This window comes from Acidovorax sp. DMC1, from assembly GCF_056314325.1.
In genome coordinates this window covers 1-50,416 of the sequence record NZ_JBQUYO010000014.1, presented here as the reverse complement: position 1 = coordinate 50,416, position 50,416 = coordinate 1, and the positions used below count along the sequence as shown (strand labels likewise).

The 50,416-nt window shown below is 65.8% G+C and carries 47 protein-coding genes and 2 pseudogenes; 18 read left to right on the top strand and 31 right to left on the bottom strand.

The window, feature by feature from the left end:
- Positions 1-1,037: 1,037 nt before the first annotated feature.
- The gene (lexA, locus tag ACT531_RS21255) at positions 1,038-1,712 is read right to left on the bottom strand and encodes a transcriptional repressor LexA (protein WP_476018713.1); all 675 of its coding nucleotides are present in this window, start codon (positions 1,710-1,712) and stop codon (positions 1,038-1,040) included.
- An 83-nt stretch (positions 1,713-1,795) separates the two neighbouring features.
- Here lexA and ACT531_RS21250 point away from each other — a divergent pair, with 83 nt between their 5' ends.
- Genes ACT531_RS21250 through ACT531_RS21240 form a run of 3 tightly spaced genes read left to right on the top strand, consistent with a single transcriptional unit; the run spans position 1,796 to position 3,707 of the window.
- Positions 1,796-2,755 carry an asparaginase gene (locus ACT531_RS21250; RefSeq protein ID WP_476018712.1) on the top strand — a complete coding sequence of 320 codons (960 nt, stop codon included), beginning with the start codon at positions 1,796-1,798 and terminating at the stop codon, positions 2,753-2,755.
- A gap of 20 nt (positions 2,756-2,775) precedes the next feature.
- Entirely contained in the window at positions 2,776-3,195 is a 420-nt protein-coding gene (locus tag ACT531_RS21245; RefSeq protein ID WP_476018711.1) for a hypothetical protein, read from the top strand.
- A 41-nt stretch (positions 3,196-3,236) separates the two neighbouring features.
- Positions 3,237-3,707 (top strand): DUF6152 family protein, encoded by a 471-nt coding sequence (locus ACT531_RS21240; protein WP_108499902.1) that lies wholly within the window; start codon positions 3,237-3,239, stop codon positions 3,705-3,707.
- 152 nt (positions 3,708-3,859) lie between these two features.
- Here ACT531_RS21240 and adk read toward each other — a convergent pair whose 3' ends face one another.
- The 6 genes from adk to ACT531_RS21210 all read right to left on the bottom strand — a co-directional run bounded on the left by adk (position 3,860) and on the right by ACT531_RS21210 (position 8,010).
- Positions 3,860-4,516, bottom strand: coding sequence for an adenylate kinase (gene adk / locus ACT531_RS21235; protein WP_015014247.1), 657 nt, complete (start codon positions 4,514-4,516; stop codon positions 3,860-3,862).
- A gap of 253 nt (positions 4,517-4,769) precedes the next feature.
- The gene (gene kdsB / locus ACT531_RS21230; protein ID WP_476018710.1) at positions 4,770-5,600 is read right to left on the bottom strand and encodes a 3-deoxy-manno-octulosonate cytidylyltransferase; all 831 of its coding nucleotides are present in this window, start codon (positions 5,598-5,600) and stop codon (positions 4,770-4,772) included.
- Positions 5,597-5,779 (bottom strand): Trm112 family protein, encoded by a 183-nt coding sequence (locus ACT531_RS21225; protein ID WP_015014245.1) that lies wholly within the window; start codon positions 5,777-5,779, stop codon positions 5,597-5,599. The genes kdsB and ACT531_RS21225 overlap by 4 nt, the downstream gene beginning before the upstream one ends.
- Before the next feature lie 28 nt (positions 5,780-5,807).
- Positions 5,808-6,917 (bottom strand): tetraacyldisaccharide 4'-kinase, encoded by a 1,110-nt coding sequence (gene lpxK, locus ACT531_RS21220; protein ID WP_476018709.1) that lies wholly within the window; start codon positions 6,915-6,917, stop codon positions 5,808-5,810.
- A gap of 5 nt (positions 6,918-6,922) precedes the next feature.
- On the bottom strand, positions 6,923-7,357 hold the full coding sequence (locus ACT531_RS21215) for an ExbD/TolR family protein (protein WP_015014243.1): 435 nt from the start codon (positions 7,355-7,357) through the stop codon (positions 6,923-6,925).
- A 5-nt stretch (positions 7,358-7,362) separates the two neighbouring features.
- Positions 7,363-8,010, bottom strand: a complete 648-nt coding sequence (locus ACT531_RS21210; RefSeq protein WP_056062406.1) for a MotA/TolQ/ExbB proton channel family protein — start codon at positions 8,008-8,010, stop codon at positions 7,363-7,365.
- Between the two features lie 352 nt (positions 8,011-8,362).
- On the opposite strand from ACT531_RS21210, the gene xseA reads away from it, so the two are divergent.
- The gene (gene xseA, locus ACT531_RS21205; protein ID WP_476018708.1) at positions 8,363-9,688 is read left to right on the top strand and encodes an exodeoxyribonuclease VII large subunit; all 1,326 of its coding nucleotides are present in this window, start codon (positions 8,363-8,365) and stop codon (positions 9,686-9,688) included.
- 210 nt (positions 9,689-9,898) lie between these two features.
- On the top strand, positions 9,899-10,480 hold the full coding sequence (locus tag ACT531_RS21200) for a superoxide dismutase (RefSeq protein WP_015014240.1): 582 nt from the start codon (positions 9,899-9,901) through the stop codon (positions 10,478-10,480).
- A gap of 172 nt (positions 10,481-10,652) precedes the next feature.
- On the opposite strand, the gene ACT531_RS21195 is transcribed toward ACT531_RS21200, so the two are convergent.
- Together ACT531_RS21195 and ACT531_RS21190 are read right to left on the bottom strand one after the other, a co-directional pair.
- A complete protein-coding gene (locus tag ACT531_RS21195; RefSeq protein WP_476018707.1) occupies positions 10,653-11,192 on the bottom strand; it encodes a DUF192 domain-containing protein in 540 nt (179 codons plus the stop codon).
- A 198-nt stretch (positions 11,193-11,390) separates the two neighbouring features.
- Entirely contained in the window at positions 11,391-11,594 is a 204-nt protein-coding gene (locus ACT531_RS21190; protein WP_015014238.1) for a hypothetical protein, read from the bottom strand.
- A 225-nt stretch (positions 11,595-11,819) separates the two neighbouring features.
- Here ACT531_RS21190 and icd point away from each other — a divergent pair, with 225 nt between their 5' ends.
- The 4 genes from icd (at position 11,820) to ACT531_RS21170 (ending at position 19,381) form a co-directional block, all read left to right on the top strand.
- On the top strand, positions 11,820-13,079 hold the full coding sequence (gene icd, locus ACT531_RS21185) for an NADP-dependent isocitrate dehydrogenase (RefSeq protein WP_476018706.1): 1,260 nt from the start codon (positions 11,820-11,822) through the stop codon (positions 13,077-13,079).
- A 387-nt stretch (positions 13,080-13,466) separates the two neighbouring features.
- Positions 13,467-15,317 carry a PAS domain S-box protein gene (locus ACT531_RS21180; protein ID WP_476018705.1) on the top strand — a complete coding sequence of 617 codons (1,851 nt, stop codon included), beginning with the start codon at positions 13,467-13,469 and terminating at the stop codon, positions 15,315-15,317.
- Positions 15,314-15,730 (top strand): response regulator, encoded by a 417-nt coding sequence (locus tag ACT531_RS21175; RefSeq protein WP_476018704.1) that lies wholly within the window; start codon positions 15,314-15,316, stop codon positions 15,728-15,730. The genes ACT531_RS21180 and ACT531_RS21175 overlap by 4 nt, the downstream gene beginning before the upstream one ends.
- An 18-nt stretch (positions 15,731-15,748) precedes the next feature.
- Positions 15,749-19,381 (top strand): EAL domain-containing protein, encoded by a 3,633-nt coding sequence (locus ACT531_RS21170; protein WP_476018703.1) that lies wholly within the window; start codon positions 15,749-15,751, stop codon positions 19,379-19,381.
- 120 nt (positions 19,382-19,501) lie between these two features.
- On the opposite strand, the pseudogene mmsB reads toward ACT531_RS21170, so the two are convergent.
- The 11 genes and pseudogenes from mmsB to ACT531_RS21115 all read right to left on the bottom strand — a co-directional run.
- Positions 19,502-20,407: pseudogene (gene mmsB / locus ACT531_RS21165) on the bottom strand (3-hydroxyisobutyrate dehydrogenase); the annotation flags it as partial.
- Between the two features lie 95 nt (positions 20,408-20,502).
- On the bottom strand, positions 20,503-20,904 hold the full coding sequence (locus tag ACT531_RS21160; RefSeq protein ID WP_476018702.1) for a DUF488 domain-containing protein: 402 nt from the start codon (positions 20,902-20,904) through the stop codon (positions 20,503-20,505).
- Between the two features lie 33 nt (positions 20,905-20,937).
- A complete protein-coding gene (locus ACT531_RS21155; RefSeq protein WP_476018701.1) occupies positions 20,938-21,459 on the bottom strand; it encodes a TfoX/Sxy family protein in 522 nt (173 codons plus the stop codon).
- Between the two features lie 64 nt (positions 21,460-21,523).
- Positions 21,524-22,690, bottom strand: coding sequence for an acyl-CoA dehydrogenase family protein (locus ACT531_RS21150; protein WP_015014230.1), 1,167 nt, complete (start codon positions 22,688-22,690; stop codon positions 21,524-21,526).
- Positions 22,691-22,735: 45 nt separating this feature from the next.
- Positions 22,736-23,122, bottom strand: coding sequence for a lysozyme inhibitor LprI family protein (locus ACT531_RS21145; protein WP_476018700.1), 387 nt, complete (start codon positions 23,120-23,122; stop codon positions 22,736-22,738).
- Between the two features lie 193 nt (positions 23,123-23,315).
- Positions 23,316-24,839 (bottom strand): CoA-acylating methylmalonate-semialdehyde dehydrogenase, encoded by a 1,524-nt coding sequence (locus ACT531_RS21140; RefSeq protein WP_291444726.1) that lies wholly within the window; start codon positions 24,837-24,839, stop codon positions 23,316-23,318.
- A gap of 255 nt (positions 24,840-25,094) precedes the next feature.
- On the bottom strand, positions 25,095-26,150 hold the full coding sequence (locus tag ACT531_RS21135; protein ID WP_476018699.1) for a Bug family tripartite tricarboxylate transporter substrate binding protein: 1,056 nt from the start codon (positions 26,148-26,150) through the stop codon (positions 25,095-25,097).
- 66 nt (positions 26,151-26,216) lie between these two features.
- A complete protein-coding gene (gene maiA, locus ACT531_RS21130; protein WP_476018698.1) occupies positions 26,217-26,855 on the bottom strand; it encodes a maleylacetoacetate isomerase in 639 nt (212 codons plus the stop codon).
- Positions 26,856-26,870: 15 nt separating this feature from the next.
- Complete coding sequence (locus tag ACT531_RS21125) at positions 26,871-27,578, bottom strand: fumarylacetoacetate hydrolase family protein (RefSeq protein ID WP_476018697.1); 708 nt, start codon at positions 27,576-27,578, stop codon at positions 26,871-26,873.
- An 84-nt stretch (positions 27,579-27,662) separates the two neighbouring features.
- Entirely contained in the window at positions 27,663-28,796 is a 1,134-nt protein-coding gene (locus tag ACT531_RS21120) for a cupin domain-containing protein (RefSeq protein ID WP_476018696.1), read from the bottom strand.
- A 65-nt stretch (positions 28,797-28,861) separates the two neighbouring features.
- Positions 28,862-30,064: a 3-hydroxybenzoate 6-monooxygenase gene (locus ACT531_RS21115; RefSeq protein WP_015014223.1), complete on the bottom strand. Its 1,203-nt coding sequence runs from the start codon at positions 30,062-30,064 to the stop codon at positions 28,862-28,864.
- Positions 30,065-30,190: 126 nt separating this feature from the next.
- Between ACT531_RS21115 and ACT531_RS21110 the strand changes: the two genes are divergently transcribed.
- The 5 genes from ACT531_RS21110 to ACT531_RS21090 all read left to right on the top strand — a co-directional run bounded on the left by ACT531_RS21110 (position 30,191) and on the right by ACT531_RS21090 (position 33,502).
- The gene (locus ACT531_RS21110; protein WP_110958762.1) at positions 30,191-30,673 is read left to right on the top strand and encodes a MarR family winged helix-turn-helix transcriptional regulator; all 483 of its coding nucleotides are present in this window, start codon (positions 30,191-30,193) and stop codon (positions 30,671-30,673) included.
- Positions 30,674-30,677: 4 nt separating this feature from the next.
- Positions 30,678-31,580, top strand: coding sequence for a LysR family transcriptional regulator (locus ACT531_RS21105; RefSeq protein WP_476018714.1), 903 nt, complete (start codon positions 30,678-30,680; stop codon positions 31,578-31,580).
- 127 nt (positions 31,581-31,707) lie between these two features.
- Positions 31,708-32,193 (top strand): NUDIX hydrolase, encoded by a 486-nt coding sequence (locus tag ACT531_RS21100; protein WP_422849510.1) that lies wholly within the window; start codon positions 31,708-31,710, stop codon positions 32,191-32,193.
- 107 nt (positions 32,194-32,300) lie between these two features.
- On the top strand, positions 32,301-32,753 hold the full coding sequence (locus ACT531_RS21095; protein WP_476018695.1) for a YiiD C-terminal domain-containing protein: 453 nt from the start codon (positions 32,301-32,303) through the stop codon (positions 32,751-32,753).
- 176 nt (positions 32,754-32,929) lie between these two features.
- Positions 32,930-33,502 (top strand): EF-hand domain-containing protein, encoded by a 573-nt coding sequence (locus ACT531_RS21090; RefSeq protein WP_476018694.1) that lies wholly within the window; start codon positions 32,930-32,932, stop codon positions 33,500-33,502.
- 57 nt (positions 33,503-33,559) lie between these two features.
- Here ACT531_RS21090 and ACT531_RS21085 read toward each other — a convergent pair whose 3' ends face one another.
- The 6 genes from ACT531_RS21085 to ACT531_RS21060 all read right to left on the bottom strand — a co-directional run bounded on the left by ACT531_RS21085 (position 33,560) and on the right by ACT531_RS21060 (position 41,015).
- Entirely contained in the window at positions 33,560-35,239 is a 1,680-nt protein-coding gene (locus ACT531_RS21085; protein ID WP_476018693.1) for a sensor histidine kinase, read from the bottom strand.
- Positions 35,240-35,496: 257 nt separating this feature from the next.
- Entirely contained in the window at positions 35,497-35,655 is a 159-nt protein-coding gene (locus ACT531_RS21080) for a DUF3309 family protein (RefSeq protein ID WP_007856361.1), read from the bottom strand.
- Positions 35,656-35,916: 261 nt separating this feature from the next.
- Complete coding sequence (locus ACT531_RS21075) at positions 35,917-37,560, bottom strand: DHA2 family efflux MFS transporter permease subunit (RefSeq protein WP_476018692.1); 1,644 nt, start codon at positions 37,558-37,560, stop codon at positions 35,917-35,919.
- Between the two features lie 16 nt (positions 37,561-37,576).
- On the bottom strand, positions 37,577-38,902 hold the full coding sequence (locus ACT531_RS21070; RefSeq protein WP_476018691.1) for an EmrA/EmrK family multidrug efflux transporter periplasmic adaptor subunit: 1,326 nt from the start codon (positions 38,900-38,902) through the stop codon (positions 37,577-37,579).
- Between the two features lie 67 nt (positions 38,903-38,969).
- A complete protein-coding gene (locus ACT531_RS21065; RefSeq protein ID WP_015014213.1) occupies positions 38,970-40,448 on the bottom strand; it encodes an efflux transporter outer membrane subunit in 1,479 nt (492 codons plus the stop codon).
- 33 nt (positions 40,449-40,481) lie between these two features.
- Positions 40,482-41,015, bottom strand: coding sequence for a MarR family winged helix-turn-helix transcriptional regulator (locus tag ACT531_RS21060; protein ID WP_015014212.1), 534 nt, complete (start codon positions 41,013-41,015; stop codon positions 40,482-40,484).
- A gap of 329 nt (positions 41,016-41,344) precedes the next feature.
- Here ACT531_RS21060 and ACT531_RS21055 point away from each other — a divergent pair, with 329 nt between their 5' ends.
- A complete protein-coding gene (locus ACT531_RS21055; protein ID WP_476018690.1) occupies positions 41,345-42,310 on the top strand; it encodes a ketopantoate reductase family protein in 966 nt (321 codons plus the stop codon).
- Between the two features lie 13 nt (positions 42,311-42,323).
- Here ACT531_RS21055 and metE read toward each other — a convergent pair whose 3' ends face one another.
- Positions 42,324-44,717, bottom strand: a complete 2,394-nt coding sequence (gene metE / locus ACT531_RS21050) for a 5-methyltetrahydropteroyltriglutamate--homocysteine S-methyltransferase (protein ID WP_476018689.1) — start codon at positions 44,715-44,717, stop codon at positions 42,324-42,326.
- Positions 44,718-44,825: 108 nt separating this feature from the next.
- On the opposite strand from metE, the gene ACT531_RS21045 reads away from it, so the two are divergent.
- A complete protein-coding gene (locus tag ACT531_RS21045) occupies positions 44,826-45,764 on the top strand; it encodes a LysR family transcriptional regulator (RefSeq protein ID WP_476018688.1) in 939 nt (312 codons plus the stop codon).
- 1 nt (position 45,765) lies between these two features.
- On the opposite strand, the gene ACT531_RS21040 is transcribed toward ACT531_RS21045, so the two are convergent.
- On the bottom strand, positions 45,766-46,173 hold the full coding sequence (locus ACT531_RS21040) for a nuclear transport factor 2 family protein (RefSeq protein ID WP_015014208.1): 408 nt from the start codon (positions 46,171-46,173) through the stop codon (positions 45,766-45,768).
- Positions 46,174-46,270: 97 nt separating this feature from the next.
- Here ACT531_RS21040 and ACT531_RS21035 point away from each other — a divergent pair, with 97 nt between their 5' ends.
- Both ACT531_RS21035 and ACT531_RS21030 read left to right on the top strand, forming a co-directional pair.
- Positions 46,271-47,137 carry a LysR family transcriptional regulator gene (locus tag ACT531_RS21035; RefSeq protein WP_476018687.1) on the top strand — a complete coding sequence of 289 codons (867 nt, stop codon included), beginning with the start codon at positions 46,271-46,273 and terminating at the stop codon, positions 47,135-47,137.
- A gap of 111 nt (positions 47,138-47,248) precedes the next feature.
- Positions 47,249-48,550 carry a M20/M25/M40 family metallo-hydrolase gene (locus tag ACT531_RS21030; protein WP_476018686.1) on the top strand — a complete coding sequence of 434 codons (1,302 nt, stop codon included), beginning with the start codon at positions 47,249-47,251 and terminating at the stop codon, positions 48,548-48,550.
- Positions 48,551-48,611: 61 nt separating this feature from the next.
- On the opposite strand, the gene ACT531_RS21025 is transcribed toward ACT531_RS21030, so the two are convergent.
- The 3 genes and pseudogenes from ACT531_RS21025 to ACT531_RS21015 all read right to left on the bottom strand — a co-directional run.
- Complete coding sequence (locus ACT531_RS21025) at positions 48,612-49,580, bottom strand: 2-hydroxyacid dehydrogenase (protein ID WP_476018685.1); 969 nt, start codon at positions 49,578-49,580, stop codon at positions 48,612-48,614.
- 64 nt (positions 49,581-49,644) lie between these two features.
- Positions 49,645-50,109: a nuclear transport factor 2 family protein gene (locus ACT531_RS21020; RefSeq protein WP_476018684.1), complete on the bottom strand. Its 465-nt coding sequence runs from the start codon at positions 50,107-50,109 to the stop codon at positions 49,645-49,647.
- A 157-nt stretch (positions 50,110-50,266) separates the two neighbouring features.
- Positions 50,267-50,416 (bottom strand): annotated as a pseudogene (locus tag ACT531_RS21015) (5-dehydro-4-deoxyglucarate dehydratase); the annotation flags it as partial.

Genomic DNA, 50,416 nt, shown 5'->3' with positions numbered 1-50,416 from the left:
CACGACCGCACGACCGCACGACCGCACGACCGCACGACCGCACGACCGCACGACCGCACGACCGCACGACCGCACGACCGCACGACCGCACGATTGGCGCAGGCTGGCGTCAGTGTTTTGTGTCGATCAAGATCGGGTAAGGCTCAGTACCAGCCTTGAAGCTTTGGGTGCAATCCTCACACCACCTCATCGGAGTTAGCTCCTTAACGTGAAGGGGAGGCCGTCATCGTGGGCGGTATTAGGTAGCGTTTTCCACCTTAGGCCGCTCGCAATGTCCAGTAAATCAGGCTCTGACAGCCTCGGATGCCGCCAAACGGTCCAGCTCTGCGCAGACATCTGCCATGCGGCCTGCAATCACCAGACGTCCGGTACCTGCGGCGTCTGAAGCCCGGCGCAGCACTTTGGTTGTTCGGGGGCCGCAGGAAGCCGTACCCACCGCTGATAGGAAAGCTTGCCGTTTGCTGCCGGCCATGTGCGTTGGCAGAAAAGAGCGATGCGTGTCGGGCAAACGGGCAGGACTTTCTGGCGTTCGTGCAGGTGGTTTGGTCGTAAAAGGCCAGTTCCCGCGAGGAGCGCGTTGTCCTTGGTGCTCTTCTGCACGATGAAGTGCCGTAACGTGTGCATCCCTTCTTTGCAAGACCAAGGGCGATGCATTCACAAATTCAGTGGACTCTCTTGTCTCTGCTTGCGCCGGTAGGGTCGTCTTGTCTGCAGACGCTAGCTCCGCACTCGCAAACAGCTTTTTGAGGCTGCGAACAGGGCTCTGCAGGGCAGAAAGGGTGAACAAAGCAATTCCCATGTGAAAACTCCGAAAGTCGGGGGTTGAACATAGGCAGGATTGCAAAGTGGCTGAGTACCAGAACACCCAAAAGCAGCGCGAGACCATCCCCTGCGGTGCAGGCAGCTGCTCCGCCGATTCATCACACATAGCTTGGGAGTTTTTGGCACTCAACGGGACCCGCATCGCAGGGCTGGTGTACTGATCAGAATCTGTCCACCAAACGCCCGCCACCCACGGTGCGGCCCCTGAGCGCGTGCTACATCAGCATGGTGTTGCGGATAAGACCCACGGCCAGGCCTTCGATCTCGAAGGGCTCACCCGGCTGCACCACGATCACGGGATAGTCGGGGTTCTCGGGCAGCAACTCAATGGCGTTGGCGGTGCGGCGAAGGCGCTTGACGGTGACGTCGTCACCCAGGCGGGCCACGATGATCTGGCCGTTGCGGGCTTCGCGGGTGGACTGAACGGCCAGCAAATCGCCATCCATGATGCCCGCGTCACGCATGGACATGCCCCGCACCTTGAGCAGGTAATCGGGCTTGTGCTGGAAGAGGCTGTTTTCTACGCTGTAGGTCTGGTCTACATGTTCCTGCGCGAGAATGGGCGATCCCGCAGCCACCCGGCCGACCAAAGGCAAGACCAGTTGCGACAGGCCCGGGATGGGCAGGCTGAACTGGCTGCCGCGCGCGGCGTTGATGGAGCGCACCGTGTCGCTGCGCAGGCGGATGCCCCGTGAGGTGCCGCTGACCAGCTCGATCACCCCTTTACGGGCCAGCGCCTGAAGGTGTTCTTCTGCCGCGTTGGCTGACTTGAAACCCAGCTCGGCCGCGATTTCTGCGCGGGTGGGAGGCGCGCCGGTGCGTGCGATAGCGGTCTGGATGAGATCCAGAATCTGCTGCTGGCGGGCGGTGAGTTTGGGGTTGTCGAGCATGGTGGTTTCCGGTGCAGGCGGTTACAGTGATGAACAACTGTTTTTTAATCCAGTAACTGTATTTTTCACCAGTTTTTCGGAGTATGCAAGTGAGTGGGCAAAAAATTGTGGTTTTGGGCACCGGTGGCACGATTGCGGGCACCTCGGCCCAAGCGGGGGACAACATTGGCTACACCGCCGCGCAGGTGGGCGTGGAACAACTGCTGACGGCCGTGCCCGGTCTGCAGGCTCTGGCAGGCGGCGCCTTGGTTGCAGAGCAAGTTGCGCAGATCGACAGCAAGGACATGGATGGCGAGGTGTGGCGCACGCTGGCATTGCGTTGCGCCCACCATCTGAATGACTCGGAGGTGAGGGGGGTGGTCATCACCCACGGCACTGACACCCTGGAAGAAACAGCGTGGTTTTTGCACGAAGTGCTGGACGCCGCCAAACCCGTGGTGCTGACCTGCGCGATGCGGCCTGCCACAGCCTTGACCCCCGATGGCCCCCAGAACCTGCTGGACGCGGTGGCAACGGTATTGGCACCCGGTGCAACAGGTGTGCTGGCCGTTGCTGCGGGTGAAGTGCATGGCGCACGGCATGTGCAAAAAGTGCATCCCTACCGCGTCAATGCCTTCAGCTCGGGGGATGCTGGACCTCTGGGGTGGGTGGAAGAGAGTGTGGTCCGTTGGGCATGCAATAGCCCAGTAGTGCCGGTAAATAATGCCGTTGGTGCTATGAATAATATAGTGAGCGCTGCGACTTGGCCGTGGGTGGAAATCGTCATGAACCATGCGGGGGCATCGGGCAGGGCGGTGGATGCGCTGGTGCGAGAGGGCGTGCAGGGCCTGGTGGTGGCCTGCACCGGCAATGGCACGATCCACCACGATCTGGAGGCTGCTTTGGTGCGCGCGCAGAACGCCGGAGTGCGGGTGGTGCGCTCCACCCGCTGCGCGGAGGGGCAGGTGCTGCCCAAGCCGGGTGATGTGCTTCCCGCCTCGCAAGGCCTGTCGCCGGTGAAGGCGCGGGTTGCCCTGATGCTGGATTTGCTGCGGATGCATTGATCTAAAAAGGGCCGGCAGCCGTGTTCACCGCACTCAAGACACACGCCTGGGCTTACCCCGCGCTGGAGGTCGTCCACATCATCGGCATTGCGTTGCTGCTGGGTAATCTGGCGCTGCTGGAGGTGCGGGTTTTCGGACGTGGTGCGGCATTGCCGGTGAAGGACCTCGCGCGGCAGAGTCTCTCCCTGGCGCTGTGCGGCTTTGGATTGGCCGCAGCGTCGGGGCTGCTGATGTTTGCCACCCAGCCTGCGGAGCTGCTCAGCAACCGCGCCTTCACCTTGAAGATGCTGTTGTTAATGCTTGCGGGCTGCAACGCGGCGTGGTTTCATGCACGCGGTTCGCTTGCACGCCTGGACGGGCTGGCGCGCGTGCAGATGCTGGTGTCCACCGTGATCTGGCTGTCGGTGGTGGCCTGTGGCCGCTGGATTGCGTACCTTTGATATGACCCCTTGAACCGGGTTTTATTCCTACGGGAGTCTTTATGGGCTTGCAACGTCGTCATGTGCTGATCGCCGCTGGTGCCTTGCCTTTGGGGGCACACGCGCACCACGGCTGGAGCAGTTTTGATGCGGACCGACCGCTGTATCTGGAGGGCACGGCGCGCAAGGTGCGGTGGCAAAACCCGCATGCAGAGCTGGAGCTCGAATTGCCCGCTGCGCTCCGGTTGCCTTCAGATCTTGCCCAGCGGTCTGTGCCTGCGCAGACCGCGCCGGTGGACGGACGCGCACTGCTAGCCAAAACCGTGCTGCCCACCCGCAAGGACCGCGTCTGGGAGGTTGAGTTGGCTCCGTTGACCCGCATGCAGGCCTGGCAGGTGCCTGAGATCAAGCCGGGTACGGCCGTGTCTGTGGTGGGCTTTGGCCTGCGGGACGAAAAGGGCGAGGCAGTGCTGCGCGCCGAATACCTGTTTGTGGACGGCAAGGCCTACGGCTTGCGGTCCAGCCCCGCCTGATGCCAGGCACGTGCCCGCAGCGGGCGACTGTCGCGGCCACCGCGCGGCGGGGCGTTCCATGAAAAAAGCGACGCCCTGGTGCAGTGCGTCGCTTTCAGGAGGCTTGAGCGCCCAACCCGGGTCAGGCGGATCTTGGCCCTTGGTTCATTGCATCAGCTGGCCAGCGCCTGCAGCGCGCGTGCGGTGATCTCGTCCACGCTGCCCGTACCGCTGATGGCGCGGTACTTGGGCGCTGCAGCGGGTTCGGCCTTGGCCCAGTTGCTGTAGTAGTCCACCAGGGGGCGCGTCTGGTCGCTGTAGACCTGCAGGCGCTTCTTGACGGTTTCTTCCTTGTCGTCTTCGCGCTGGATCAGTTCTTCACCGGTCACGTCATCCTTGCCTTCGACCTTGGGTGGGTTGAACTTGACGTGGTAGGTGCGGCCGCTGGCCGGGTGCGAGCGGCGGCCGCTCATGCGTTCGATGATGGCGTCAAAGGGCACATCGATTTCGAGCACGTAGTCGAGCTTGACGCCAGCTGCCTTCATGGCGTCGGCCTGGGGAATGGTGCGGGGGAAGCCGTCAAACAGGAAGCCGTTGGCGCAGTCTGGCTGCGTGATGCGCTCCTTGACGAGACCGATGATGATGTCGTCGCTGACCAGGGCGCCCGAGTCCATCACGGCCTTGGCCTGCAGGCCCAGGGGGGTGCCGGCCTTGACGGCTGCACGCAGCATGTCACCGGTGGAGATCTGGGGGATGCCGTACTTCTGGCAGATGAACGTGGCTTGCGTGCCCTTTCCGGCGCCAGGCGCGCCCAACAGAATCAGTCTCATGGATGTCCTCGAAGGTTAGAAATCGGGTGGCGCCGCTGGCGGGGACGTTCGAAGGGCGCCTGAAGCCGTTCTGTGCGCCCGGGATGCGGTGCTCTCGTTACAGTTGAGGATAGCATGTGAGCACCTTGCGCGGACTTACATGGGTGACCGTTTCTCGGCCGGTGCCTCCATGGGAGCGCTGCAAGGGTCATCTGTGCGACCCCGGATGCATCCAACATGCACGCCAACGCGGATCGTTGGCGCCTGAAAACTGTCAGCGAAACAGCGCGCGGACCCGCTCCAGGTCCTCTTGCGTGTCCACGCCAGGGCCCGGCGCCGCGTCTGCCAGGTGAACGGCGATGCGGTGGCCGTGCCACAGTGCACGCAGCTGTTCCAGCGCCTCGATGGCCTCGGTCGGCGCAGGCGCCAGTTGTGGAAACTCCCGCAGAAACCCCGCGCGATAGCTGTAGATGCCTACGTGGCGTAGCGGTGCGAAGCCTTGCAGTGCCTTCACGCCGGGCTGGGCGGCCTGTGCTGCACCCTGCCACCAGGCCGTGCCCGCATGGTCGCGCCCAAAAGGGATGGGCGCGCGGCTGAAGTAATGGGCCAGGCCCCGCGCGTCGAGCACCACCTTCACCACATTGGGGTTGGTGTAGTCGGCCAGGGATGCGATGGCATGGGCGGCGGTGCCCATGCTGGCTTCGGGTCGCTGCCCACCGTGGTCTTGCAGCAGGGCGGCCACGGCGTTGATGAGTGCGGGGTCTATCAGCGGTTCGTCGCCCTGCACGTTGACAACGATATCGTCGCCCTGCAGCCCCAGTTGTGTGCAGGCCTCGGCCAGCCGGTCACTGCCGCTGGCGTGGTCGGCGCGGGTCATGACGGCTGCCACACCATGGGCTGCGCAGGCTTGCAGGATGCGGGCGTCGTCTGCAGCCACCACCACGCGGACTGCGGCGCTCTGCGCAGCGCGCTGGGCCACGCGCACCACCATGGGCAGGCCCGCAATGTCGGCCAGGGGCTTGTCGGGCAAGCGGCTCGACGCCATGCGTGCCGGTATCAGCACGGTAAAGGGGCTGTGGGCGGCAGTGGCCACGGGGGCGCTCACTGCTCCAGTTCCTCGTCGGTCAGGGGGCGGGCTTCGTTCTCCAGCAGCACCGGGATTCCGTCGCGCACCGGGTAGGCCAGCCGCGCGCTGCGCGAGACGAGTTCCTGAGCCTCGCGGTCATACGTCAAAGGGCCTTTGGTGACGGGGCAGACCAGCAGTTCAAGCAGTTTGGGGTCCATGGGGGAGAGGCTTTCCGGGTGGGTTCGTTCAGGCAGGGGCAGATGATAGCGGCGGCTTCTTGCCTCCTGGGCTGGGATTGATCTGGTTCAGCCAGTCATCCAGGGCAACAAAAAAGCGCGGGTCCAGTTGCGTGGCCAGCGGCACGGCCAGCGCGTCCGGATAGCGCGTCCAGAGCTTCACCGCGTCCTTTTCTGTACAAACTAGCCGTAAGCGCTGGTCGGATATGCGCTGCCAGCTATCAAAATCATAGTGATCGGGTAAGGCCTCGGTGTGCTCCAGCGTCAGGCCCTGGTTGCGCAACATGGCAAAGAACTCGGCGGGTCGGGCCACAGCGGCCACCGCATGCAGGGGCTGCCCTTGCAGTTGTGCCAGTGGCACGTGGTGGCCGTCCGATTGCACGGCATAGGGCGCCAGGCTGCGTTGGAGGGCAAATGCCAGCGCTGTGGTGCCGCGCGGCGGTGCGCTGCCTGCATGCAGCACCATGTCCACGGGGCGGGGCCAGGGCTCCCGCAGCGGGCCTGCGGGCAGCAGAAAGCCGTTGCCGATGCCTTGGTTGTTGAAGATGCAGATCTCCAGGTCCCGCCGCAGTGCGAGGTGCTGCAAGCCGTCATCGCAGACGATCACATCGGTATCGGGTTGGGCTGCCAGCAACGCGCGTGCGGCGGTGATGCGCCGTGGGGCCACAAACACGGGCACCGTGCCGCCCCCCGCTACGCTGCGGGCAATCAAGGCCGGCTCGTCGCCCACCTCGCTGGCAGGGCTGTCGGGTTGCACGGCACGGCAGTCATGTGTGCTGCGACCGTAGCCGCGCGAGATCACGCCCGGGCGCAGACCACGCGCCTGCAGGTGTTTGACGAGTGCGATGACCACCGGGGTCTTACCGGCGCCTCCGGCAATCACATTGCCCACCACGATGACAGGGCGGCCCGGGTGCTCGGACCGAAGCCAGCCCCGGCGGTACAGCCAGCGGCGCAGGGCCACCAAGGCGCCATACATGAGAGAGACGGGCCAGAGCGCCCACGCCGCTGGACCCCGGGACTGCCAGATGTTCTGCAGCCGCTGTTCGGCCGTGGCAGAGGAGGGCGGAGGGGCTTGCGGGGCCGAAGCCCGGGGCGGCTGCGGCCCTGAAGCGGCCATTCCCGTCAGCGGCTGGCCGCGCGGCCCGACGCGGACGACTGCGTGGCGAACGTGATCTGCGTGAGGCCCACGCGGCGCGCGGCCTCCATCACGGTGACCACGGACTGGTGCGGCGACATGGCGTCGGCGCTGATGATGACTACGCTGTCGCGGCCTGCGGTGGCGGCGGTGCGCAGCGCCTGGGCGATGGCATCCACGCTCTTGCCTTCCACGCCGGTCTTGTTGACGGCGTAGCGGCCGTCTGCGGCCACCGACACGATCACTTCCTTGGGGTGGTCGCGCTGTTGCTCGGCATCGGCCACGGGCAGGGTGAGCTGCAGCTCCGTGAACTTGCTGTAGGTGGTGGTGAGCATCAGAAAGATGAGGATCACCAGCAGCACGTCGATGAACGGGATCAGGTTGATCTCGGGCTCATCCTTGGCGCGGGGGCGAAAGTTCATGGCGCTTATTTGGCTTTGCGCAGGCGCAGGATGTGGCGAACGAACTGCTCCGATGCCAGTTCCAGCGTGAGCAGATACGCGTCCACGCGGGCCCGGAAGTAGCGCCAGAAGATCAGCGAGGGGATCGCCACGATCAGGCCAAACGCGGTGTTATAGAGCGCGATGGAGATGCCATGCGCCAGCTGGGCCGGGTTGCCGCCACCCATGGCCTGGCCCACACCGCCGCCGCCAGCCTGCGAGCCAAAGATCTCAATCATGCCGATGACGGTGCCCAGCAGGCCCAGCAGCGGCGCGGCTGAAGCGATGGTGGCCAGGGCCGACAGGTACTTCTCCAGCCGGTGCGCTACCGCGCGGCCGGTGCCTTCCATGGCGGCGCGCAGGTCGGTTTCGCTGCACTGGGGGTTGCTGTTGAGGGTACGCAGGCCGCTGGCCAGCACTTCACCCAGGGCCGAGTTCTGGGCCAGCTGGTTCACCACGTCGGGGGTAGGCAAGGCCTTGGACGACACCGTGATGGCTTCGTCGAGGAGTTTGGGGGGGGCCACGCGGGCCGTTTTCAGGGCCAGAAAACGTTCAAAAATCAGTGCCAGTCCCAGGACGGAACACGCGATCAGGGGCCAGATGGGCCAGCCTGCGGCTTGTATGATGGACAGCAAATCTCTCTCCGCGCAGATGAAAGCAATCGGCGATTATGGCCTAGCTTGCGGCGGCCACCGCGTCACAAACCGTTACGTTATCGCGCACGCCACCCATCACCGCGCTCACCCACAAAAACTGTGGATAACTTTGTGGGCAACCCATATCCACAGCCTCGCAAAGTGGCTTCGCGCCGTGCTTGCAACAGATTGATGAAAAATTGTGCAGTGAAAAATGTATATAAATCAACAACTTGCACGTGCTCTCGTGTTTTGCAGCCGATTGGGGTGCCCAGTTTGAAGGTAACTCCCGCTGGCTCGAAACTGTGGAGTACTCGCATGGGGGGCGCCACGCCAACGCGCGCCATTTCTCATGTTTGACCGCTCAAGCCCAGCAGCGGCGCCCCGTATCTGGGAAGTTGGCGCGCTGTGCCGCGCCATTGCTGATGCCCTGGAGGCGCGCTTCAATCCTGTCGCGGTGCGCGGCGAGATCACGGGCTTCTCGCGCGCGTCCAGCGGTCATTGTTATTTTTCGATCAAGGACGCCAACGGGCAGTTGCGCTGCGCCATGTTCCGCCGCGCAGCCACGCTGCTTGACTTTTCGCCGCGCGATGGCGAATTGGTGGAAGTGCGCGGGCGCCTCGGTGTGTATGAGGCGCGGGGCGATCTGCAGTTCATCGTGGAGAGCATGCAGCGTGCGGGGCAGGGCGCGCTGTTCGAGCAGTTCCTGCGCCTGAAGGCGCAGCTCGACGCCGAAGGCCTGTTCGACACGGCGCGCAAGCGCCCGCTGCCGCTGCAGCCGCGCGGCATTGGCCTGGTCACCTCGGCGGGTGCGGCTGCGTTGCACGATGTGGTGACTGCGTTGCGCCGCCGGGTGCCGCACATTCCGGTGGTGCTGGTGCCCGCGCAGGTGCAGGGTGTGGCCGCCCCGCCGTCGATCATTGCGGCGCTATCAAAACTGTATCTACTGGCGCAAGCGGGGCGGGCGCAGGGGGGTGATTCGAATCCCAATCCACCCATTGACGTGATTCTGCTGGTGCGTGGGGGCGGCTCCATCGAGGACCTGTGGGCCTTTAACGACGAGCAACTGGCCCGCACCATCGTGCAAAGCCCGGTGCCCCTGGTCAGCGGGGTGGGGCACGAGACGGATTTCACCATCGCCGACTTTTGCGCCGACCTGCGCGCTCCCACGCCCACGGCGGCGGCCGAGCTGGTGGCCCAGCCGCGCGAAGTCTGGCTGGGAGCGCTGGAGTTGCTCGCAGGCCGCCTCAGCGATGGCGTGCAGCGCCAGCTCGATACCCGTCAGCAGCGCCTGGACCAGGCCGCCGCCCGCCTGGGACGCCCCTCGGGCCTGGTGGCGCGCCAGCAGTTGCAACTGGCGCGCCTTGCGCAGCGCATGCGCCATGGGGTGCTCCTGAAAATGCAGCGCCTGGCGCAGCGCCAACAAGCGCTGGAGGCCCAATTGCCCCAGGCTCTGCAACGCAGCGTGGCGCAGAACGCCGAGCGGCTGGAGCGTGCCACCCTGCGGCTGGAATTGCTGGACCCGCGCCTCGTGCTGCAGCGCGGTTATGCGCTGCTGACCGACACCAGCGGCCAGGCGGTGACCAGCGTGCGCCAGGCCCAGCCGGGCGACGCGCTGCGGGCCACGCTGGCCGACGGCGCTGTGGATGTGACGGTGTCGCAGCCACGGTTGCTGTGAGCGGATCGCGGAGGGCGAGGGCGGCAGGAGCGTTTTTGTAGGACAGCGGCGGTTTGTGGCGTTGCGGGTGGGGAACCGGGAGCCCACATGCTGCACAGGTCACCTGATGTTCCTACAATGCCCCCTTCGCGCTGTGTCCGACTGCATTGCTCAGGAAAGCCCGCGTTGCAGACGGCATCCCAGAATTTCAAACCACGAGGAAACACCACCATGGAACACACCCTTCCCCCGCTGCCCTACGCCATCGACGCCCTGGCCCCGCACTACAGCCAGGAAACCCTGGAGTACCACCACGGCAAGCACCACAACGCCTACGTGGTGAACCTCAACAACCTGCAAAAGGGCACCGAGTTCGAATCCATGACGCTCGAAGAGATCGTCAAGAAGTCGAGCGGCGGCATCTACAACAACGCTGCGCAAATCTGGAACCACACCTTCTTCTGGAACTGCATGGCTCCGCAAGGTGGCGGTGAGCCCTCGGGCGCGCTGGCCGCAGCCATCAACGCCAAGTGGGGCAGCTACGCCGCCTTCAAGGAAGCCTTTGTGAAGTCCGCCGTGGGCAACTTCGGTTCGGGCTGGACCTGGCTGGTGAAGAAGGCCGACGGCAGCGTGGACATCGTGAACACCGGCGCCGCTGGCACGCCCCTGACCACCGCCGATAAGGCCCTGCTGACGGTGGACGTGTGGGAACACGCGTACTACATCGACTACCGCAACATGCGTCCCAAGTTCGTCGAAACCTTCCTCGACAAGCTGGTGAACTGGAAGTTTGCTGAAGCCAACTTCGCTTGACCGCTCCAGGCAGTCGCGGTGTGGAGTTCTGTCCACATCGCACTGACAACAAAAAACGGCCCTCGGGCCGTTTTTTGTTGCTCCACAGAAAAGTTGAAGTCTTTTCGACCGGATGCGCTAGTGAATCATGCCTGTGCTGCTATTGAAAATATAGCGTCAGCCGCCGCTTGCTTTACTGCCGGGCAAACGGGGTCCCGCCGAGTTTCGCCCCGGCCTTGATACCCTTCTTGGCAAACCAGCCTTGGTTCATCTCCAGCACGTAGCGCACGGGCTTGGCCGAACAGTGCGAATCCAGTGTCTGGGGCTTCATGTCCTCCAGGTTCACGATGGTGCCGTCATCGGCAATGAAGGCCGCCGTGAGCGGCAGCAAGGTGTTCTTCATCCAGAAGCACTGCTGCGAGGGCTGTTCAAACACAAACAGCATGCCCTCGTGCGCGGGCATTTCCTTGCGGTACATCAGGCCCGTCTGGCGCTCCTGCGGGGTGAGGGCGACCTGGGCATCGATGCGGTGCATGCCAGCGGTCAGCTCCACGCGCCGCAGGTTCATCTGGGGACCTTCCTGCGCCTGGGCGACCCCGGCGGGCACCGCCAGTGCGCCCACCACCAGCCCAGCACACCAGGCCCCGACGGCGCGGCGGGCGCGACTAGGAACACCGGTCGCCGCGCGCAGGGCGGCGAGCGGGAAGGCTGGGAGGGCGCGTGAGGCGGTCATGGGCGGGGCTTTCTGGCAAAAAAAGACAACACGAAGTGCGGCAACTGCGCCAGGGACGGACTGCAGCGGTCGCGAAAAGTTCAGGCGGTGCGCAGGGCGTCTGCGCCACCAAAGAAAACGCCCGCAGGAGCGGGCGGTTTTGAATCAGCGAAGGCCTGAGGGCCCAGTGGCGGGTACGGCAGGCCTTGCAAAGCTGGTTCAGGCGGCCTTGTGGGCAGTTTTCTTCTTGGCGACCTTTTTGTGGGTCTTTTTCTTGGCGACCTTCTTGGTGGCCGGAGCTGCTGCCTGGGCCGTCATGGGAGCGGCTGCAGGAGTGGTGGTGGCAGGGGCGGCTGCGGGTGCCTGTGCAAAAGCACCAGCAGTGAACAGACCGGCCACGAGGACAGCGAGGAGTTTTTTCATATATGCCGTTTCCAGTGTGAACGAAGGTTGAAGGGCCGGACGAATTCCGTACGGCTCCACTCGCAACGATAGCAGCGCACGGCCCGTTGACAGGGTCTTCCACGAAATTTTTTGTCATTAGAATGGTTTGAAACCACACTGCCATGCCTGTGGCGGTGCATCTTTTCCTCGCTTTGCCCCTCATCGACCGAATCAGACTCGGCGCATACCGGAGACTCCCCACCCATGACCACCTACCAGCACATCGTGGTGCCTGCCGAAGGCCAGAAAATCACCGTCAACGCCGACATGTCCCTGAATGTGCCGGACGAGCCCATCATCCCGTTCATCGAGGGTGACGGCACGGGCCTGGACATCACGCCCGTCATGATCAAGGTGGTCGATGCGGCCGTGGCCAAGGCCTACGGCGGCAAAAAGAAGATCCACTGGATGGAGGTGTACGCGGGCGAAAAGTCCACCAAGGTCTATGGCCCCGATGTGTGGCTGCCCGACGAAACTCTGCAGGTACTGCGCGAGTACGTGGTCTCCATCAAAGGCCCGCTGACCACGCCGGTGGGCGGCGGCATCCGCTCGCTGAACGTGGCGCTGCGCCAGGAACTGGACCTGTATGTGTGCCTGCGCCCGGTGCAGTATTTCAAGGGCGTGCCTTCGCCGCTGAAGGAGCCTGAAAAGACCAACATGGTGATCTTCCGCGAGAACTCGGAAGACATCTACGCTGGCATCGAATTTGAAGCCGAGTCCGACAAGGCCAAGAAGCTCATCAAGTTCCTGCAGGACGAGATGGGTGTCAAGAAGATCCGCTTCCCCAACACGTCCGGTCTGGGCGTGAAGCCAGTGTCCATCGAAGGCACCGAGCGCCTGGTGCGCAAGGCCATCCAGTACGCCATCGACAACGACAAGCCCAGCGTGACCATCGTGCACAAGGGCAACATCATGAAGTACACCGAAGGCGGCTTCCGCGACTGGGCCTATGCGCTGGCGCAGAAAGAATTCGGTGCTGAACTCATCGACGGCGGACCCTGGTGCCGCCTCAAGAACCCCAAGAACGGCAAGGAGATCACCATCAAGGACAGCATCGCCGATGCCTTCCTGCAGCAAATCCTGCTGCGCCCGGCCGAGTATTCAGTCGTGGCTACGCTGAACCTGAATGGTGACTACATTTCTGACGCGCTGGCCGCGCAGGTGGGCGGCATCGGCATTGCCCCTGGCGCCAACATGTCCGACTCGGTGGCCTGTTTTGAAGCCACCCACGGCACCGCGCCCAAGTACGCGGGCAAGGACTACGTGAACCCCGGCTCCGAGATTCTCTCGGCCGAGATGATGCTGCGCCACATGGGCTGGACCACTGCTGCAGACCTGATCATCAGCTCGCTAGAAAAGTCGATCGCCTCCAAGAAGGTGACCTACGACTTTGCCCGCCTGATGGAAGGAGCCACCCAGGTGAGCTGTTCCGGGTTCGGACAGGTCATGATCGACAACATGTAAGACCGCACAGCGCCGCCACCCACACGGGGCGGCCGGTGATATGTTGATGCCCCCGATCACTGATGGGTTCGGGGGCTTTCTGTTTTGGGTCGTGGCCGTTGCGCTTTGCAGCGGATCGAGGTGACCTGCATCGTTGGCACTTCAGTATTGGAGTTTTGCCGCGTTCCCCCCTAATATGGTTCGGCGCTCTCGTCGCATTGCGTTGCCCCTGCCGTCTTGGAGCTGGGGCCACGCAATGTGGCGAGGGGTGGCAACAGTACACAGCATGGTGAAAGTGCTGTGTGCCCTCACCACCCACACCAAAAACACCGACACCGGGGCCAACGCAGGGCGCACCCAGGCACAGCCAGCACTGCGATGCAACCCCACCCGGAGCGAGAGTGCTGCATGGCGACTGAATTTTCTGCCGCGTACTGGGAGCAAAACCCAGATGCATTGCTGGTGCTGTCGCCCCAGGGCGTGGTGCTGGAGTGGAATCCGGCGGCCGAGCTGATGTTTGGCTATTCACAGGCCGAAGTGCAGGGGCGCTCCGTCCTCGACCTCATCGTGCCCCAGGGCCGCGCGCACGAAGAGGGCCTTTTCCGAGCCGAGGCCTTGCGCCTGGGTACCTCGGTGCAAGAGGCGGTGCGCCGTCGCAAGGACGGCTCGCTGGTGCATGTCAATGTATCGACCAAGGCCGTGCGCGATGCCAGTGGTCAGGTGTTGTACTTCCTGTCGAGCAAGAAGGATGTCACACAGCTCAAGGTGCAGCGCGACGCCAAGCTGCTGGAGGCGCGGTTTCGCGATCTGCTCGAATCCACCCCCGATGCGATCGTGATGGTCAACGTGACCGGGCGCATCGTGCTCGTCAACTCCCAGGCCGAGCGGGTGTTTGGCTATCCCCGTGCTGAACTGCTGGGGCAGGCGGTGGAGGTGTTGCTGCCCCACCGTTACCGCGGCGCCCACCTGGGCCACCGCAGCGGGTTTTTCGGACAGCCGCGCACCCGCACCATGGGCGCGGGGCTGGAGCTGCACGGCCTGCGCAAGGATGGTGGAGAGTTTCCGGTCGAGATCAGCCTGAGCCCTATCGACACCGAAGAGGGCACCATGGTGATGAGTGCCATCCGCGACATCACCGACCGCAAGCGTGCGGACCAGAAGTTCAAGGACCTGCTGGAGGCCGCGCCCGACGCCATGGTCATCGTCAACCGCGAAGGGCACATCGTCCTCGTCAACTCGCAGGCGGTGAAACTGTTCGGCTGGAGCCGCGACGAGTTGCTGGGCCAGCCCATCGAGTTGCTCGTGCCCCAGCGCTTCAGCGCCCGACACCCTGACCACCGGCGCAATTTTTTTGCCGAACCCCGCACCCGCTCCATGGGGGCAGGGCTGGAGCTGCACGGCCTGCGCAAGGACGGCAGCGAGTTCCCGGTCGAGATCAGCCTGAGCCCGCTGGAGACGGAGGAGGGCCTGTTTGTCTCCAGCGCCATCCGTGATGTGACGGAGCGCAAGCGCATCGAACAAGTGCTGCGTGACAAGAACCTGGAGCTGGAGAACGCGGCCCTGGTGAAAGACCGTTTTCTGGCCAGCATGTCCCACGAGCTGCGCACGCCCCTCAACGCCATCATCGGCTTTACCGGTACGCTGCTCATGAAGCTGCCCGGGCCGCTGAATGCCGAGCAGGACAAGCAGCTGCGCATCGTGCAGACAGGCGCCAAGCACCTGCTGTCGCTCATCAACGATCTGCTGGATGTGGCCAAGCTCAGCGCCAACAAGGTCACGCTGAACCTGGAGCCCGTGGACTGCAAGACCCTGATCGAAGAAGTGTCTGCGACACTGGAACTGGAGGCACGGCGCAAGGGCCTGGCTTTTGCGGTGCACACGCCGCCGGTCGATGTCTTGCTGCTCACCGACCGGCGCGCGCTCAGTCAGATTCTCATCAACCTCGTGGGTAACGCCATCAAGTTCACGCAACTGGGGCGGGTGGATGTGGTGCTGCAGGACTTGCAGCTGCCCACCGGCCGCGCGGTGCAACTGCGTGTGCAGGACACCGGCCCGGGCATACCGCTGCAGGAGCAGCCCCGGCTGTTCGAGGCGTTCTCGCGGGTGGAAAGTGCAGACCGCCGCCACCATGAGGGCACGGGCCTCGGCCTGCACCTGAGCCGCAAGCTGGCCGAGGCATTGGGCGGCACGCTGGGTTTTGACAGCACCGAGGGCCTGGGCAGCACCTTCACCCTGCAATTGCCGGAGCGCCTGGCATGACGATCACCACCACCCATCCCGCCACCGTTCTGGTCATCGAGGATGATGACGCCAGCCGCATGCTGGTCACCTATCTGCTTGAAGCCGCCGGCCACCGGGTGCTGGCCGCTGAGAACGGCGCCGTGGGGCTGGACCTGGCGCTGGCCGAGGGGCCGGACATCGTGCTGTGCGACCTGCAGATGCCCGTGATGAACGGCTACGAAGTGGCCCGGGGCCTGCGGTCCAGCCCGCGCTGGCGGGTGGTGCCTCTGGTGGCAGTGACGGCCTTCTCGATGCCTGGCGACCGTGAGAAGGCCCTCGAAGTCGGTTTTAATGAACACCTGTCCAAGCCCATCACGCCCGAGACCTTTGTGCAGCAGATCGAGGCGTTTTTGGCCAGTGCCCGGCAGGCCCCGCCGCCTCAATCAGGTTGAACTCCCAGCACGTACAGCATGGCAAAGATCCTCGTCGTTGATGACCTCCCCGCCAACCGCGCGCTGGTGGTCACGCTCATCGGGCACAGTGGCCACCAGGCGCTGGAGGCTGCCGATGGCGCCGAGGCGCTGGCCGTGGTCCGTGCCGAGCGGCCGGACCTGGTGATCTCCGACATTCTGATGCCGACCATGGACGGCTTTGAGTTCGTACGGCAACTGCGCTCCGACCACGGCCTGGCGGCCACGCAGGTGATCTTGTGCAGCGCGCATTACCAGGAGGAAGAGGCCCTGCGCCTCGCCGAGGCCTGTGGTGTGACCCAGGTGCTGTTCAAGCCCTGCGAGCCGCAAGACATTCTGGCGGCCATCGAACAGGCGCTCACGCAGATCCGCCACCAGCCCTCGGTGGCGCTGGAGCACAGCTTTCAGACCCGCCACCTGCAGCTGATGACGGACAAGCTCACCGGCAACATGGCCGAGCTGGCAGCCATGAACCGGCGCCTGTCCGCGCTGACGGACCTGAACCTGCAGTTGGCCTCAGAGCGCGACCCGCAGGTCCTGCTGGCAAATGTGTGCCGTGGTGCCCGCGAGCTGGTGGGCGCGCAGTACGCCGTGCTGTGCGTGGTGCGCAAGCACAGCGACGGCGCCATCACCTGCACCAGCGGCATGGACCCGGCCCTGCAGAACGGGCCTGTTGATCTGCCCGTGGTGTCGCATGGGCTGCTGGGCCAGCTGCGGGCGGAACGCCGGCCCCACCGCCTGGTCAATGCAGGGGGTGACCCGGTGGCGCTGGGCTTGCCCGCCGGATATCCGCCGGTGCACACGGCAGTGATCGCGCCCATCGTGTCGCTGTCGTTCTCCTACGGCTGGCTGTGCCTGGCCAACAAACAGGGGGCGGACGCCTTCAGCGCCGACGACGAAAAAGTCCTGGCCATCTTGGGCGCGCAAGTGGGCCGTATTTACGAAAACGGCAGCCTGTACCAGGAGATCCAGCAGCACGCCGAGCAACTGCAGGTGCAGGTGCAAGAGCGCCAGCGGGCTGTGGATGCCCTGCGTGCCAACAAGGCCAGCCTGCGCAGGGCCCAGGCGCTGGCCAAGATATCTCACGTCATTAGCGGGCCTGACGGCGCCTTTGAGAGCTGGCTCGACACCTTGCCCGACATGCTGGGGCGGGACGAGAGCGCCATGCCCCGCTCTGCCCGCGACTGGCTGGCGCTGGTGCACCCCGATGACCGCGACATGTTCCGCCGCCACGCGCTGCAGGCGGCGCACCAGGGCGCACGCATGGACTTCACCTACCGCGTTGTGCGTGGCGACGGCCAGCCGCTGTACCTGCGCCAGGTGATGGAGCCACTGGAGGACGAAGCGGGCCGGGGCGAGCTGGGCCGCTGGTTCAACACCATCCAGGACATCACCAAGGAAAAGCGCGCCGAAGAAGAACTGCACGAAAGCGACCGCCGCTTCAACGACATGCTCGACAAGGTCGAGATGATCTCGCTGATGCTGGACTGTGAAGGCCGCATCACCTACTGCAACGACTACCTGCTGCGGCTCACGGGCTGGCAGCGCGACGAGGTGTTTGGCCGCAACTGGTTCGACCTGTTCGTGCCGCCCGAGACGGGCGATGTGCGCAGCGTCTTTGCCGACGTGCTGGCCGACCGGCCGTCGGCCTGGCACTACGACAACGAGATCCTGACCCGGTCTGGCGAGCGGCGCCTGGTGCACTGGAACAACACCGTGTTGCGCTCCGTGGGCGGGCAGGTGACGGGGGTGGCGGCCCTGGGTGAGGACATTACGGCACGCCGCGACGCCGAGCGGCGCATCAAGCGCCTGAACCGCGTGTATGCCGTGCTCAGCGGCATCAACACCCTGATCGTGCGGGTGCGCCAGCGCGACGAGCTGTTCCGCGAGGCCTGCCGCATTGCGGTGGAGCACGGCCAGTTCAAGATCGCCTGGATCGGCCGCGTGGACCACGCCCTGCAAGAGGTGGTGCCGGTGGCGCTTGCCGGGGCCGGGGCGGAGTTCCTCATGCATGTGCGGCGCCGGTTGTGGCTGAGCGAAACCCCGAGAGAGGGCGAAAGCCTGAGCGCCAGCGTGGTGCGCACCCGGCAGTCCGTGGTGTGTGAGGACATTCAGAACGACCCGCGCATCCTCGTCCCCCAGGAGCTGGCCGCGCGCGGCGTGGCGTCGATGGCCGTGTTGCCCCTGCTGGTGGCGCACGAGGTGGTCGGCGTGATCGCCCTGTTTGCCGACGAAGCCGGGTTCTTTGACGATGACGAGATGCACCTGCTGACCGAGCTGGCGGGCGACATCGGCTTTGCCATGGACCACCTCGACAAGGAAGAGCGGCTGAACTACCTGGCGTACTACGACGACATCACCGGCCTGCCCAACCGCACCCTGTTCCTGGAGCGGAGCGGCCAGCACCTGCGGCCACGCGAAGGCGCCAAGACGCTGCTCGGCATGGGGCTCATGGACATCAGCCGGTTTCGGTTCGTCAACGACACGCTGGGGCGCCAGGAGGGCGACGAACTGCTCAAGCATGTGGCGCAGCGGCTGCAGCAGGCGGCGGGCGACGCGTACGACGTGGCTCGCATTGGCGTCAACAGCTTTGGCATCGCCGTGACCGACGCGCGGGATGCGGGCGCGGTGGCGCTGGCACTGGATGGCCTGATGCGCGCCTGTTTTGATGCGCCCTTTGTGCTGGGCGGCACCGAGCTGCGCATGGCCGCCAAGGCCGGTGTTGCGCTGTACCCCATGGATGGTGCCGATGCAGAAACCCTGCTGCGCAACGCCGAGGCAGCCCTCAACAAGGCCAAAGCCTCGGCCGACAGCCTGTTGTTCTACACCTCGGAGATGAACACCCGCGTGGCCGAAGCCCTGAGCCTGGAGGGGCGCCTGCGCGACGCGCTGGAACAGGGCCAGTTCGTGCTGCACTATCAGCCCAAGCAGCACCTGGCCTCGGGCGCCATCGCCGGCGCCGAGGCCCTGATCCGCTGGAACGACCCCCGCCGGGGGCTGGTGCCGCCCGCGCAGTTCATCCCCATCCTGGAGGAAACCGGCCTGATCTACGACGTGGGCCGCTGGGCGCTGCGCCAGGCCCTGGCCGACAACCTGCGCTGGTGCCAGGCAGGGCTTGCGCCCCTGCGGGTGGCCGTCAATGTGTCGTTTCTGCAGCTGCGGCACCGGGGCTTCATTGCCGAGGTGCGCGACGCCGTGGCCCACGACGCCCAGGCGGCCGCCGGGCTGGAGCTGGAGATCACCGAAAGCATGGTCATGGATGACGTGCAGCACAGCACCGCCAGCCTGCATGCACTGCGCGAGATGGGCATCACCATCGCCATAGACGACTTCGGCACGGGGTTCTCGTCGCTGAGCTACCTGGCCAAACTGCCGGTGGACACGCTCAAGATCGACCGGTCCTTCATCCTCAACATGGCCTCGGGCCCGCAGGGCGTGGCGCTGGTCTCCACCATCATCAACCTGGGGCATTCGCTGGGCCTGAAGGTGGTCGCCGAAGGGGTGGAGACCGAGGACCAGTCCCGCCATCTGGCACTGCTGGGCTGCGACGAGATCCAGGGGTACCTGTTGAGCAAGCCGGTGCCTGCCGAGGTGTTTGAGGCGCAGTTTCTCCAGACCCTGGTGGCGAAATAGCGGGCAAAAAAATGCCGACCTGCAGGTCGGCATGGTGGGTGCGGCGTGAGGCCCCCGGTGGACGAAGGGGGCGCAAAGATCAGCAGCGCCCCCAGTCCTTGGTCCTCAGCGTATTCGCTTTCAGCCCTTTTGCACCATCTTGATGATGCTGGAGAAATCCAGCGCGCCGTGGCCTGCCAGGCTGTGCGCCGCATACAGATTGCGAGCCATGCCCCCCAGCGGCGTGGCGGCCTTCACCGCCATCGCGTTCTCCTGCGCCAGCCCCAGGTCCTTGAGCATCAGGTCCGTGCCAAAACCGCCTGCATAGCCTTTGCTGGCGGGCGCGGTTTCCATCACGCCGGGGAAGGGGTTGTACTTCTCCAGCGCCCAGTTGCCGCCCGAGCTGCGGCGCATGATTTCGCTCAGCACCTTGGGGTCCAGGCCGTTGGCCACGCCCAGGGCAATGGCTTCGCTGGTGCCGGCCATCAGGATGCCCAGCAGCATGTTGTTGCAGATCTTGGCCGTCTGGCCTGCGCCCACGCTGCCTGCGTGGAAGATGTTGGCGCCCATTTTTTCGAGCACGGGGCGGGCGCGTTCCAGGTCGGCCGCATCGCCGCCCACCATGAAGGTGAGGGTGCCTGCAATGGCGCCGCCGGTGCCGCCCGACACGGGGGCGTCGATAAAGGCCACGCCCTTGGCCTTGGCGGCCTCGGCCACCTTGCGGGAGGTGGCGGCTGCGATGGTGGAGCAGTCGATGATCAGCGTGCCTGCAGGCAGCTGGGCCAGCAGCTCGCCCGCGCCGAGGAACAGGCCTTCGACATGCTGGCTGGCGGGCAGCATGCTGATGACGACTTCGGCGCCTGCGACTGCCGCCTTGGCGTCAGCAGCGATGGGCACGCCGTCTGCGGCCAGCTTGTCGCGGGCGGGTTGCGAGAGGTCGAAAGCGCGCACTTCGTGGCCTGCCTTGTGCAGGTTGTGTGCCATGGGGCCGCCCATGTTGCCGAGGCCGATGAATGCGATTTTCATGCTGTGTTGCTCCTGGATGTCGTTGTGATGGTGAAAGAAAAGGGTTCGGGTTTGGTATGAATTTGATAGCTACCAGCGCATATTCATCTAGCGCTTGAGCCCAAAAACATCGGAAATCAATCGGTAATGTCTGCTCCGCGGCCCGCCAGCTCAGCGCGGAGCACCGACCGGTGGCAGCGCGCTTCGTCTTCGCAGTAGCAGCCCAGCGACATGGCGCTGTGGTGCGACAGCGCGGCCAGCAAATCCAGCGTGCGGCTGGCCTCGGGCTGGGCCAGTTCTTTGCGGAACTGCTTGGCGAAGGCCTCCCATGCCTTGTCGCCTTCTTGGCCGCTGGGCACCTGCTGCCCCTGGGCCATGAGGTCGGCGCTGGGGGAGAGCAGGGGGTACCACACGTCGTAGTAGTCGCGGCTGGCGAACTCGGCCTTGGGCACGCCACGCGGCGGGCGGCGCACGGTGCCGATGCGGGTGCCTTCCCCAGCGGCGCGCGGGGTGCCAAGGCGGACGATGCGAAGGGGCATGGTGGGGCTCCGGGTGGGGTGTGGAGGGGCGAGTCAGTCGTCGGCTTCGAAAATGCTGTGCTTCTTGGCTGCGGGCTTTTTGGCAGGGGGCTTGGCGGCCTTGGCGGCCTTGGTGGTCGCGCTTGGCGCGCTTTTCGCGCGCGTGCCTGTTGCTGCGACTGTCTTGGCAGTAGCTGGCCGGGCTTTGGTGGCATCCCTTTTTTTCTTGGGCGATGCCGCCTTGGCGTGCGGGTTGTAGGCCAGTGCTTCGTCGATCCAGAAGCTCCATTGCGCCCGGGTGGAAAAGCCGTTGGCCTCCACCCAGAAGTAGCCCTTCATCCCGCCGCCCGGAGAGAGTTCGCGTGTGTTCTGCATCTCCTGCAACTCGCCATGCCGCTCCGGAGGTAACCGCACCAGCAGCTCCTCGCCCTTGACGGCGATGCACATCTTGCCGTCCACGAAGAAGGCGTGCGTTCCAAACAGGGCACGCTCTTCCACATCGCTGCGGTGCGCGAGCGCCGTGCGCACGGCGTCGATCAGGTGCAGGGTTTCGTCAGACAGCGGGCGGGCGGGCATGGTGTGAGTAAAAAAATGCCGGTAGCGCTAGTGGAATATGCCTGAATAGCTATGAATGTTGTAGCTACCGGATGGCCTCGGTGGCATCCCCATCCAGCATGCGCCGCGCAATGATCACGCGCATGATTTCGTTGGTGCCTTCCAGAATCTGGTGCACACGTGCGTCGCGCAGCAGGCGCTCCAGCGGGTATTCGCGGATGTAGCCGTAGCCGCCGTGCAGTTGCAGGGCCTCGTTGACCACGGTAAAGCCTGCGTCGGTGGCAAAGCGCTTGGCCATGGCGCAGTAGGTGGATGCGTCGCGCGCACCGGCGTCCAGCTTGCTGGCGGCCAGGCGCACCATTTGGCGCGCTGCGACCAGTTCTGTGGCCATGTCGGCCAGCTTGAACTGCAGGGCCTGGAAGCTGGCGATGGGTTTGCCAAACTGTTTGCGGTCTTGCATGTACTGCTGCGCGGCGTTGAGCGCGCCTTGGGCTGCGCCCACCGAGCAGGTGGCGATGTTGATGCGGCCGCCGTCCAGACCCTTCATGGCGATCTTGAAGCCTTCGCCCTCGCGGCCCAGCAGGTGGTCGGCAGGGATGCGCACGTTGTCAAAGCTGATGGTGCGCGTGGGCTGGCTGTTCCAGCCCATCTTCTGTTCCTTCTTGCCGTAGCTGATGCCGGGGGTGTCGGCGGGCACGGCAAAGGCGCTGATGCCGCTGGCGCCCGATGCTGCATCACCCGTGCGGGCCATGAGCACCAGCACGTCAGTGCTGCCTGCACCGCTGATGAAAGCCTTGGCGCCGTTGATGACGTATTCGTTGCCGACCAGTTCGGCGCGGGTCTTGAGCGAGGCGGCGTCGGAGCCTGCGCCGGGCTCGGTCAGGCAGTAGCTCGCGAGCTTTTCGCCGGTGGTCAGCAGCGGGCCCCAGTGGTCGCGCACGGCGGGTGTGGCCCAGGTGCCCAGCATCCAGGTGGCCATGTTGTGGATGGTGATGAAGGCGGTGGTGGATGGGTCTACCGCCGCCATTTCTTCGAAGACCAGCGTCGCGTCGAGGCGTGGCAGGGCCAGGCCACCGGCGGCTTCGGGGGCGTACAGGCCACAAAAGCCCAGCTCGCCCGCCTTGGCGATGGCTTCTTTGGGGAAGATGCCTTCTTCGTCCCAGTGCGCGGCGTGGGGTGCCAGCTCTGCCTGGGCAAAGTCGCGCGCAGTCTGGGCAAAGGCGCGCTGCTCTTCGGTGAGTTCAAAGTCCATGGTGTTCTGTCTCTTGGCTTTTTGTTGTTCTGGGGTGGGGCGTGTTCATGGCTTGGCGGACGGGTGGTCCAGCGTCAGCCAGCGCATCAGGCCTTTGCGGCGCGTCTGGGTTTCGGCCGTGAGGCACTCGTGGTACAGGCGCGGCCACTGGGGTTGCGATTCGTTGCTGCGCTGCGCCTGCTTGCAGCGCGTGGTGCGCGCACGCTGCCAGGCGGTGTGCTCCTGCCGCAGTTGGGGCCGCTCGTGGGCCGAAAGGGCGCGCATCACGTCGCCGTAAAGGACGGCGATCTCCGTATCGGCCGCCTGGAAGGCTTGCACGGCGCAGGCGTTGGTTTCTTCCACCGTGCCACCGGTTTTGCAGGCGGCACCGGCTTGGGCGTGGGCATTGGCACCCATCAGCATCACGCAAACAGCACCGAGGCTGAAGACCATTGCCAATCCCCGCTTCTTCGTCTTGAAAAGTTGCATGCCTCGCTTTTACCACCGACAACTGTCCGCAAAAACCGGCGCGGCCCAGGCCAGTGCCACCGCGCAAGGGCCGCCCCGCCGCGCTGGTGGCGTCCCCCTTCCGCATCGCGCAGCGATGCAAGAGAAGGGGGAAGGCCCGAAGGGCCTCAGGGGGATGTCACTTCAAGCTAATCGTCGTGTTCACACCATGCGAAATGGTGCTGTCATCAAACCAGCGTGCTGTCACGGTCTTGGTCTGCGTGTAGAACAGCACGACCTGCTTGCCGTAGGGGCCCAGGTCGCCCAGCTTGGAAGCGCGCGAGCCCGAGAAGGAGAACAGCGGCACTGGCACGGGGATTGGCACGTTGATGCCGACCTGGCCCACGTCGATCTCTTCCTGGAACTTGCGGGCGGCCGCACCCGACTGGGTGAAGATGGCGGTGCCGTTGCCGTTGGGGTTGCTGTTGATGAATTCGATGGCTTCGTCAATGTCGGCAGCGGCAGACAGGCATAGCACGGGGCCAAAGATTTCCTGGTCGTAGATGGCCATGCCGGGCTTGACGCCGCTGAACACCGTGGGGCCCACAAAGTTGCCCTTTTCGTAGCCGGCCACCTGGGGCTTGCGGCCGTCCAGTTCCAGCTTGGCGCCGTCGGCAATGCCACGCTCGATCAGGCCTTCCACACGCGACAGTGCGGCGCACGACACGACCGGACCCACATCCGTACCCTTTTCCACACCAGCGCTCACCTTGAGCGTCTTGGCCTTCTCGACCAGCTCGGGAATCCACTTTTGCGCCTCGCCCACCAGCACCACCACCGACAGCGCCATGCAGCGCTGGCCTGCGGCGCCAAAGGCGGCACCGGCCAGGGCGTTCAGGGTTTGTTCCTTGTTGGCATCAGGCATCACGATGGCGTGGTTCTTGGCGCCCATCATGCATTGCACGCGCTTGCCGTTGAGGCTGGCGCGGTTGTACACGTGCGTGCCCACCTTGGTGGAGCCCACAAAGCTGATCGCCTTGATGTCCTTGTGGTCGCAGATTGCGTTCACGGCCATTTCGCCGCCGTGCACCACGTTCAGCACGCCAGGGGGGATGCCGGCTTGCAGCGCCAGCTCGCACAGGCGCATGGTCACCATGGGGTCTTGCTCGGAGGGCTTGAGCACGAAGGTGTTGCCCGTGGCAATCGCCATGGGGAACATCCACAGCGGGATCATGGCGGGGAAGTTGAAGGGGGTGATGCCTGCGCACACGCCCAGGGGCTGCAGCAGGGTGTAGGTGTCCACGCCACCGGCCACGTTGTTGGCCAGCTCGCCCAGTTGCAGGTTGCCGATGCTGGCAGCGTGTTCGACCACTTCGAGACCACGGAATACGTCGCCTTCAGCGTCTGGCAGGGTCTTGCCCTGTTCGGCCGTGAGGATGGCGGCCAGCTCGGCCATGTTTTCGCGGATGAGCTGCTGGTACTTGAGGAAGATGCGGGCGCGGGTGCCGATGGGGGTCTTCTTCCAGGTCTTGAACGCTTCCTTGGCCGAGGCCACGGCGGCATTGATTTCGTCCTGCGTGGCAAAGGGCACACGGGCCAGCACCTCTTGCGTGGCCGGGTTCACCACGTCGCGCCATTCGGTGGTCTTGGATTCGACGAACTGGCCGCCGATCAACAGCTTGACGGTGGGGGCCAGCACGGCCTGGGAAGTGGGTGCGTTCATGGGGTGTGTCTCCTGGAAAAAATGCGTGCAGGGGTGCGGCAAGGTGCCTCGAACTGCGCCATGTTAGCTGTGCGAAATTGCTGGTGCAATAGAGAAAATTGCACTTTGTTTTTGCATATTTGCACATCACCAACCTGCTTGTGCTGGCCTCACGGCACAGCGCCCGCCCGGGGCCTTGCCCGCATGTACGGTGCAAGGCCCCAGGCGGGCGCGAGGGTCATTCGGCAGGTTGTGCAGGCGCAAGGCCCCTGGCCGTCACTCCAGGCTGATATTGGCTTTCTGGATCAGCAGCTTGTACTGCTCGGACTTCACCCCGGCCTGGCGCTGGATTTCTTCGACCGACCACGACAGGGGCTCGAACGCAAAGGTGTTGAATTTCTCGCGCACTTCGGGCTCTTGCAGCACCTTCAGCACATCGGCGTGGATCTGGGCGCGCACCGGTGCGGGCACGCCTTTGACGGCCAGCAGGGACACGAACGAGTTCACATCCACCTGCGCGGGGCCGCCGGCCTCGGCCAGGGTGGGCACATCGGGCAGCTGCGCAATGCGGCGCGGGCCCGCCACAGCCAGGTAGCGGATCTTGCCGGCCTTGTAGATGCCCTGGCTGGACGGAATGCTGGCCAGGCTCCAGGCCGGGTCGCCATTGGCAACCGAGGTGAACAGCTGGCTGACCTCGCGGAACGGCACATGGGTCATTTGTGTGCCGTCCACCAGGTCCAGCCACTCACCGCCCAGGTGGCCTGGGCTGCCCACGCCCCACGAACCGTAGCTCACCGCGCCCTGGCCCTTCTTGGCGGCCGCAATCAGGTCGCCCATGTTCTTCCAGGGGGACTGTGTGGGCACGGCGACCAGGAACGGCGTGCGGAACAGCGGCGCCACCGGGTCGAAGACCTGCAAGGTCTGGAAGTTGCGTTGCTTGTAGAGGTGGGGCAGGGCGGACAGGTGTTCGCTGTCCAGCTGCAGCAGGGTGTGGCCGTCCGGCGCGCCACGGCGCGCGGCCTCGATGGCGATGAAGCCGCCGCCGCCGGGGCGGTTGTCTACCGTCACGCTTTGCTTCCAGGCCACCGACAGCTTGTTGGCCACCAGGCGCAGCACCGCATCGGGCCCGCTGCCCACGGCGAATGCGGTGACCACGGTGACCGGCTTGCTGGGAAAGGCGGGCGCGCTGCCCTGGGCCCCGGCCAGGCCGGTGGCGCTGGCGCCGCCCAGCAGCAGGGCTGCGGTGGCGAGGGTGCGGCGGCGCAGGCCGCGCTGCTTGAGCCTGACGGCGTTTAGGTGGGGCGCCGAAGTGGCGGATGGGAAGGTGGGCATGGTTTGTCTCCTGGTTGTAGTGATGAATGCGGGTGTGCCGGTGGTGGCTGCGGTGTCGGGGCCGCGTCAGGCGTCTGGCTGGACCGCAGGGGCGGCGCGGGCAAAGGCGGGTAGCTCGGCGCAGGCGGCATCCACTGCGCGGATGAGCGGCCAGGCGGCCATGTCCACGCCAAAGCGGCGGGCGCTTTCGACCTGCGGAATCAGGTACACATCGGCCAGGCTGGGCGCGCCGCCATAGCAGTAGCTGCCGCGCGTGGTGTCCTTGGCCAGCAGGGCTTCGATGGCGTCAAACCCGGCGGTGATCCAGGTGGCGCACCAGGCGTTGATGGCGGCTTCGTCCGCGCCAAACTGCTTGCGCAGCGTTTGCAGGATGCGGCGGTTGTTGATGGGATGCACATCGCAGCCCACGATGGCGGCCAGTGCGCGCACATGGGCGCGGGCCAGCGGGTCGGCAGGCAGCAGTGCGGGCGTGGGATAGCGCTCCTCCAGCCATTCGATGATGGCGGGTGACTGGATCAGCACCTGGCCGTTGTCGAGCTCCAGCGCAGGCACCAGGCCCTGTGGGTTGATGGCCTTGAACGGTGCTTCGGCCTGTTCGTCCACGCGCAGGTCCACCGGCACGTAGTCGGGCGTGAGGCCCTTGAGGTGGAGCGCGATGCGCAGGCGGTGCGAGGTGCCGCTGCGGAAAAAGCTGTAGAGCTTCATGGGGCGGTCCTCGGTTTATGCGGGTTGGCCCACGGTCAGCGCGATCTCGCCCACACCCTCCACGCGGCCGGTGATGTGGTCGCCGGGCACCACGGCGCCCACGCCTTCGGGCGTGCCGGTGTAGATGAGGTCGCCGGGCTGCAGGTGGTAGAACAGGGAGAGGTCGGCAATGATCTCGCGGATGTTCCAGATCAGCTTGTCCACGTTGGACTGCTGCTTGACCGCGCCGTTGACCGACAGCTCGATCACGCCGGACTCGATCACCTGGCCCGGCATGGGCACCACCTCGCTGGCCACGGAGGATTGCTCCACGTCCTTGCCCAGATCCCAGGGGCGGCCCTTGTCGCGCGCCACCAGTTGCAGGTCGCGGCGGGTCATGTCCAGGCCGCAGGCGTAGCCGTAGATGTACTCATGCGCCTGCTCGGCCGGGATGCGGAACCCGGCCTTGCCAATCGCCACGACCAGTTCCATCTCGAAGTGGTAGTTCTGCGTCTCGGGCGGGTAGGCCACGGTGGCGCCTGATTCGGTCAGCGTCTGGGGCGCCTTGGTGAAGTAGAAGGGGCGCTCCACGCTTTTGTCCACGGGGCGGCCCATCTCGACAGCATGCGCGTGGTAGTTGCGGCCCACAAAGAACAGGCGGTGGATGGGCAGGCGCTGCGCGCTGCCGCGCACTGGCAACGATTGAACGGGCGGTGGGGTCCAGAGGTAAGAGGTAGCAGTCATCGGGGCTTCCGGTCGAAGAGGAGTGCAGGGCCCACCCGCGTGGGCGGGCAGACGCTGCAAGGAATGAATGGGGCGGGGTTGTTGTCAGGCAGGCTCGATTTGTTCGCGCCAGGCATGCACGGCCTCAAAAATCGGTGTGTCGCTGAAGCGAAACAGATCCAGCGAGGGCTGGCCGGCATCGCACTGGGTGGTGAAGGGCTGCCAGGACGGCACCACAAACATGTCCCCACGGCGCACCTGCCACTGGTGGTCTCCCACCTTCACCGTGCCCTGGCCGTCAAACACCTGGAACACCGACGAGCCCACCTCGCGGCGCGTGCGGGTGGTGGCGCCGCTGCTCACGCGGTGCATCTCGCAGCGGATGGTGGGCAGCACGTCGCGGCCATTGGTGGGGTTGGTGTAACGCACTGCGGCGTGGCCGGGGCTCAGCGTGGCGGGGTGACCCTCGGCTTCCAGCGCCAGTTGTTCGTTGAGGGCCTTGTCGGTGTCCACCCAGCGGTAGGCCAGCATGGGGGTGACGGGCTGGTCCTGCAGTTGCGACACCGGGCGCAGGCCCGGATGCGCCCACAGTCGTTCGGAGCGTGAGAGCATGGGCGTGATCCGCTCTGCCGGGCTGATGGCGTCGCGCCCCACCTCGAAGAACTGGGACTCGGTGTAGTAGGCGAACGGAATGTCCAGCCCGTCGATCCAGGCCATGGGCTTGTCGGCCGCGTTGTGGTGGGCGTGCCAGTTCCACCCGCCCTGGGGCAGGAAGTCGCCGCGCGACATGCGCACCGAGTCGCCATTGACCACGGTCCACACCCCTTCGCCCTCCACGATGAAGCGGAACGCGTGCTGTGTGTGGCGGTGTTCGGGCGCGTCTTCGCCCGGCATCAGGTACTGGATGGCCGCCCACAGCGTGGGGGTGGCAAAGGGCCGCCCGCCCAGGGACGGGTTGGCCAGGGCGATGGCCCGGCGCTCGCCCCCGCGCCCCACGGGCACGATGCGGCCGGCTTCATCGGCCAGCGGCACCAGCCGGTCCCACCGCCACAGGTGGGCGCTGGCCTTGCTCTGCGGATGGGGGGGCATCAGGTCGCCGATCTGCGTCCACAGCGGCACCAGCATTTCCTGCTCAAAGCCACGGTACAGCTGCTCCAGCGCGGGGGTGGGCTCGGGCTGGCCAGGGGCCGCCACGGCGGACAGGCGAACGGGGGACGGTACGGGATCCATCTCGCTCATGGGAATTCCTTGGGTTGAATGTGGGGGTAGGGGAGAAGATCGATGGGGCAAGGCGCCCGGCTGGCTCAGTCGGCCAGGCAGTTGTCGACCTTCCAGCCATACAGCCACTCCATCGCGTCGTAAAAACGCTCAGGGCTGCGGCCCTTCCAGAGGTCGTTGCGCACCAGGCGCTCCACGCCCTGGGCGTGAAAGATGCGGCCCATTTCGCGTGCCGACAGCACCACGCGTGCCGTGCGGGCGACGCGCGAGCGCTCGTACAGCGACAGCGCCTGGGGGAAGTCGTGTTGGCAGCGCTTGAGAGCCTCGCCCAACGTCACCGCGTCTTCCAGCGCCATGCAGGCGCCCTGGGCCAAGTACTGCAGGGTGGGGTGGGCGGCATCGCCCAGCAAGGTGGCACGGCCAAACGTCCACTGGCCGATGGGCTCGCGGTCGGCGGTGGCCCAGCGTTTCCAGCTCTTGGGCATGTCGATCAGCTGGTGGGCGCGCGGGCAGCAGTCGCGGTAGTAGCTCTGCACCTCTTCGCGGCTGCCCTCGCGCACGCCCCATTCCTCCTGCTCGCGGCTGTGGAAGGTCACGACCACGTTGTACTGCTCGCCGCCACGCAGCGGGTAGTGCACCAGGTGGTAGTTGGGGCCGACCCAGATGCTGGCGGCGTTCCAGCGCAGGTCTTCGGGGAAGTCGTTCTTTTCCACCACGGCGCGGTACACCACATGGCCCGACACGCGGGCGGCATCGCCGACGTATTGCTGGCGCACGACGGACTTCACGCCATCCGCACCAATCAGGGCCTGGCCCCGGTGCGCCACGCCATGCTGGTCGTACACGGTGACGGTGTCACCGGTTTGCTCCACGCGCTCGATGCGCGTGCCGGTCAGTGTCTCGATGTTGCCGTGCGCTTTGGCCCCTTCCAGCAGCGAGGTGTGGATGTCCGCGCGGTGGATCACGGCGTACGGGTTGCCAAAGCGCTGGCGAAAAGCCTCGCCCGTGGGGATGCGGCCGACCAGGTGTTCGTCCAGCGCGTCATGCATCACCATTTCGTCGGTGTAGACCGCGCGGGCCCGCGCCAGCTCGCCAATGCCCAGGGCGTCGAACGCGGCAAAAGCGTTGGGGCCCAGCTGGATGCCCGCGCCGATCTCGCCGAGCTGCGGAGCCTGCTCCAGCACCTTGACCGCATAGCCCTGGCGTGCCAGGGCCAGCGCTGCTGCCACGCCACCGATGCCGCCGCCAGCGACCAGGACGGGCGCCGTGGGAGTGTTCAAAACTGTCATTGCCGCTGTCTCCATCCGTTGTGCCACTGACGTGGATCAATAAGCCGTATACATATCGAAAGTACACTGATGATTAGTGTAGGGCCTAAAATGACCCGCATCAAGATCGGTAGAAACCCTAGATTCATGTCCGTAGAGATCGACAACCTCCCTGGTTTCCATATCCGCCGCCTGCAGCAGATTGCGGTGGCCGTGTTTCTGGAGGAGACGCAGGCCACGGGCATCACCCCTGTGCAATACGCTGCGCTGTATGCCGTGGGGCGCGAGCCGGGCATCGACCAGCGCACGCTGGCGCGCACCATTGGTTTTGATACCTCCACCATTGGCAGCGTGATCGACCGGCTGGAGTCGCGCGGGCTGATGCAGCGCAATGCCCACCCCGAAGACCGCCGCGTGCGTCTGCTGACCCTCACGCCCGAAGGCCAGCGTGTGCTGGAAGAGGTGGAGCCCGGCATGCTGCGCGCGCAGGAGCGCATGCTCGAACCCCTCGCGCCCGAACAGCGCGCGGTGTTCATGGACATGCTGCGCACGCTGGTGCGGGGCAACAACGCGCTCAGCCGTGCGCCCAGCGAGCCGCTGGACGGACGCGCTGCACGGCGGGCCCGGTGACGCCATGGACTGGGACAACCTGCGCTACTTTCTGGAACTGGCCCGCGCTGGCACGTTGGTGGGTGCCGCGCGCCGCCTGGCCGTGGACCACACCACGGTGGCGCGCCGCCTGCAGGCGCTCGAAAAGCAGGTGGGCTCCGCCCTGTTTGCACGCGAGGCCGGCGGCCACCGGCTGACCGAGGCCGGGCGCGCGCTGCTGCCCCAGGTCGAGGCCATGGAGGCCGCCTTTCTGGCGGTGGAAAACGCCACACCCGGCGTGCGCCAGGGCCTGCATGGCCTGGTGCGCATCGGTACCACCGAGGGCTTCGGTAACCTGATCCTGGCGCCCCAGCTGGCCCGGTTTGCGCTGGACCACCCCGGCCTGGTGGTGGACCTGCTGGCGCTGCCGCGTTTGGTACACCTGTCGCGCCGCGAGGCGGACATCGTCATCTCGCTGGAACGCCCGGCGCGCGGTGCGGTGGTGGTCGTGAAGCTCACCGACTACGTGCTGCAACTGTATGGAGCGCGCAGCTACCTGCAGCGCCATGCCCCCATCCACACGCCAGACGATCTGCGGGGCCACACCTTCATCAGCTACGTGGACGATCTGCTGTTCAGCAAGGAACTGCAGATTCTGGACGAGCTGCACCGCCCCGCGCACTTCGCGCTGCGCAGCACCAGCATCCTCGCCCAGTACGAAGCCGCCCGCGTGGGGGCGGGGCTGGCAGTGCTGCCCGCCTTTGTGGCGGCGCAAGACCCGTCGCTGGTGCCCGTATTGCCAGGGGTGGCACGCTTTCAGCGCACCTTCTGGATGTCCATGCCGGGCGACAACAAACATGTGGCCCGCATGCAGGCTACCTGGGCGTTTTTGCGCGAAGCGGTGGCGGCGCAGCAAGGGTTGCTATTGCCGCCTGGGGATGGACAGTGAATTGCTTTTGCTACTGTATTAATAGCTGTTTGCGCTTTTGAGGTAAGCGCTAGAGGCCATTTTGGCTTGATATCGGAGGGCAAAGGATGGAAGTGAAGAATCAATCAGGATCTGAGTCTTGAACCCCATGCCACATCCCAGCCCGCTTCGCGTGCGCCAACGCGCAGCGGCGCTGATCCAGAGCGAGGGCCGCGTGCTGCTGCACCGGGTGGTGGGCGACGCTTTCTGGGCGTTGCCCGGCGGTGGCATCGATGCGGGGGAGACGGCGGCACAAGCCCTGGTCCGAGAACTGCAGGAAGAACTGGGCCAGCCCGTGGAGCCCGGCCCGCTGGCCTGTGTGGTGGAAAACTTCTTCACGTACGCTGGCACCGCGTACCACGAGATCGGGCTGTATTTGCACGCTATTCCGCTGCCCGGAAGCCTGTTGTTGTCGCGCCCGGGGCCCTATGCGGGCGTCGAGGGCTCGCGCGCGCTGGAGTTCGCGTGGTTCGGGCCGGACGAGCTGGAGGGCATTGATGTGCGGCCTGCATTTCTGGCGGCGCACCTGCGGCACTGGCTGGTGCACGGAAGGGCTGAGGTCGTGCACATCGTTCACCGTGACCCGGGCTTTTGAAACCGACCCGTTGCGGCGGTGGTAGCCAAGTGCTGCGCTGCACCACGTTGGACGCTGTGCGGCGTTTTGATAGGGTCAGCGCTTGGCACTTTTTAGTGGGAAATCCTGTGACTCCTTCAGAACTGCAAACCTACCTGCACCAACACATCCCCCTGTCCCAGGCCATGCAGGTCACCGTGGTGGAGGCATCGCTGCAGCAAGTGGTGCTGACTGCGCCCCTGGCGCCCAACATCAACCACCGCGAAACGGTATTTGGGGGCAGTGCCTCGGCTGTGGCCATTCTGGCGGCGTGGTCGATGCTGCACCTGGGGCTCACCGCTGAGGAGCTGGGCAGCCGGCTGGTGATTCAGCGCAACACCATGGACTACCTCATGCCCATTGACGGCAGCTTCACGGCTGTAGCCCTGGCGCCATCGCGGCCGGCCTGGGAGTCGTTTACCCGCATGATCCGCCGCAAGGGGCTGGGCCGGATCACACAGGCCGCAGCGCTGCACTACCAGGGGCAGGTGGCGGGGGCGCTCGCTGGCGAGTTTGTGGCCTTTGGCCCAGGCTATGCGTGAAGCGTGAGCGGTGGGGCGCTCTTGCTCTTGCATGAGGGGCCAAACTCGCCCCTTTAGCCCCCGCTGATCCCGCCATTGCCTGGGCGGCAGGCGCGTAACCTTGTAGCCCTGGGCGATGCGGCGGACTCCGGATGGATGGGGTCGCCAAGGCGGTCGCCACACAGGAGTTCATGGCGATGTCCCCTCTCATTTCCGGCCTCGCATCGGTGGCGTCGATGATTTTCAATGCGGCCTCCAGCGGCGCGGGCAAGGCGTCTGCGCGGCGTGGGGGGGAGGCGGCGGCGCCCGAGCCCTCGGCCGTGGTCACGCTCAGCCCCGAGGCGCAGACGCTGGCGGGTATGGCAGGGCAGGGCGTGCTGGCCACTCAAGGTGCGTCTGCGGGCACGGTGAACGCCGTGGGTCGTTCATCGGGCCAGACCACCGCGGCACTGCCCGGTGGCCGTGCAGCAGGTGCCGTGTCCAAGGACGATTTCCAGGCGCTGCTGACGCGGTTTGGCGCTACCGAAGACCAGAAGCAGCAGATCACCGCAGGCTTTGACGCCGACAAGGACGGCATCATCACCCACGATGAATTCCTCAAGGGACTGGCGCGCACTAAGGGCCAGCAGGCAACTACCGACCCCTTTGCGCAGGCCGTGCTGCAGGTGATGGACCGTGCAGGCAACGCCGATGGCACTGTGGGCAAGGACGAGTTCGCTGCGCTGTCGTCAGCGTTTGGCCTGGCCGAGCGGCGCACGCACACGGCTTGACCACCCCGTACTTGACCACCCTTTGAGGACCCTCTGCACTGGAGGGTTTCGGCACGCTCAGGTTGCTTTGGGCAGCGGCAGCAACACCCAGAAGCTGCTGCCCTTGCCCGGCTCGCTCTCCACACCCAGGCTGCCGCCCATGCCCTCGACCAGGCGTTTGCACAGCGCCAACCCCAGCCCGGCGCCCTCGAAGCTGCGGGTGGTCGATCCGTCCACCTGCTCGAACAGGGTGAAGATGCGATGCTGGTCGCCCGCCGCAATCCCGATGCCCTCGTCGGTGACGCGCAGACGCCATACGGTGGAGTCCGGCGTGTCTTGCTCGGTGTGCAAGGCCAGGCGAATAGCGCCTGAGGGGCTGAACTTCACGGCGTTGTCCAGCAGGCTGACCAGCACTTGCTGAATGCGCTCGGCATCGCCCACATGGCGGGCCGTGCTGCCCTCGCCGTCGATGGTCATGAACATTTGCAGCCCCTTTTGGCGCGCCTGCGGCTCCAGCAGCTGCAAGGCATCGGCCGCCAGCTCCGGCAGCGACAGGGGCGCGAACTGAAACGCCACCTGGCGTGTTTCCAGCGCGGCCAGGTCGATCAGGTCGTTGAGCATGCGCGTGAGGCCCGTGGCCGCGTCCATCACGTTGTTCAGGATGGGCTTGAGGCGTTCGTCCTGCGTGCGGTTGCGCACCAGCTCGGTCATGCCCAGGATCAGGGTCATGGGCGTGCGCAACTCGTGCCCGATGTTCGCCAGAAAGACCCGCTTGGTGTTGAGCGCGGCCTCGGCCGCCTCTTTGGCGACCGACAACGCCGCCGTTCGCTCCTTGACCCGGGCCTCCAAGTGCTCGCGCTCGGCCTGCAGTGCCTGCTCCAGCTCCCGCCGGGCGGTCACGTCGCGGCCAATGCTGTGGTAACCGGCGGGCTGGCCCGAAGCGTCGCGGTACAGGCGGCTCGACATCTCGAACCAGCGCACGCTGCCATTGGCACAGCGCATGGGCAGCGTCAGCAGTTGCTGCCGCTCGCGCACAGCCTGTCTCAGTGCTTCGGCACCCTCGGGCGTCAGGGCTTTGAAGATGGACTTTCCGATGACGTCGCGGGCGGGCACGCCGCGCGCCCGTTCGTCGGCGGGGCTTACGTACGCCACCGTCATGTCGGGGTTGATCCGCCAGATGACTTCTGCGGCGCCTTCGGTCAGCAAGGTGTACTGCTGGTCCCGCTCGGAAAGGTGCTGGTACAGGCGCAGCGCCTCACTGACGAACAGGTAAAAACACAGGCTGCTCAGCGACAGGGCTAGCGTGAAGATGATGAGCGCGTGCAGCGAATACGGCGCGCTTTGCATGCCGTTGCTGCCCAGCACGATGGCCAAGGTCGCGGCGGTGTAGCCCACACCCGCCGCGCGCCCCAGCAGCAGGTAGGCCGCACCCACCCCGATCAGGAACCACACGGCGCGCAGCTCGTGCCCCAGGGGCTGCCACAGGGCATAGGTAAAAAGTGCCATCCCGATCAGGGTCTGGATGAGTGCCACTGGAACATAGACCTGGGGCCAGCGGCGCAGGGCCCACCACAGCGCTGCCATGAACGCGGTGCCAGTTCCCAGGGTGAGGCTCCACGACCCGGGGGTGGCGACCAGCCCGGCCGCACCCGCTGCCAGCAACAGCAGCTCAAAAGCCACATTGGCCAGCAGGATGCCCCGCAGCAGGCGGATTTGAAACTGCCGCATGTTGCCAATGGCGAAGGGGGAAAAGGGCATGGTGGGGGGGGGTACGGCGATTCTTTGAATTTATCGTTTATATCAAATAAATGATTGAAATGCCAATATTATCAATTTGATTGTATTTTTTTTGCAAATTGATCATTTAGACGTTTCTGGCCGAGGCCGGGTATCCGCCCTACCGCGCGCCCTTGCGAAGCGCCCAAAACAAAGGGCCCTCGAAAGGGCCCTTTGTGCATTTGAAAACTTCCCCTGGGCAGACGCTGTGTGGTCTGCACCGGGAGTTCAACTACCGGTCATATCCGTCCCATCAGCAGCAGGATCACCAGGATCAGCACCACCAGGCCAATCCCGCCGCTGGGCCCGTAGCCCCACGAGCGGCTGTGGCCCCAAGTGGGCAGCGCGCCGACCAGGATGAGGATCAGAACGATCAGGAGAATCAGCGAGAGTGACATGGCAGTTCCTTGTTGGAGTGGTTTGCGGTGAGTGCATTGTTGGGTGCACCCCGCGAACTGCCCGCAGGTGCCGCGCCCGCCGCGCGGTCAGGGATTTCCGACACCGGCTGTGGGAGGCGCGGACTGCAGCGGGGCGGGGCCCCGCTAGCTCACTGCGCTGCCATGTCAAAAATGATAGCTGCCAGCGCATGATCCACTAGCGCTTACGGCCGTTTTGACCTGAATTGTCCGCCGCGATGCCCTGCCATGCGGCGGACGGACTCAGTGGGCGCCCGCAGCGTCTGCCGCGCCCGTGCCGCCGGTGCGTGCCGGGCGTTTGGTCAGCCAGATCAGCCCGATGAGGAGCAGGAACAAGCCCGCCGAGCCCAGGAAGATGTCGTTGGCCGCGCGGGTGAAGGCCTGCTGGTCGATCAGCCGGTTGATCTGCGCCAGTGCCTGCATCTGCGTGAGGCCCGAGGCCATCAAGCCATCCAGCGTCTGCGCGAACACGCCCTGGCCTTGCACCAGCCCCTCAGTCAGGTGGGCGTGGTGCATGGCGGCGCGGCTTTCCCACAGTGTGGTGGCAATCGACGTGCCCATGGCACCGGCGGTGATGCGCACGAAGTTCGACAACCCCGCCGCCGCCGGGATGCGGTCTGGCGACACGCCAGCCAGCGTCAGCGTGGTCAGCGGAATGAAGAAGAACGCCATGGCCGCACCCTGCAGCAGAGTGGGGATCAAGATGTGGATGAAGTCCGTCTGCACCGTGAACTGCGAACGCATCCACAGCACCGTGCTGAACACGATGAACGCGCCGGTGGCCATGCGGCGCGGGTCCCACTGGCCGACCTTGCGGCCCACCAGCGGTGTGAGCAGGATGGCAAATACACCCACCGGCGCCAGCGCCATGCCGGCCGAGGTGGCGGTGTAGCCCATCCACTGCTGCAGCCACAGCGGCAGCAGCACCACGTTGCCGAAGAAGAGGGCATAGGCCACCGACAGCGCCAGCGCACCAAACGTGAAGTTGCGGCCCTTGAAGAGTTTCAGGTCCACCACCGGGTGCTTTTCGGTCAGCTCCCACACCAGGAACACGGCAAACGCCACCACGGCCACCACACACAGGGTGATGATCTCGCCCGAGGCAAACCAGTCCAGCTCCTTGCCCTTGTCGAGCATGAGCTGCAGCGCGCCCACCCACAGCACCAGCAGGCTCAGGCCCACGGTGTCAATCGGCAGCTTGCGGATGGGGGTTTCGCGCTTGCGGTAGATGCCCCAGGTCAGCGCCCCGGCCAGCAGGCCCACGGGTACGTTGATGTAGAAGATCCACGGCCACGAGATGTTGTCGGTGATCCAGCCGCCCAGCAGCGGCCCCACCACGGGCGCGACCAGCGTGGTCACGCCCCACAGCGCCAGCGCCGTGCCTGCCAAGGCGCGCGGGTAGCTGGCCAGCAGCAGCGTTTGCGATAGCGGAATCATCGGCCCGGCCACCAGGCCTTGCAGCACGCGGAAGAAGACCAGCATCTCCAGCGACGACGCAAAGCCGCACAGCCAGGAGGTCAGCACGAAAAGCAGAACGCTCATGGTGAACAGGCGCACTGCGCCAAAGCGCTGCGTGAGCCAGCCAGTGAGCGGCACCGAGATCGCGTTGGCCACGCCAAAGCTGGTGATGACCCAGGTGCCCTGGCCGGGGCTCACGCCCAGGTCACCGGCAATGGCGGGGATGGAGACGTTGGCGATGGACGAGTCCAGCACGTTCATGAACGTGGCCAGCGACAGCGACAGCGTGCCCAGCAGCAGGGCGGTGCCCTGCAGCGGCGGATAGGCAGCGGGCGGGCCGGGTGGCGCCGCAGGGGGCGACACTGCAGCAGGCGCCGCCGGAGCGGGGGCCTGGCCTGCGGCGTCAGCAGTGGGGTTGGCGGCAGTCATGCTCGGTCAACCCCGCTCACTGCACCACGGGGGCTTGCACTGCAGGTTGCACGGGGGCTGACGCATGCTTTTGCGCCTGCACTGCGGGCTGGCTGCTCACTTTGGGCGATGCCACTGCCACGGCGGACTTGCCACTGCGGCCCAGGTTGGCGGCGATGATGTGCGCCACCTCATCGTCGGCGGCCTTGAACTGCTCGTCAAACACGGCGGTGGCGGCCACGGGGGTGGTTCGCTGGGTGTCGGCCAGGGTCTTGCCGCTCTGGTCGGCAGTGTCCACCTTCACTTCCATCGACAGGCCCACGCGCAGCGGGTGCTCGGCCACTTCCTTGGGGTCCAGCGCAATGCGCACCGGCACGCGCTGCACCACCTTGATCCAGTTGCCGGTGGCGTTCTGCGCGGGCAGCAGCGCAAAGGCGGCGCCGGTGCCTGCGCCCAGGCCGGTCACGGTGCCGTGGTAAACCACCTTGGTGCCGTATACGTCGGCTTCCAGCTCGGCGGTCTGGCCGATGCGCAAGGTCTTGAGCTGGCTCTCCTTGAAGTTCGCGTCCACCCACAGGTCGTTCAGGGGCACCAGCGTCATCAGCGGGGCGCCCGCCTGCACGCGCTGGCCCACCTGCACGCCGCGCTTGGCCACGTGGCCGTCCAGCGGGGCCACCAGTTGCGCGCGCTGCACGGCCAGGTAGGCCTCGCGCACGCGGGCCGAAGCGCGCTGCACGTTGGGGTGTTGTTCGATGGAGGTGCCTTCGGTCTGCGTCTGGCTGGCGGCCAGTTGTTCTTGTGCGGCCAGCACAGCCGACTGGGCGGCGGCCACGGTGCTCTTGGCAGCGGCCAGCTGGGCAGTGGCGTGCTGGAACTCTTCCTTGCCCACGGCGCCGCTGGCCATCAGCGGGGCGCGGCGGTTCACGTCGTCCTGCATGCGGGCGGCGTCGGCCTGGGCGCGGGCCAGGTCGGCGCTGCGCAGGCTGACCTGCGCCTTCAGTGTGGAGTTGTTGGCGTACAGGGTGCGCACTTCGCGCACGGTCTGCGCCAGCTGGGCCTCGGCCTGTTCCAGCGCCACGCGGGCGTCAGCGGGGTCCAGCTTGACCAGCAACTGGCCGGCCTTCACAAAGTCGGTGTCGTCCGCGCCGATGGACACCACGGTGCCGCCGATTTGCGGCGTGATCTGCACCACGTTGCCCGCCACGTAGGCGTTGTCGGTGGTCTCCACGTGGCGGCCGTTGGCCCAGTGCCAGCCGCCCCAGCCAATGGCCACCAGCGCGACGGCGGCGGCAATCAGGGTGAGGCCGCGGCGGCGGGCGGTGTTGGACTCGTTGGCGGTGAGGGGTTCGCTGTTGGCGGTCATGGCAATGGTCTTTCTGGAATGTGTTGTTATGTGTTTTTGAAGAGGGCGGTGTGGCGTTCTGGGCCGGTCAGTGCGCGGCGGCGGTGTGCAGCACGGCCGTGTCGTCGGTCCAGCCGCCACCCAGCGCCTTCATCAGCACCAGGCGGGTGTCGAGCTGGCGTGCGCGCAGGTCCACGGCCAGGCGGCGCTGGGCCAGCACCTGGCTTTCGGTGGACAGCACCACCAGGTAGTTGCCCAGGCCTGCGCGATAGCGCTCCTGCGCAAAGCGGTAGGCCTTTTCAGCGCTGGCCACAGCCTCGTCCTGCAAGGCCTGCTGGCGGGTGAGCGACTGGATGGAGGCCACGGCGTCGCCGGCTTCTTTCACCGCATCGAGCACGGCGCCGTTGTACTGGGCGATGGCGGCATCCAGCTCGGCCGCGCGGCCGCCCAGCTGGGCGCGCAGGCGGCCCCCGTCAAAGATCGGCAGGCGCAACGCGGGCGTCACGCCCATCTGGCGTGAGCTGCCGTTGAACAGCCGGTCCAGCCCCAGCGAGTTCAGGCCGATGAACGCGCCGATGTTGATGTTGGGATAGAACTCGCTGCGCGCACTGTTCACGCCTTGCGTTGCCGCCTCCACGCGCCAGCGGGCGGCCACCACATCAGGGCGGCGGCCCAGCAGGTCTGCGCCCAGCACTTCGGGCACAGCGGTGGGTTGCAGCGCGGCAAGGCGGGGCGTGAGCTGGGGCAGGGCATCGGGCGCCTGGCCGGTCAGCACGGCCAGCTGGCGGCGGCCCAGGGTGATCTGTTCGTCCAGCGCTTCGATTTGTGTGCGGGCGTCGGGCACGGCGGCCTGGGCCTGGGTCAGTTCGACCTGGCTGTCCAGGCCTGCGGCGGTGCGTTCTTGCGTGAGCTTGCGCTGTTCTTCGCGTTGCTCCAGCGCACGTTGGGCCACGTCGCGCTGGGCCACCAGCCGGGCCAGGGCCACATAGCTGCGGCCCACCTGGGCAGCCAGCGTGTTGGCAGCGGCCGCAGCATCGGCCTGGGCGGCGCGGGCCTGGCCCAGGGCGGCCTGCAGCTCGGCGGCGTGCTGGCCGAAGAAGTCGGGCGACCAGCTCAGTGTGGCTTGCACGGTGCCGCTGTTGTAGGTGTTGCCGGCGATGGGGGCGGGCACCAGCCCGTTGGCGGTGTAGCGCTGGCGGGTGGCGTCCACGCCCAGCGTGGCTTGCGGGCCGTTGGCGGCCTCACGCACCTGGCTCAGGGCCACGGCTTGTTCCAGGCGGGCGCGGCTCACAGCCAGGCTGGGGTTGCCTTGCAGGGCGGTGTCGATCAGGGTGTTGAGCTGCTCGTCACCCAGGGCTTTCCACCACTGGCTGGTGGCCACAACGTCGGTGGTGGCGGCGGTCAGACCAGCGGCGGCCGGGGTGGTTTGCGCCAGCGGTGTGTGGGCGGGGCCTGGGTTGGCGCAGCCCACCAGCAGCAGTGCGGCGGCCAGGGCAACGGCCGACACCGCCAGGTGGGCGGCGAGGGCGGAGCGGGTGGACAGGGGAGTTGGGGCAGTGGCGGTCACGGAAATCTCCAGGGGCAGGGCAACAGGGCGGGATCAACCGGCTGCGGGTTCGGTGGGTGAGGGGGTCTGCTGGCGCAGCGCTTCGCCGTTGGCCAGCATGCGGCGCAGCATGGACAGCAGAAGCTGCCACTCGTCATGGCTGAAGTCGCTGAGGTGGCCGTTGAGCACGTCGGCCAGCACGGGGGGCACCAGGGCTGCAATGCGCTGGCCTTCGGCCGTGAGCTTGAGCTGCACGACGCGGCGGTCCACGGTGGAACGCTCCCGCACCACCAGACCCTTGGCTTCCATGCGGTCAAGCGACCGGGTCATGGAGGCCGGGTCGGTCTCCAGGTCCCGCGCCAGGGTGGCCACGGTGGCGGTCTCGCACAGCGACAACTTGAACAGCGGCAGCCACTGGGCGTAGGTCAGGTCGTGCAACGACAGCTGGGCATCGGCCTGCGTGCGGATGGACGACATCACCTTGCGCATCAGGTAGCCGACGCTGTTTTCGGGCACCAGCTTGCTGGGGTCGTAGTGCTCGGCGTTGTAGAACGCGGGGGCTTGGCTGGGTTTGGGGGGAGCTGACATGGGTGAGGAATTTAATTGACTAGACAATTATTGTCTTTGCATTGATTAAATTCCTGACACTGAAAAGGGGCCTTTGGGCTGGGGCGGGGCCCACGGACGGGGTGTAACGGATGGCGGTTTGCGGTGCCGGAAATGGCGCGTGAGATTGATGCGCGCCCCTGCGATCAAGCTCACTCAAAGTCAATATGCTACGTATTTGATAGCTGCTAAGGCATGTTCGGCTAGCGCATCAGCTCGAAAACCTTGATTGTTGGTACGCAGGCTGCCGCCGATATAGTGGGGCGCCCTGTTGCCTTACCTTTCCGTACCTTGCCCACCGGGACACCGTCATGACCGCTGCTGCTGATTCCTCTACCTCCCCGCCCACCGCCTCGGACGTTTCCCCACCCCTGCGTTTTGCCGTGATGGGCGCGGGTGCCGTGGGCTGCTACTTTGGCGCGTTGCTTGCCCGGGCGGGCCATGCCGTCACGCTCATCGGGCGGCCCGCCCATGTGCTGGCGGTGCGTGACCACGGCCTGCGGCTGCAGACGGCGGCGATGGACGTGCAGGTGCCTCTGGCGGCCAGCACCGAGGCCAGCGCTGTGCACGGCGCGGACGTGGTGCTGTTCTGCGTGAAGTCGTCCGACTCGGAAGATGCAGCGCAGCAGATTCGCCCCCACTTGGCGCCCGGGGCGCTGGTGTTGACCTTGCAGAACGGCGTGGACAACGACGAGCGCGTGCGCGCGGTGCTGGACGCCAGCACCCCCGTGGCCGCTGCCGTGGTGTATGTCGCCACCGCCATGGGCGGCCCAGGGCATGTGGTGCACCATGGCCGGGGCGAGCTGGTGATTGCACCTTCGCCACGCAGCGACGAGGTGGCCCGCCAGCTCACGGCAGCGGGCATCCCTACCCAGGTGTCAGACAACGTGCGCGGTGCACTCTGGGCCAAGCTGGTGCTCAATAGCGCCTACAACGCGCTGTCGGCCCTGTCGCAGCAGCCCTACGGCCCGCTGGTGCAGGTGCCCGGCGTGACGCAGGTGATTGCCGACATCGTGGCTGAATGCCTGGCCGTGGCGGCTGCTGACGGTGTGACGATTCCGGGCGATGTGCAGGCGGCGGTGCGTGGCATTGCCAGCACCATGCCCAGCCAGTATTCGTCCACCGCGCAGGACCTGGCGCGGGGCAAGCCCACCGAGATTGACCACCTGAACGGGTATGTGGTCAAGCGCGGCGCGGCACTGGGCGTGCCAACACCGCTGAACCACGCGCTGCAGGTGCTGGTCAAGTTGGCCGAGATGAAGCGCGCTGCAGGCTGATTTTCGGACGCGGTCAGGCCAGCGCCGCTTCTTCCAGCAACCGCTCACGCACGGCCTGCGCGGCCTGCACCATGTGGCGCAGGGCGGCTTCCGTCTCGGGCCAGCCCCGGGTCTTGAGGCCGCAGTCGGGGTTCACCCACAGGTGCTCCACGGGCACGACCTCGGCGGCTTTCTCTAGCAGCGCGGCCATCTCCTGCACGCCGGGCACGCGGGGCGAGTGGATGTCGTACACGCCGGGGCCGATCTCGTTGGGGTAGCGGAAATCTCCGAACCCCTGTAGCAGCTCCATGTCCGACCGGCTTGTCTCAATCGTGATCACATCGGCATCCATGGCCGCGATGGCGGGCAGGATGTCGTTGAACTCGCTGTAGCACATGTGGGTGTGGATCTGCGTATCGTTGCGCACGCCGCTGGCACTGATGCGGAAGGCGCGGGTGGCGCGGTCCAGATAGCTCTTCCACCCGGCGCGGCGCAGCGGCAGCCCTTCGCGGATGGCGGGTTCGTCGATCTGGATGATGGCGATGCCTGCGGCTTCCAGGTCACACACCTCGTCGCGGATGGCCCAGGCGATCTGGTCGGCCGTGGTGGCGCGGGGCTGGTCGTCGCGCACAAAGCTCCATTGCAGGATGGTGATGGGGCCGGTGAGCATGCCCTTCATGGGCTTGGTGGTCAGGCTCTGCGCGTATTGCGTCCAGGCCACCGTCATGGGCGCGGGGCGGGCCACGTCGCCGTAGATGATGGGCGGCTTCACGCAGCGCGAGCCATAGCTTTGCACCCAGCCGTTGGCGGTGAAGGCAAAGCCGTCGAGCTGCTCGCCGAAGTATTCGACCATGTCGTTGCGCTCGGCCTCGCCGTGCACCAGCACATCAATGCCCAGGGCTTCCTGCTTGCGCACGGCCAGGGCGATTTCCGCTTGCATCTTCTGCTGGTAGTGGGCCGCATCCAGTGCCCCGCGCTTGAAGGCGGCACGGGCTGCGCGGATCTCCGCCGTCTGTGGGAACGAGCCGATGGTGGTGGTGGGCAGCAGCGGCAGCTTGAGCCGCGCACGCTGGGCCTTTTGCCGGGCGGGGAAGGCGCTGGCGCGCTGGTCGGCGCCCGGCGCGGCGGCAGCAATGCGGGCCGCCACGGTGGCGCGGTGCACACGCGGGCTGGCGCGGCGCGCGGCCAGGGCGGTGCGGGCGGCGTGCAGTTCGTCGTCCACGGCCGCCTCGCCTTGCGACAAGGCGGTGGACAGCACGCGCAGTTCGTCCAGCTTTTCCACCGCAAACGCCAGCCAGGACTTCACCTCGGCATCGAGTTGCGTTTCGGCCTGCAGACTGAACGGCACATGCAGCAGCGAGCACGACGGCGCCAGCCACAGCTCGCCCTGGTGCTTGTCGGCCACAGGGCGCAGCTTTTGCAGCGCCGCATCCAGGTCGGTGCGCCAGATGTTGCGGCCGTCCACGATGCCCACCGACAGCACCTTGTGCGAGGGCAGCCAGTCAGCCACGCCCACCAGCTCGTCGGGTGCGCGCACGGCATCCACATGCAACCCGGCCACGGGCAGCTGGCAGGCCAGGCGCAGGTTTTCGGCCAGGGGCGAGAAGTACGTGGCCAGCAGCAGCTTGGGCGCGCTGCGGGCCAGTTGCCAGTAGCTGGGCTCAAACGCATGGCGCCACGCATCGGGCAGGTCCAGGCCCAGGATGGGCTCGTCGATCTGCACCCATTCCACGCCCTGGGCCTTCAGGCGTGCCAGCACGGCTTCGTACACGGGTAACAGTGACTCCAGCAGGCTGAAGCGGTCAAAACCGGCCGCCTTGGATTTGCCCAGCCACAAAAAGCTCAGCGGCCCCAGCACCACGGCCTTGACGCGGTGGCCCAGCGCCTGGGCCTCGGCCACTTCGGCAAACAAGCGCTCGCTGGCTAGGTGGAACTGGGTGTGGGTGCTGAACTCGGGCACGAGGTAGTGGTAGTTGGTGTCAAACCACTTGGTCATCTCCAGCGCGGGCTGGCCGGTGGTGGGGTGTTTTGCCTGGCAACCGGCGCTGCAGCCTTGGTGGTTGTCTGAGGCGTGGGCCGACACGCCCCGCGCCATTGCAAAGTAGCGCGCCAGCTCGGGCGCTTGGGCGTCAAAGCCAAAACGCGCAGGCTCGCAGCCCAGCAGCTGGATGTGGTTGGCCACATGGTCGTACAGCGCAAAGTCGCCCACCGTGGCATAGCCCAGGCCCGCATCGGCCTGCGCCTGCCAGTGTTGCTGGCGCAACTGGGCGGCGGTGGACTGCAGCTCGGCCTCGGTGCTGTCGCCCCGCCAGAAGGATTCGAGCGCGAATTTCAGCGCGCGTTGCGACCCCATGCGCGGAAAGCCCAGGGTGTGCGTGAGCACGGGGCGGCGGGTGGCGGCGGTTACGGCAACTGCGGCGAGCGACATGGTGATTTCCTCCTTCTGAATAGAGCAATGCAATGAAGGCACCAATGGTCGCGCGGGCTCGTTTATTATTCAAACGAAAGTTTTAGTCGATCAACTTGAAAATTAATAATGAACCAGTCGATCCTGGAAGTGCGCCACCTGCGCACGCTGGTCGCCCTGCGCGACAGCGGCAGCCTGGTGCGGGCCGCGCACTTGCTCAACCTCACCCAATCCGCGCTGTCGCACCAGATCAAGCTGCTGGAAGACCGCTACGGCCAGCCGCTGTTTGAGCGCAAATCGGTGCCGCCGCAGTTCACCGCTGTGGGCGAACGCCTGCTGGCGCTGGCCGACGCCGTGCTGCCGCAGGTGGAAGGGACCGAGCGCGACATCGCGCGCCTGGTGCTGGGGCAGGGCGGGCAGATGCGCATTGCGGTGGAATGCCACACCTGCTTTGACTGGCTGATGCCCGCCATGGACGCGTTTCGCACCCGCTGGCCTGAGGTGGAGCTGGACATCGTGAGCGGCTTCCATGCCGACCCGGTGGGCCTGCTGCACCAGGGCCGGGCCGATGTGGCCATCGTGTCAGAGGTGGATGCTGACGAGGCGGGCGTGGACTACCACGCGCTGTTTGGCTTCGAGATCCGCGCGCTGCTGGCCAACACGCACCCGCTGGCGGCCAAACCACACCTGGTGGCGCAGGACTTCGCCGACCAGACCATCATCACCTACCCCGTGCCCGACGAAATGCTGGACCTTATCCGCCAGGTGCTGGAGCCCGCCGGTGTACGCCCCCCGCGCCGCACCACCGAGCTGACAGTGGCCATGCTGCAGCTGGTGGCCAGCGGGCGCGGCGTGGCGGCGCTGCCGCTGTGGGCGGTGCAGAGTTACCTGGACCGGGGGTATGTGACGGCGCGGCCCATCGCGGCAGGGCTTGGTGACAAAGGTCTGCGCGGCGAGCTGCACGCCGCCTGCCTGCCCAGCCTGTCGGCCAAGCCGTACCTGCAGGACTTTGTGCAGGTGACGCGGGAGACGAGTTTTGTGACGCTCAAGGGCGTAGAACTTTTGTAGCCTAGTCCCGTGCGTACTTGTCGCCCACCTCTTCGCGCAGCGGGTGGGTGTCGTAGACGATGTTCATGTCGCGGATGCGGGTGCTGCCCGCGTCGAACGTGAACACATCCACGCAGGTGAAGGTTACCTCGCGGCCATCGTTCAAGGTCCAGTCGTAGCGGAAGTAGGCCGCCACGCGCACCGACCCGTTCTGGCTCGGTTGTGCAGAGGCAAACAAATCCAGCACCGTGATCACGCTGCCGCTGGAGGCCTGGGCGAGCTTTTGGAAGAAGTCGCTCGCACGCATGGTGCCCAGAAAGGGCGAATGCACCACGCCATCGTCTTCAAAGCAGGCGATCAGCCCCTCGGTATGGCTGGCGTGCAGGTGGGCGAGGTAGGTGCGGACGGTGTTGATGGGGGTAGGGCTCATATGCGGCGTTGCAAAGGTCGTGGAGTGGAGTGCGTAGCTTCGCCAAGTCCGCGCCGTGCGACAAGAGACAATGGAGGCTTATACATAAAAGGTGTTTATGTATCTGCGCTATCTGCAATACCTCCATGCGATCGTCGAAAAAGGCTCGTTTGCCTTGGCGGCAAATGCCTGCGGCGTGTCGCAGCCCGCGATCAGCCATGGCATGAAAGCACTGCAAGCCCACTTTGCACAGCCCTTGCTGGTGCGTGAAGGGCGCCGCTATGTGGCCACCGACCTCGCCCGTGCCGTGGCCGCGCAGGCACTGCCGCTGGCACAGGGGGTGGAGGCGCTGCCCCGCGCTTCGGTGGCTGCGTCAGACCGGCATCGGCTGCGAGTGGGGCTCACGTCTTCAGCAGCGCTGGTCTGCGGCCCGCTGCTGTATGCCAGCTGGTGTTTGCCCAACGCCCGGCGCTCCCTGGAGATGGCGACGGCCGATGAGGGCAGCCTGCTGGAAGGCCTGCTGCAGCGGCGCTTTGATGCGGTCATCGCCCCCAAGCCGCGCAAGTTTGCGCACCCCGACGTGGTGGAGCGGCCCCTGTACGAGCTGCATCCCCAGGTCTATGCGCGCAAAGGCCACCCTCTGGCCCGGGCCCAGTCGCTGGTGCAACTGCAGGGTGCTGCGTGGGCCTGTGTGGGGTCCAGCGTCAGCGGGCCGGTGGATGTGTTGACGGAAGCGCACCGCGTGCGCCGCATGCCCGCCCCCAAGATGTCCGTGCGCTGCCCCGACTTTGCCAGCCTGCTGCACCTGGTGGCGCAGTCCGACCTGCTGGCTGTTGTGCCGCACCCCGCGCTGCTGGGCGGCGCGTCTGCGCTCGTGGCTCCGCTGCGGCTGGCGGAATCGCTGCCGCTGTATGGCATGTGGCTGTTTGAACCCAGGGGCCGCAAGTCACGGCTGGGCCCCGAGGTGTTTGCGCCAGTGGGCTGAGGCTGACACTGCAAGCGCTGACTGGAATATTGCAAGAAAGCGGTGTGTTTGAAATCAGTGTTGCAAGACTCCATAATGACCTTCCTCATCCCTTCACCGAGCCTTTGCACCATGCACCACTCGCTGCGCCGTCCGCAATCAGTCCCTTCTTTTGTCCGCCCATTGATAGCCTCGCTGGCGCTGGCGTTTGCCGCCGCAGTGGCCCAGGCTGCGCCCGTGGCCGAAGTCCATGCGCTGGCCCAGAAGGAGCAGCAACCCCTGCTCGACACCCTGCGTGACCTGGTGCACATCGAGTCAGGCAGCAAGGACATCGAGGGCCTGAACCAGATCGCGGAGCGCATTGCTGGCCAGCTCAAGCAACTGGGCGGCACGGTGGACGTGCTCCAGACCAGCGATATCTATCGCCTGGACGACACCCCGGAGAAGGTGGGCCCCGCTGTACAGGCCGTGTTCAAAGGCACGGGCAGCAAGAGGATCATGCTCATCGCGCACATGGACACCGTGTACCTGAAGGGCATGCTCAAAGGCCAGCCGTTTCGCATCGATGGCGACAAGGCCTATGGCCTGGGCATCTCGGACGACAAGCAGGGCATCGCGCTCATCATCCACACCGTGGCCCTGCTGCAAAAGCTCAATTTCAAGGACTACGGCACGCTCACCGTGCTGATCAATGGCGACGAGGAAATCAGCTCGCCCGGCTGGCGCAGCACCATCACCCGCGTGGCGGCTGAGCAGGACGTAGTGCTCTCCTTCGAAGGTGGCGGCACCGACGGCACGCTGCGTCTGGCCACCAGCGGCATTGGGGCGGCCTACCTCACGGTGCAGGGAAAAGCGTCGCACGCCGGGGCCAAACCCGAAGACGGCGTGAATGCACTCTACGAACTGTCGCACCAGCTGCTGCAGATGAAGGACTTGTCCAAGACCGACGAAGGCCTCAAGCTGAACTGGACGGTGTCGAAGGCGGGCACCAACCGCAACGTGATCCCGGCCGAGGCCACCGCCCAGGCCGATGCGCGTGCGCTTCGTGTGGCGGACTTTGACGGGCTGGAGAAGAGCCTGCAAGAGAAGGTCAAGAGCAAACTGCTGCCTGCCTCCAAGGTGGATGTGAAGTTTGAAGTGCGCCGCCCGCCTCTGGAGGCGAGCGACGCATCCCGCCGCGTGGCGGGCTACGGCAAGGTGATTTATCAGGAGCTGGGCATGTCGCTCAACGTGGTGGAGAAAGCCACGGGCGGCGGCACCGATGCAGCGTTTGCCGCGCTCAAGACCAAGGGCGCAGTGGTGGAAGGCATGGGCCTGTCGGGCTACGGCGCGCACTCCAACGATGCGGAGTACGTGCAGATCAACACCATCGTGCCGCGCCTGTACCTGGCCACGCGCATGATCATGGACATCTCGCGCGACCGTGTGAAGTGACACGTTGAGCTGCCCCTTGCCCTCTCTGTGAGGGCAGCGCTACCCAGAGCGCAGGGCCGGCTCAGGCGCCCTGCGTGCCTGGCACCGGCGTCCGCACGGCGCCGGTTGCAAAGAAGGATTCCAGGTTCTCCAGCACCAGGTCGGCCATGGCGCGCCGTGTTTCATGCGTGGCGCTGGCGGTGTGCGGTGTCAGCACTACGTTGTCCAGCGCCATCAGCGCGGCGGGCACGGTGGGTTCGTTGTCAAACACGTCCAGGCCGGCACCAGCAATGCGGCGCTCGGCCAGCGCGTCGGTCAGTGCCGCCTCGTCCACCACACTGCCCCGCGCCACATTGACGAGAAAGCCATTGGGCCCCAGGGCCTCCAGCACATTGCGGTTGACGAGGTGGCGCGTTGCAGCGCCGCCTGCCACGGTGAGCACGAGGTAGTCGGCCCACTGCGCCAGCGCGGTCACCGACTCGAAGTAAAGAAGTGCGCAACCCTGCGCCAGACGGCGGTTGTGGTACCCCACATCCATGCGAAAGCCGCTCGCGCGCTCGGCCACGGCCTGGCCGATGCGGCCCATGCCCACGATGCCCAGGCGCTTGCCCGACACGCGGGTGCCCAGCGCATACCGGGTCTTCGGCCATTCACCACGGCGCACAAAACGGTCGCTGGCGGCCACGTGGCGTGACACATCCAGCATCAGCGCAAACGCCATGTCGGCCACGCAGTCGTTGAGCACGCCGGGCGTGTAGCCCACCTGTACGCCACGCGCCTTGGCGGCATCGATGTCCAGTGCGTCAAAGCCCACGCCAAAGCTGCTGATGACCTGAAGGTTGGGCAGGGCTGCGATGACTTCGCCCTTCAGGCCAATGGCCGCAGTGGTTACCACCCCGGTGAACTCCGCACCGCGCGCCGCCAAATAGGCCGCTGGATCGGGCTGGTCTGCCAGGCAGGTGACGACGTAGCGGGCCGCCAGTTCGGCCTCCAGTGCGGGAAGGGGCAGGCGGCCGATTTGCAGGATGCGGTGGCGGGGGGCTGTGGTCATGGTTCCGGGGGCAGCAGTGCCAAAAATGGGAAGGGCGGCACACGGCCGCCCCAATGCGTTTACATCAAGTCGCGACGCGCACAGCCTGGCGGGCCAGCAGTTTCCACTCGCCGCCTTGCTGTTGCCACACGCCCAGGATCTTGATCTGCACCTTGCCGGGCTTGCCCGAGTCGTTGGTGTCGGCCGTGAGGGTGTGGCGCACGATAGCGGTGTTGCCCACTGCCTTGATGGTCTGGTCGGTGATGGCAATGGTCACGAAGTCGGACTTGCCGGCGATCAGGTCGCCGATGAAGCTGTCCTTGGTGTCCACACGGCCGCCCGAATGGCCGTAACTCAGGTCGTCGGCGACGAGGGCCGTCAGCGCCGCAGGCGTGGGGTCGATCATGGCGACACGCAGCTTTTCTGCGGCGGCTGCCACCGCTTGCTCGGCCGATGCCGAGGAGCCGGTGGCTGCAGCGCCGGTGGCGCAACCTGCGAGCGCGGCAAGGGTGACGGCGGCGGCTGCGGCCAGAATGATTTTCTTGAACATCTTGTCTGTCTCCGTTGTTGTGTTGATGGTTTGGAAATGGGCGTGCCAGGACTGCCCCCGGACCTGTGCACGGCCGGGCCCGGGGTGTTGGTTTTCACTGGGAAAAAAAGAGGGTCTGGAGAACCAGGCCCTGAGCAGGCCTTGAACCCGCTGGTTCTTACTGCGGCCCGAGTTTGTCAATCAGCGCCTTGAGCTCTTCCATCTCGTGGGGCTTGAGGTCCGTCAGCGGCGCCCGCACCGGCCCACCGTCATGGCCCACGATGCGTGCCCCCGCCTTGATGATCGACACCCCATAGCCCTCCACCCG

Excerpts from the sequence above, each read along its gene's own strand:
- lexA (WP_476018713.1), bottom strand. The coding sequence starts at position 1,712 with ATGCTCGACAACCCCAAACTCACCGCCCGCCAGCAGCAGATTCTGGAT.
- ACT531_RS21250 (WP_476018712.1), top strand. The coding sequence starts at position 1,796 with ATGCAAGTGAGTGGGCAAAAAATTGTGGTTTTGGGCACCGGTGGCACG.
- ACT531_RS21240 (WP_108499902.1), top strand. The coding sequence starts at position 3,237 with ATGGGCTTGCAACGTCGTCATGTGCTGATCGCCGCTGGTGCCTTGCCT.
- adk (WP_015014247.1), bottom strand. The coding sequence starts at position 4,516 with ATGAGACTGATTCTGTTGGGCGCGCCTGGCGCCGGAAAGGGCACGCAA.
- ACT531_RS21225 (WP_015014245.1), bottom strand. The coding sequence starts at position 5,779 with ATGGACCCCAAACTGCTTGAACTGCTGGTCTGCCCCGTCACCAAAGGC.
- lpxK (WP_476018709.1), bottom strand. The coding sequence starts at position 6,917 with ATGGCCGCTTCAGGGCCGCAGCCGCCCCGGGCTTCGGCCCCGCAAGCC.
- ACT531_RS21215 (WP_015014243.1), bottom strand. The coding sequence starts at position 7,357 with ATGAACTTTCGCCCCCGCGCCAAGGATGAGCCCGAGATCAACCTGATC.
- xseA (WP_476018708.1), top strand. The coding sequence starts at position 8,363 with ATGTTTGACCGCTCAAGCCCAGCAGCGGCGCCCCGTATCTGGGAAGTT.
- ACT531_RS21200 (WP_015014240.1), top strand. The coding sequence starts at position 9,899 with ATGGAACACACCCTTCCCCCGCTGCCCTACGCCATCGACGCCCTGGCC.
- ACT531_RS21195 (WP_476018707.1), bottom strand. The coding sequence starts at position 11,192 with ATGACCGCCTCACGCGCCCTCCCAGCCTTCCCGCTCGCCGCCCTGCGC.
- ACT531_RS21190 (WP_015014238.1), bottom strand. The coding sequence starts at position 11,594 with ATGAAAAAACTCCTCGCTGTCCTCGTGGCCGGTCTGTTCACTGCTGGT.
- icd (WP_476018706.1), top strand. The coding sequence starts at position 11,820 with ATGACCACCTACCAGCACATCGTGGTGCCTGCCGAAGGCCAGAAAATC.
- ACT531_RS21180 (WP_476018705.1), top strand. The coding sequence starts at position 13,467 with ATGGCGACTGAATTTTCTGCCGCGTACTGGGAGCAAAACCCAGATGCA.
- ACT531_RS21175 (WP_476018704.1), top strand. The coding sequence starts at position 15,314 with ATGACGATCACCACCACCCATCCCGCCACCGTTCTGGTCATCGAGGAT.
- ACT531_RS21170 (WP_476018703.1), top strand. The coding sequence starts at position 15,749 with ATGGCAAAGATCCTCGTCGTTGATGACCTCCCCGCCAACCGCGCGCTG.
- ACT531_RS21160 (WP_476018702.1), bottom strand. The coding sequence starts at position 20,904 with ATGCCCCTTCGCATCGTCCGCCTTGGCACCCCGCGCGCCGCTGGGGAA.
- ACT531_RS21155 (WP_476018701.1), bottom strand. The coding sequence starts at position 21,459 with ATGCCCGCCCGCCCGCTGTCTGACGAAACCCTGCACCTGATCGACGCC.
- ACT531_RS21150 (WP_015014230.1), bottom strand. The coding sequence starts at position 22,690 with ATGGACTTTGAACTCACCGAAGAGCAGCGCGCCTTTGCCCAGACTGCG.
- ACT531_RS21145 (WP_476018700.1), bottom strand. The coding sequence starts at position 23,122 with ATGGTCTTCAGCCTCGGTGCTGTTTGCGTGATGCTGATGGGTGCCAAT.
- ACT531_RS21140 (WP_291444726.1), bottom strand. The coding sequence starts at position 24,839 with ATGAACGCACCCACTTCCCAGGCCGTGCTGGCCCCCACCGTCAAGCTG.
- ACT531_RS21135 (WP_476018699.1), bottom strand. The coding sequence starts at position 26,150 with ATGCCCACCTTCCCATCCGCCACTTCGGCGCCCCACCTAAACGCCGTC.
- maiA (WP_476018698.1), bottom strand. The coding sequence starts at position 26,855 with ATGAAGCTCTACAGCTTTTTCCGCAGCGGCACCTCGCACCGCCTGCGC.
- ACT531_RS21125 (WP_476018697.1), bottom strand. The coding sequence starts at position 27,578 with ATGACTGCTACCTCTTACCTCTGGACCCCACCGCCCGTTCAATCGTTG.
- ACT531_RS21120 (WP_476018696.1), bottom strand. The coding sequence starts at position 28,796 with ATGAGCGAGATGGATCCCGTACCGTCCCCCGTTCGCCTGTCCGCCGTG.
- ACT531_RS21115 (WP_015014223.1), bottom strand. The coding sequence starts at position 30,064 with ATGACAGTTTTGAACACTCCCACGGCGCCCGTCCTGGTCGCTGGCGGC.
- ACT531_RS21110 (WP_110958762.1), top strand. The coding sequence starts at position 30,191 with ATGTCCGTAGAGATCGACAACCTCCCTGGTTTCCATATCCGCCGCCTG.
- ACT531_RS21105 (WP_476018714.1), top strand. The coding sequence starts at position 30,678 with ATGGACTGGGACAACCTGCGCTACTTTCTGGAACTGGCCCGCGCTGGC.
- ACT531_RS21100 (WP_422849510.1), top strand. The coding sequence starts at position 31,708 with ATGCCACATCCCAGCCCGCTTCGCGTGCGCCAACGCGCAGCGGCGCTG.
- ACT531_RS21090 (WP_476018694.1), top strand. The coding sequence starts at position 32,930 with ATGTCCCCTCTCATTTCCGGCCTCGCATCGGTGGCGTCGATGATTTTC.
- ACT531_RS21085 (WP_476018693.1), bottom strand. The coding sequence starts at position 35,239 with ATGCCCTTTTCCCCCTTCGCCATTGGCAACATGCGGCAGTTTCAAATC.
- ACT531_RS21080 (WP_007856361.1), bottom strand. The coding sequence starts at position 35,655 with ATGTCACTCTCGCTGATTCTCCTGATCGTTCTGATCCTCATCCTGGTC.
- ACT531_RS21075 (WP_476018692.1), bottom strand. The coding sequence starts at position 37,560 with ATGACTGCCGCCAACCCCACTGCTGACGCCGCAGGCCAGGCCCCCGCT.
- ACT531_RS21070 (WP_476018691.1), bottom strand. The coding sequence starts at position 38,902 with ATGACCGCCAACAGCGAACCCCTCACCGCCAACGAGTCCAACACCGCC.
- ACT531_RS21060 (WP_015014212.1), bottom strand. The coding sequence starts at position 41,015 with ATGTCAGCTCCCCCCAAACCCAGCCAAGCCCCCGCGTTCTACAACGCC.
- ACT531_RS21055 (WP_476018690.1), top strand. The coding sequence starts at position 41,345 with ATGACCGCTGCTGCTGATTCCTCTACCTCCCCGCCCACCGCCTCGGAC.
- metE (WP_476018689.1), bottom strand. The coding sequence starts at position 44,717 with ATGTCGCTCGCCGCAGTTGCCGTAACCGCCGCCACCCGCCGCCCCGTG.
- ACT531_RS21045 (WP_476018688.1), top strand. The coding sequence starts at position 44,826 with ATGAACCAGTCGATCCTGGAAGTGCGCCACCTGCGCACGCTGGTCGCC.
- ACT531_RS21040 (WP_015014208.1), bottom strand. The coding sequence starts at position 46,173 with ATGAGCCCTACCCCCATCAACACCGTCCGCACCTACCTCGCCCACCTG.
- ACT531_RS21035 (WP_476018687.1), top strand. The coding sequence starts at position 46,271 with ATGTATCTGCGCTATCTGCAATACCTCCATGCGATCGTCGAAAAAGGC.
- ACT531_RS21030 (WP_476018686.1), top strand. The coding sequence starts at position 47,249 with ATGCACCACTCGCTGCGCCGTCCGCAATCAGTCCCTTCTTTTGTCCGC.
- ACT531_RS21025 (WP_476018685.1), bottom strand. The coding sequence starts at position 49,580 with ATGACCACAGCCCCCCGCCACCGCATCCTGCAAATCGGCCGCCTGCCC.
- ACT531_RS21020 (WP_476018684.1), bottom strand. The coding sequence starts at position 50,109 with ATGTTCAAGAAAATCATTCTGGCCGCAGCCGCCGCCGTCACCCTTGCC.